The organism is Acinetobacter sp. GFQ9D191M (assembly GCF_011174875.1).
GTDB lineage: Bacteria > Pseudomonadota > Gammaproteobacteria > Pseudomonadales > Moraxellaceae > Acinetobacter.
Genome location: NZ_JAALGV010000021.1, coordinates 1 through 57,671, shown reverse-complemented (window position 1 = coordinate 57,671; position 57,671 = coordinate 1). Strand labels below are relative to the sequence as shown.

General features: G+C 41.5%; 55 protein-coding genes, 1 pseudogene and 1 riboswitch (1 of these 57 running past the window's edge). Of the genes and pseudogenes, 28 read left to right on the top strand and 28 right to left on the bottom strand.

All coding sequences use genetic code 11. The features are described 5' to 3' along the window. The 3 genes from G5T77_RS04020 to G5T77_RS04010 all read right to left on the bottom strand — a co-directional run. On the bottom strand, window positions 1-169 hold the 5' portion of the coding sequence (locus G5T77_RS04020; protein WP_171521869.1) for an acyl-CoA dehydrogenase family protein. 1,118 nt of this gene lie to the left of the window's left edge; only the first 169 of its 1,287 coding nucleotides appear in the window; the start codon lies at window positions 167-169; its stop codon lies beyond the left edge, outside the window. Window positions 170-421: 252 nt separating this feature from the next. Further along, window positions 422-1,795, bottom strand: coding sequence for an AarF/ABC1/UbiB kinase family protein (locus G5T77_RS04015; RefSeq protein ID WP_166138214.1), 1,374 nt, complete (start codon window positions 1,793-1,795; stop codon window positions 422-424). A gap of 156 nt (window positions 1,796-1,951) precedes the next feature. Further along, on the bottom strand, window positions 1,952-2,260 hold the full coding sequence (locus G5T77_RS04010) for a hypothetical protein (RefSeq protein WP_166138211.1): 309 nt from the start codon (window positions 2,258-2,260) through the stop codon (window positions 1,952-1,954). A gap of 201 nt (window positions 2,261-2,461) precedes the next feature. Here G5T77_RS04010 and G5T77_RS04005 point away from each other — a divergent pair, with 201 nt between their 5' ends. The 7 genes from G5T77_RS04005 (at window position 2,462) to G5T77_RS03975 (ending at window position 9,073) form a co-directional block, all read left to right on the top strand. Further along, entirely contained in the window at window positions 2,462-2,848 is a 387-nt protein-coding gene (locus G5T77_RS04005) for a DUF1311 domain-containing protein (RefSeq protein ID WP_166138208.1), read from the top strand. 197 nt (window positions 2,849-3,045) lie between these two features. Further along, the gene (prmB, locus tag G5T77_RS04000; protein ID WP_104426049.1) at window positions 3,046-4,056 is read left to right on the top strand and encodes a 50S ribosomal protein L3 N(5)-glutamine methyltransferase; all 1,011 of its coding nucleotides are present in this window, start codon (window positions 3,046-3,048) and stop codon (window positions 4,054-4,056) included. A gap of 12 nt (window positions 4,057-4,068) precedes the next feature. Further along, window positions 4,069-5,163 carry a chorismate synthase gene (gene aroC / locus G5T77_RS03995; protein ID WP_166138205.1) on the top strand — a complete coding sequence of 365 codons (1,095 nt, stop codon included), beginning with the start codon at window positions 4,069-4,071 and terminating at the stop codon, window positions 5,161-5,163. Between the two features lie 64 nt (window positions 5,164-5,227). Beyond that, the gene (locus tag G5T77_RS03990; protein WP_166138202.1) at window positions 5,228-5,758 is read left to right on the top strand and encodes a GNAT family N-acetyltransferase; all 531 of its coding nucleotides are present in this window, start codon (window positions 5,228-5,230) and stop codon (window positions 5,756-5,758) included. A 52-nt stretch (window positions 5,759-5,810) separates the two neighbouring features. Further along, window positions 5,811-6,245: an Imm44 family immunity protein gene (locus G5T77_RS03985; protein WP_166138199.1), complete on the top strand. Its 435-nt coding sequence runs from the start codon at window positions 5,811-5,813 to the stop codon at window positions 6,243-6,245. Between the two features lie 160 nt (window positions 6,246-6,405). Continuing rightward, the gene (locus G5T77_RS03980) at window positions 6,406-7,314 is read left to right on the top strand and encodes an AEC family transporter (RefSeq protein ID WP_166138196.1); all 909 of its coding nucleotides are present in this window, start codon (window positions 6,406-6,408) and stop codon (window positions 7,312-7,314) included. A gap of 292 nt (window positions 7,315-7,606) precedes the next feature. After that, window positions 7,607-7,694, top strand: a riboswitch (glycine riboswitch). A 134-nt stretch (window positions 7,695-7,828) separates the two neighbouring features. Beyond that, entirely contained in the window at window positions 7,829-9,073 is a 1,245-nt protein-coding gene (locus G5T77_RS03975; protein WP_166138193.1) for a D-amino acid dehydrogenase, read from the top strand. A gap of 191 nt (window positions 9,074-9,264) precedes the next feature. On the opposite strand, the gene G5T77_RS03970 is transcribed toward G5T77_RS03975, so the two are convergent. Continuing rightward, entirely contained in the window at window positions 9,265-9,918 is a 654-nt protein-coding gene (locus G5T77_RS03970; protein ID WP_166138190.1) for a hypothetical protein, read from the bottom strand. A 99-nt stretch (window positions 9,919-10,017) separates the two neighbouring features. Here G5T77_RS03970 and ispF point away from each other — a divergent pair, with 99 nt between their 5' ends. After that, on the top strand, window positions 10,018-10,506 hold the full coding sequence (ispF, locus tag G5T77_RS03965) for a 2-C-methyl-D-erythritol 2,4-cyclodiphosphate synthase (RefSeq protein ID WP_166138187.1): 489 nt from the start codon (window positions 10,018-10,020) through the stop codon (window positions 10,504-10,506). 2 nt (window positions 10,507-10,508) lie between these two features. Here the strand turns inward: ispF and G5T77_RS03960 are convergent, their stop codons facing one another. The 3 genes from G5T77_RS03960 to G5T77_RS03950 form a co-directional block, all read right to left on the bottom strand. Further along, the gene (locus G5T77_RS03960; protein WP_125278644.1) at window positions 10,509-11,033 is read right to left on the bottom strand and encodes a protein tyrosine phosphatase family protein; all 525 of its coding nucleotides are present in this window, start codon (window positions 11,031-11,033) and stop codon (window positions 10,509-10,511) included. Between the two features lie 64 nt (window positions 11,034-11,097). Further along, window positions 11,098-12,189, bottom strand: a complete 1,092-nt coding sequence (locus tag G5T77_RS03955; RefSeq protein ID WP_125278643.1) for a 3-deoxy-7-phosphoheptulonate synthase — start codon at window positions 12,187-12,189, stop codon at window positions 11,098-11,100. 127 nt (window positions 12,190-12,316) lie between these two features. After that, entirely contained in the window at window positions 12,317-13,207 is an 891-nt protein-coding gene (locus G5T77_RS03950; protein WP_166138184.1) for a sulfite exporter TauE/SafE family protein, read from the bottom strand. A 407-nt stretch (window positions 13,208-13,614) separates the two neighbouring features. On the opposite strand from G5T77_RS03950, the gene lpxB reads away from it, so the two are divergent. Beyond that, window positions 13,615-14,787 (top strand): lipid-A-disaccharide synthase, encoded by a 1,173-nt coding sequence (gene lpxB, locus G5T77_RS03945; protein ID WP_159122887.1) that lies wholly within the window; start codon window positions 13,615-13,617, stop codon window positions 14,785-14,787. Here lpxB and G5T77_RS03940 read toward each other — a convergent pair. Next, window positions 14,776-15,726, bottom strand: a complete 951-nt coding sequence (locus G5T77_RS03940; protein ID WP_166138181.1) for an AraC family transcriptional regulator — start codon at window positions 15,724-15,726, stop codon at window positions 14,776-14,778. The genes lpxB and G5T77_RS03940 overlap by 12 nt on opposite strands. 187 nt (window positions 15,727-15,913) lie before the next feature. On the opposite strand from G5T77_RS03940, the gene G5T77_RS03935 reads away from it, so the two are divergent. Continuing rightward, window positions 15,914-17,128 (top strand): alkane 1-monooxygenase, encoded by a 1,215-nt coding sequence (locus tag G5T77_RS03935; RefSeq protein ID WP_166138178.1) that lies wholly within the window; start codon window positions 15,914-15,916, stop codon window positions 17,126-17,128. A gap of 55 nt (window positions 17,129-17,183) precedes the next feature. Here G5T77_RS03935 and G5T77_RS03930 read toward each other — a convergent pair whose 3' ends face one another. Next, on the bottom strand, window positions 17,184-19,007 hold the full coding sequence (locus G5T77_RS03930; protein WP_171521868.1) for an acyl-CoA dehydrogenase: 1,824 nt from the start codon (window positions 19,005-19,007) through the stop codon (window positions 17,184-17,186). A 78-nt stretch (window positions 19,008-19,085) separates the two neighbouring features. On the opposite strand from G5T77_RS03930, the gene G5T77_RS03925 reads away from it, so the two are divergent. Then, window positions 19,086-20,066 (top strand): helix-turn-helix domain-containing protein, encoded by a 981-nt coding sequence (locus tag G5T77_RS03925; RefSeq protein ID WP_166138171.1) that lies wholly within the window; start codon window positions 19,086-19,088, stop codon window positions 20,064-20,066. A 150-nt stretch (window positions 20,067-20,216) separates the two neighbouring features. On the opposite strand, the gene G5T77_RS03920 is transcribed toward G5T77_RS03925, so the two are convergent. The 4 genes from G5T77_RS03920 to G5T77_RS03905 form a co-directional block, all read right to left on the bottom strand. After that, a complete protein-coding gene (locus G5T77_RS03920) occupies window positions 20,217-20,441 on the bottom strand; it encodes a hypothetical protein (protein ID WP_166138169.1) in 225 nt (74 codons plus the stop codon). Further along, window positions 20,438-20,644, bottom strand: a complete 207-nt coding sequence (locus G5T77_RS03915; protein ID WP_034702754.1) for a helix-turn-helix transcriptional regulator — start codon at window positions 20,642-20,644, stop codon at window positions 20,438-20,440. Before G5T77_RS03915 ends, G5T77_RS03920 begins: the two co-directional genes overlap by 4 nt. Before the next feature lie 149 nt (window positions 20,645-20,793). Continuing rightward, window positions 20,794-21,993, bottom strand: coding sequence for an MFS transporter (locus G5T77_RS03910; RefSeq protein ID WP_166138166.1), 1,200 nt, complete (start codon window positions 21,991-21,993; stop codon window positions 20,794-20,796). After that, on the bottom strand, window positions 21,990-22,433 hold the full coding sequence (locus G5T77_RS03905) for a winged helix DNA-binding protein (protein WP_166138163.1): 444 nt from the start codon (window positions 22,431-22,433) through the stop codon (window positions 21,990-21,992). The genes G5T77_RS03910 and G5T77_RS03905 overlap by 4 nt, the downstream gene beginning before the upstream one ends. 260 nt (window positions 22,434-22,693) lie before the next feature. Between G5T77_RS03905 and G5T77_RS03900 the strand changes: the two genes are divergently transcribed. From G5T77_RS03900 to G5T77_RS17135, 3 genes are read left to right on the top strand one after another with little or no spacing between them, the layout of a single operon-like run. Beyond that, window positions 22,694-24,139 (top strand): cytochrome ubiquinol oxidase subunit I, encoded by a 1,446-nt coding sequence (locus G5T77_RS03900; protein WP_159122896.1) that lies wholly within the window; start codon window positions 22,694-22,696, stop codon window positions 24,137-24,139. Further along, window positions 24,136-25,140 carry a cytochrome d ubiquinol oxidase subunit II gene (gene cydB / locus G5T77_RS03895; protein ID WP_034702762.1) on the top strand — a complete coding sequence of 335 codons (1,005 nt, stop codon included), beginning with the start codon at window positions 24,136-24,138 and terminating at the stop codon, window positions 25,138-25,140. The genes G5T77_RS03900 and cydB overlap by 4 nt, the downstream gene beginning before the upstream one ends. Before the next feature lie 9 nt (window positions 25,141-25,149). Continuing rightward, window positions 25,150-25,257 carry a DUF2474 domain-containing protein gene (locus tag G5T77_RS17135; RefSeq protein WP_104426067.1) on the top strand — a complete coding sequence of 36 codons (108 nt, stop codon included), beginning with the start codon at window positions 25,150-25,152 and terminating at the stop codon, window positions 25,255-25,257. Between the two features lie 78 nt (window positions 25,258-25,335). Here the strand turns inward: G5T77_RS17135 and G5T77_RS03885 are convergent, their stop codons facing one another. Both G5T77_RS03885 and G5T77_RS03880 read right to left on the bottom strand, forming a co-directional pair. Beyond that, complete coding sequence (locus tag G5T77_RS03885; protein ID WP_159122897.1) at window positions 25,336-25,953, bottom strand: thermonuclease family protein; 618 nt, start codon at window positions 25,951-25,953, stop codon at window positions 25,336-25,338. Window positions 25,954-26,114: 161 nt separating this feature from the next. Continuing rightward, window positions 26,115-27,032 carry a LysR family transcriptional regulator gene (locus G5T77_RS03880; RefSeq protein WP_125278631.1) on the bottom strand — a complete coding sequence of 306 codons (918 nt, stop codon included), beginning with the start codon at window positions 27,030-27,032 and terminating at the stop codon, window positions 26,115-26,117. 94 nt (window positions 27,033-27,126) lie between these two features. On the opposite strand from G5T77_RS03880, the gene G5T77_RS03875 reads away from it, so the two are divergent. From G5T77_RS03875 to G5T77_RS03845, 7 genes are all read left to right on the top strand, one after another. Beyond that, the gene (locus G5T77_RS03875; RefSeq protein WP_166138160.1) at window positions 27,127-28,368 is read left to right on the top strand and encodes an acyl-CoA dehydrogenase family protein; all 1,242 of its coding nucleotides are present in this window, start codon (window positions 27,127-27,129) and stop codon (window positions 28,366-28,368) included. Between the two features lie 54 nt (window positions 28,369-28,422). Further along, window positions 28,423-29,544, top strand: coding sequence for a phosphotransferase family protein (locus tag G5T77_RS03870; protein ID WP_166138157.1), 1,122 nt, complete (start codon window positions 28,423-28,425; stop codon window positions 29,542-29,544). Next, the gene (locus tag G5T77_RS03865) at window positions 29,541-30,239 is read left to right on the top strand and encodes a histidine phosphatase family protein (protein WP_166138154.1); all 699 of its coding nucleotides are present in this window, start codon (window positions 29,541-29,543) and stop codon (window positions 30,237-30,239) included. Before G5T77_RS03870 ends, G5T77_RS03865 begins: the two co-directional genes overlap by 4 nt. A gap of 50 nt (window positions 30,240-30,289) precedes the next feature. Then, window positions 30,290-31,033 (top strand): SDR family oxidoreductase, encoded by a 744-nt coding sequence (locus G5T77_RS03860; protein ID WP_004785546.1) that lies wholly within the window; start codon window positions 30,290-30,292, stop codon window positions 31,031-31,033. A 411-nt stretch (window positions 31,034-31,444) separates the two neighbouring features. Beyond that, window positions 31,445-32,503, top strand: a complete 1,059-nt coding sequence (locus G5T77_RS03855; RefSeq protein WP_166138151.1) for a fatty acid desaturase — start codon at window positions 31,445-31,447, stop codon at window positions 32,501-32,503. A gap of 158 nt (window positions 32,504-32,661) precedes the next feature. Continuing rightward, window positions 32,662-33,372 carry an SGNH/GDSL hydrolase family protein gene (locus G5T77_RS03850; protein WP_159122902.1) on the top strand — a complete coding sequence of 237 codons (711 nt, stop codon included), beginning with the start codon at window positions 32,662-32,664 and terminating at the stop codon, window positions 33,370-33,372. Window positions 33,373-33,404: 32 nt separating this feature from the next. Continuing rightward, entirely contained in the window at window positions 33,405-33,989 is a 585-nt protein-coding gene (locus tag G5T77_RS03845; protein ID WP_034704166.1) for a uracil-DNA glycosylase family protein, read from the top strand. Between the two features lie 60 nt (window positions 33,990-34,049). On the opposite strand, the gene G5T77_RS03840 is transcribed toward G5T77_RS03845, so the two are convergent. From G5T77_RS03840 to G5T77_RS03830, 3 genes are all read right to left on the bottom strand, one after another. Beyond that, on the bottom strand, window positions 34,050-34,541 hold the full coding sequence (locus tag G5T77_RS03840; protein WP_159122904.1) for a pyridoxamine 5'-phosphate oxidase family protein: 492 nt from the start codon (window positions 34,539-34,541) through the stop codon (window positions 34,050-34,052). A 172-nt stretch (window positions 34,542-34,713) separates the two neighbouring features. Beyond that, window positions 34,714-35,151, bottom strand: a complete 438-nt coding sequence (locus G5T77_RS03835; protein WP_125278624.1) for a hypothetical protein — start codon at window positions 35,149-35,151, stop codon at window positions 34,714-34,716. Between the two features lie 263 nt (window positions 35,152-35,414). Further along, window positions 35,415-36,968 (bottom strand): phospholipase D family protein, encoded by a 1,554-nt coding sequence (locus tag G5T77_RS03830; RefSeq protein ID WP_166138148.1) that lies wholly within the window; start codon window positions 36,966-36,968, stop codon window positions 35,415-35,417. A gap of 120 nt (window positions 36,969-37,088) precedes the next feature. Here G5T77_RS03830 and G5T77_RS03825 point away from each other — a divergent pair, with 120 nt between their 5' ends. From G5T77_RS03825 to G5T77_RS03805, 5 genes are all read left to right on the top strand, one after another. Further along, window positions 37,089-38,201 carry an S-(hydroxymethyl)glutathione dehydrogenase/class III alcohol dehydrogenase gene (locus G5T77_RS03825; protein WP_166138145.1) on the top strand — a complete coding sequence of 371 codons (1,113 nt, stop codon included), beginning with the start codon at window positions 37,089-37,091 and terminating at the stop codon, window positions 38,199-38,201. A 230-nt stretch (window positions 38,202-38,431) separates the two neighbouring features. After that, window positions 38,432-38,956: a hypothetical protein gene (locus G5T77_RS03820; protein ID WP_159122907.1), complete on the top strand. Its 525-nt coding sequence runs from the start codon at window positions 38,432-38,434 to the stop codon at window positions 38,954-38,956. Between the two features lie 538 nt (window positions 38,957-39,494). Beyond that, complete coding sequence (locus G5T77_RS03815; protein ID WP_166138142.1) at window positions 39,495-40,544, top strand: 3-deoxy-7-phosphoheptulonate synthase; 1,050 nt, start codon at window positions 39,495-39,497, stop codon at window positions 40,542-40,544. A 265-nt stretch (window positions 40,545-40,809) separates the two neighbouring features. Then, on the top strand, window positions 40,810-41,988 hold the full coding sequence (locus G5T77_RS03810; protein ID WP_166138139.1) for a PilT/PilU family type 4a pilus ATPase: 1,179 nt from the start codon (window positions 40,810-40,812) through the stop codon (window positions 41,986-41,988). A gap of 403 nt (window positions 41,989-42,391) precedes the next feature. Beyond that, window positions 42,392-43,588 (top strand): PilT/PilU family type 4a pilus ATPase, encoded by a 1,197-nt coding sequence (locus G5T77_RS03805; protein ID WP_125278619.1) that lies wholly within the window; start codon window positions 42,392-42,394, stop codon window positions 43,586-43,588. A gap of 75 nt (window positions 43,589-43,663) precedes the next feature. Here G5T77_RS03805 and G5T77_RS03800 read toward each other — a convergent pair whose 3' ends face one another. The 5 genes from G5T77_RS03800 to G5T77_RS03780 form a co-directional block, all read right to left on the bottom strand. Then, window positions 43,664-44,839: an MFS transporter gene (locus tag G5T77_RS03800; RefSeq protein WP_166138136.1), complete on the bottom strand. Its 1,176-nt coding sequence runs from the start codon at window positions 44,837-44,839 to the stop codon at window positions 43,664-43,666. Window positions 44,840-45,090: 251 nt separating this feature from the next. Continuing rightward, window positions 45,091-45,465, bottom strand: coding sequence for a glycine cleavage system protein GcvH (gene gcvH / locus G5T77_RS03795; RefSeq protein ID WP_166138133.1), 375 nt, complete (start codon window positions 45,463-45,465; stop codon window positions 45,091-45,093). 82 nt (window positions 45,466-45,547) lie between these two features. Further along, the gene (locus G5T77_RS03790) at window positions 45,548-46,576 is read right to left on the bottom strand and encodes an AraC family transcriptional regulator (protein ID WP_104426084.1); all 1,029 of its coding nucleotides are present in this window, start codon (window positions 46,574-46,576) and stop codon (window positions 45,548-45,550) included. Window positions 46,577-46,950: 374 nt separating this feature from the next. Continuing rightward, complete coding sequence (locus G5T77_RS03785; RefSeq protein ID WP_159122912.1) at window positions 46,951-48,807, bottom strand: ABC transporter ATP-binding protein; 1,857 nt, start codon at window positions 48,805-48,807, stop codon at window positions 46,951-46,953. 247 nt (window positions 48,808-49,054) lie between these two features. Continuing rightward, window positions 49,055-50,314, bottom strand: coding sequence for a mechanosensitive ion channel domain-containing protein (locus G5T77_RS03780; protein ID WP_125278616.1), 1,260 nt, complete (start codon window positions 50,312-50,314; stop codon window positions 49,055-49,057). 396 nt (window positions 50,315-50,710) lie between these two features. Here G5T77_RS03780 and G5T77_RS17430 point away from each other — a divergent pair. Then, window positions 50,711-51,039: pseudogene (locus G5T77_RS17430) on the top strand (hypothetical protein). Window positions 51,040-51,235: 196 nt separating this feature from the next. On the opposite strand, the gene G5T77_RS03770 reads toward G5T77_RS17430, so the two are convergent. The 5 genes from G5T77_RS03770 to G5T77_RS03750 form a co-directional block, all read right to left on the bottom strand. Next, a complete protein-coding gene (locus G5T77_RS03770) occupies window positions 51,236-51,772 on the bottom strand; it encodes a DUF2058 domain-containing protein (protein ID WP_104426088.1) in 537 nt (178 codons plus the stop codon). Window positions 51,773-51,787: 15 nt separating this feature from the next. After that, entirely contained in the window at window positions 51,788-52,462 is a 675-nt protein-coding gene (locus tag G5T77_RS03765; protein ID WP_104426089.1) for a YoaK family protein, read from the bottom strand. A gap of 42 nt (window positions 52,463-52,504) precedes the next feature. Next, a complete protein-coding gene (gene sstT, locus G5T77_RS03760; RefSeq protein ID WP_004785593.1) occupies window positions 52,505-53,701 on the bottom strand; it encodes a serine/threonine transporter SstT in 1,197 nt (398 codons plus the stop codon). A 313-nt stretch (window positions 53,702-54,014) separates the two neighbouring features. Next, the gene (gene sulP, locus G5T77_RS03755) at window positions 54,015-55,763 is read right to left on the bottom strand and encodes a sulfate permease (RefSeq protein ID WP_166138130.1); all 1,749 of its coding nucleotides are present in this window, start codon (window positions 55,761-55,763) and stop codon (window positions 54,015-54,017) included. 206 nt (window positions 55,764-55,969) lie between these two features. Then, window positions 55,970-56,290 (bottom strand): metalloregulator ArsR/SmtB family transcription factor, encoded by a 321-nt coding sequence (locus G5T77_RS03750; protein WP_104426093.1) that lies wholly within the window; start codon window positions 56,288-56,290, stop codon window positions 55,970-55,972. Between the two features lie 291 nt (window positions 56,291-56,581). Between G5T77_RS03750 and cysK the strand changes: the two genes are divergently transcribed. Then, window positions 56,582-57,580, top strand: a complete 999-nt coding sequence (gene cysK / locus G5T77_RS03745; RefSeq protein WP_166138127.1) for a cysteine synthase A — start codon at window positions 56,582-56,584, stop codon at window positions 57,578-57,580. Window positions 57,581-57,671: the final 91 nt, after the last annotated feature.

Genomic DNA, 57,671 nt, shown 5'->3' with positions numbered 1-57,671 from the left:
GACCAGATTTCAGGATTTTCTGAGTCTGGCTGAGTGTTTTAAAACCTGCTTTAGAGCTTTGATAAAGAGATTTTTCTAAAAATTTACGCAGCTTTAATTGGTCGAGTAAATCACTTCCAGCCACTTTGGTCAGGATGGACAAGCCAAATCCTTGTGCTTTGTTCACCATATTGTTCATTCTAATTATCCTACGGGGTGTTATCTTATTTGCCTGATGTTGACATGCAGTTCTAGAAAAAACCATGTCATCAATGACATGATTCATTGTCAATTTATAATTAAAATAAAGAGGGGATTTAAAAATTTAAGATATTGAAAATAAATAGAAAAATAAAATAAGAAAAATTTGGTTTTTATCAAAAATTGACCCGAATGACAAAATCATCCGGGTCTTATATAAGGCTAATAATAACTTAGTCGTTTAGAGATGACGTTTAATCATTGCGCGTACATTAGTTTTCGCATCAATCACCGTCATGAAGGTATAAGCGCCAATGAACTTACGGCTGATAAACATAAATTCTTTAGGCGGTACGCTGAAATATCGTGAAGCCATGGATTTAGAAGCCTGCTGCATCACACGGTTATGAAGCTGGCTTTTTTTCCAGTTATAGCGGTCATGTTCATCCATCACACCTGGAGGCAAGTCTTTATTGTTCATTGGCGAGCTAAAGGCTTCTGTGGCTAACAGAAAGACTTTTGCCATATCCAGTTTGATGCTAGGCGGAATAGAATCAAAGAATTCATAACCGGTCATGGCTTTCACCATCATGTCTGAATCATGATGATAACCGGCCTGGATCAGGTTACGCGCTACATTGAGTAGATGCTGGTCAAATTGACGGATTGCACCGAAGTCGAGAAGCACAATCTTGTCCTGAATATTTTCGCCATCACCTAGACGTACCAGATAATTGCCGAAATTCGGGTCAGTCTGCATCTCCCCCCATTCAAAAATCTCACGTACTGCGATTTCAAGGGAAGCTTCCCCCAGTTTATTACGACGTTCCTGTGGTAGAGACAGCATCACTGGACTATTGATCGGTACACCACGTTCAAAGGTCATACACAGGACACGGTCAGTACAATAGTTATCGATGATGGTCGGTACGATATAACGTGGGTCATTTTGCAGACGTTTACAGAAACGACGGGTCGTATCCGCCTCAATTTTATAATTGACCTCACGATGCATCATCTCACGAACTTCATCGAACCATTGATCGAATTCACGGGTTTGCGGCACCATACGGGTCAATTTGAGCATGTTCTTAAACAGGCTCATATCAGAATCAATAGCTTCAGCTACACCCGGGTACTGGATTTTAAGCACCAGCTCCATACCGTCTGACTTACGCACCGCACGATGCACCTGAGCCAAAGAGGCGGTACCTAAGGGCTCATGATCAACTGTCAGATCATCTAGCTTGGAACCTAATTGCTGCTGTAATTGGGCTTTGATCGCCGGCCAAGCCAAAGCGACTGTTTTATTATTTAACGTATTTAAGGCTTGAGTAACTTCTTCTGGCAGAAAATGCTCGCCATACAGTGCCATCATCTGGCCAATTTTGACAATTGAACCTTTAAGCTTGCCAATTTCTGCAACTAGATAATCGGCCTGTTCTTTCATGGCTTTTTTGCGTCTTCTTTCTTTTTCTTCTTCGCTCGAGAACATAGAACCCGCACTGGATGCTGCCCAGCGCGTACCTGCCAGCAAAGATGCCTTTGCGATCGATAAGCGTCGATCCATTGAGGAAGTTTTCAATTGTTTAAGCTTATCGTTCTGATCTGACATGTAAACTCAATCCTTTTATCAGCATAAAGCGGAATAAATCATTGTAGTGGATATTACCGTGTCTGCACGTATTAAAAAAGTTTAAGCCGCTGAATTCACGGTGAAAATCTCGGCAAGAGCATATCGCTTGCCGTTTTGACCAGTGTAGGGTGAATATTATGACATTTGAAATTGAATTTTTAATTCAGATCGTTGTTGTAACTGTTGTTTATTTGTTTGAATATGTTGATGAATTAGGTTCTGGACTGTTTCATGCATAAAACCCAGCGCATAACCCTTCACAATAATGATGCTTGGCAGGCTGAAAAACAGGTATTTGGCATCTTCCAGTGTCGCACTATTAAATACACCTTGCTGCATTAATGTGGTTTGTAAAAATACCTTTTCCTGCTGCACCTGACTGGATAACTGGTCATTCCAGTAGTTCTGGCGCATGGCCATAAGATTGTTGTGCTTATAGCTCATAAGATCTGGGCTCGTTTGGACATCATTGCCGAATTATATGCGGCCATAAAATCAAGTTTCAACCAAAGAACTGTGACATCTTTTTAAGCGAGAAAAATATAGGATTTTATCAAGGACTCAGTTAGTATCAGGCAATAATTTAAACAAGATTCATTATTCAATATTGATTGGAAACAAGCCAGTTTTGGTGAAGGGGATACTATGCGTTTTGCATGTTTATTAATGGCAGGTTGTTTGGGGACGATGGCATTACAGGTTCAGGCGGCTACAGGTTATTCTCAGGAATATACTCAGTGCATGAACTTTAGTTATGGCAATACAGCTAAACTGCAGAAATGTGTGAAAAAAGAATTAAAAGCACAGAATAAACGTCTAAAGAAAAACTATAAGACTTATCTGAAATTGAATGCGGGTTATCGTAATAATATTCGTGATCAGCATACAGTGTGGCAACGTAAATTATCACAGCAATGCAAGCTGACCATGAATACCCAATATGCCCAGATTAAACAGGGTCAATGTGCGCTGGAGATGGTAAAAGATCAGGCGAATTTGTATCAATTGCGTTCTTATCGTGCCGGTGCTTAAACTGATTTTAAGTTAATAAGTCCTTCCGGAAATAGAGATAAATCTTAAAAAGCAGGATTCTAATCTGTCTGAAATCCAGAAGATCTGTCATTGATAAACCATGGAGAATTCGGGTTTTTCATGGTTTTGGCATTATAAAAGACCTCAAAACAAGGTATCATAAGGCGTTCTAAAAAATGACCTTGGAGACGCCTTAAGTGGATCGACCGACTATTAGCCCTGAACATTTGCAGGAAGCCGCTGAAAATTTAACTACCATTCGTGATTTTATTCGTTTTGGGGTTACAGCATTACGTCAATACGATGCGCACTTAGGTCAAGGTACAGAAGATTATTTTGCTGAAAGTTCAGCGCTGGTTCTACAAACCTTGTCACTGGACTGGAATGCAGATCCTGAAATTCTGGACTCTAAATTATTGCCAAGCGAAGTGGCTGAGTTCTTAAGCTTGCTGGAACGCCGCATTAATGAACGTGTTCCAACCTCTTATTTATTGAATCTGGCCTATTTCTTCGGCAAGCCATTCTATGTCGATGAGCGTGTTCTGATTCCACGTTCGCCAATCGTTGAGCTGATTGAAAACCGCTTTGCTCCTTATTGCCTGACTGAAAATGGTGAAATGGGCGCGGCAGTAAATAACCTGCCAGAAAACCCGAATCCAAAAACTCCACAACGCATTCTGGATATGTGTACCGGTTCTGGCTGTATCGCGATTGCATTGGCCTATGCTTTCCCGGATTCAGAAGTGGATGCAACCGATATTTCTAAAGAAGCTTTGGAAGTGGCGCAGATTAACTGTGAACATCACAGTAAGCAGTACCAAGTAGCGTTACTTGAATCTGATCTGTTCGCTAAAATTCCAGCTGAAAACCAATATGATCTAATCGTATCTAATCCTCCATATGTCGATGCAGAGGATATGGCTGATCTTCCTGATGAATTCCATCATGAGCCAGAGCTGGCATTGGCTGCTGGTCAAGACGGTCTGGATCTAGTTCGCAAGATGCTGGCTCAAGCAGCTGATTATCTGACTGAAGATGGTTTGATCGTGATTGAAGTGGGTAATTCTGAATGGGCGATGAAGCAAAACTTCAATACCGTTGATTTCCACTGGTTGCAGTTCCAACGTGGTGGTTCAGGTATCTTTGCACTGACTGCAGCCCAATGCCGTCAATATCGTGATTTATTCATTCAATCTGTTAATTCATAAGGAGTCGTTGACATGGCAGGTAATAGTATAGGGCAACTCTTCCGTGTAACGACTTGTGGTGAATCTCATGGTGTTGGCTTAATGGCCATTATTGATGGGGTTCCACCCGGGATTGAACTGTCTGAAGCGGATTTGCAAAAGGATCTGGACCGTCGTAAGCCGGGTACTTCAAAATTTGCAACACAGCGTAAAGAACCAGATGAAGTTGAAATTATTTCCGGTGTGTTTGAGGGTCAAACTACCGGTACTTCAATTGGTCTTTTAATCCGCAATACGGACCAGAAATCGAAAGATTATGGCAATATCGCGCAAACTTTCCGCCCGGGTCATGCAGACTATACCTATACCCAGAAGTATGGTTTTCGTGACTATCGTGGTGGTGGCCGTTCGAGTGCGCGTGAAACTGCGATGCGTGTAGCAGCAGGTGCGATTGCCAAGAAATTCCTGTTTGAAAAATTCGGTATTGAAATCCGTGGTCATGTGACCCAAATCGGTACTGAAAAAGCAGAAAAACTGGACTGGAATGAAGTGCCAAATAACCCGTTCTTCTGTGGTGATGTTGATGCGGTGCCGCGCTTTGAAGCATTGGTAACTTCATTACGTGAGCAAGGCACAAGCTGTGGCGCACGCCTTGAGATCATTGCTTCTAAAGTGCCAGTGGGTTGGGGTGAACCAGTATTTGATCGTTTAGATGCTGATATTGCCCATGCCATGATGTCAATCAATGCCGTGAAAGGCGTGGAAATTGGTGATGGGTTTAGTGTCGCTGAGCAGTTCGGTCATGAAACCCGTGATGAACTCACAACAGATGGCTTCCTGGCGAACCATGCTGGCGGTATCTTGGGTGGTATATCTAGCGGTCAGGATATTCGTGTTTCGATTGCGCTGAAACCAACGGCTTCTATCACGACTCCGGGTAAAACCATTACCATTAATCGTGAAGATACTGATGTGCTGACCAAAGGCCGTCATGATCCTTGCGTGGGTGTACGTGCAACCCCAATTGCTGAAGCGATGCTAGCAATTGTTTTGATGGATCACTTCATGCGTCATCGTGCACAAAATGCCGATGTCGTTGCGCCGTTTGAGCCAATTGAACCTAAATAATTTGCTTTATAGAAGCAAATGAAATTAAAGTCAGGCTTCGGTCTGACTTTTTTATATTTATAAAATGAAAAATACCAATATTCGTTTAGCCCAACCTATAGACATTGAAAGCATTGTTAAGTTGATTAATACAGCTTATCGATCTAATTTGGGCTGGACGCATGAACATGGCATTGTTTCAGGTGATCGAATTAATAAGACTCAGTTAAGTGAGCTTTTAACACGGTCTGATTTTGAACTTTATGTCTTGGAAAATGATGACCAACTGGTGGGTTGCATTGGTTTGATGCACTTCCCAGATTGTTTTGAAATCGGCAGTTTTGCTATTGACCCAGTCCGGCAAAATTCAGGTTATGGCCGAATATTGTTAGATTTCGCTGAGCAATACTCTAGAGAAAAAATATCTTTCAAAAAACTTAGAATGTCTGTTCTTAATGTTCGCATTGAATTAATCGCGTATTATGAGCGTCGTGGTTATCACCAAACCGGCAAAACAGAGAGTTATCCACTGAATGCAGATGTTGGACAGCCTTTAGTAGATTTAAATCTGGTGATTTTAGAAAAGACTCTCGAAAAGATTTATGAAGTTATTTGAATCTATTTTTGATTCTAAGTGTGTTTAATAAGAATAATGACAGGATGTATGAATGGAAGTATGGTTAAGTGCTGAATTAAGTAGGGAAGTGTTAACAGAAGATCATTTTGATCTCGAAAATAAAGCACGTAACGCAGTAGAAAATGCCTTAAATGCTCAACTACAAAATAAGTCGTATGATATTCCGATAGATAAATGGAAGTGCATTGAAATTATGATGGGAAATGATAGTTTTGATGAACGTATTTTTTATTCATTTAAACGTAGAAATATGGATTTCCGTTTAAGGATTGATCCAACAACTTTTAAGGCAACAGATGATTTAGGCCGTGAGAGACTCATTTTTAGGATGCTCTTAAGAAGCCTGGATTTGTTAAAAGTTAAGTTTGAAAAAGTCCGTCCGAAGCTTGATGCAAAGGTTTATGAGGAGCTTGAAAGACTAAAAAATGATGCACTAAATGTTGCAAAAGATGAAAGTTGGATTTAAAGCGTATTTTAATTAAAGCCAGCCAGAGTGTTTTTTATTTATTATCCATTGAATTTTCCACTATTTTTATACTGAAACGAGTCGCTTGTTGTATCCTTGCTCATTGACAGGCAATTGAATTGGATGCGATTGCCGCAAAACCCATATCATGAGTTGTTCAATGTTTCAGACTATCTTCACTGTACTGTTTCCGCTTATTGGCCTGATTACTTTGGGCTATGTATTAAAACAAAGGAAATGGCTGGAAGATAGTTTCTGGCGTGGGGCAGAAAAACTTAATTATTTTGTCCTGTTTCCAGTCATGCTATTTTTAAATCTGGCCGTAGCCAAGATTGAAATGGCAGTCATTAAAGATGTGGTTCTGGTGGTCTTTAGCCTTATGGCGGTGGTCAGTATTGCTCTATATGTGCTGCGCAAGATTTATCAGATTGGCTATGCACGCTTTGGGGTCTATGTGCAGGCACTTCTGCGCTTTAACACCTATATCGGACTTGCAGCAGTGAATGCCTTATTTCATCAGCAGGGCATGACCATTTTCGCCGTAGTGATGGTGTTGTGTATTCCACTGGTCAATATTTTATCTGTACTGGCATTTACCCGTAGCTCAGATATGCAGATCTTCAAAATTCTGGTTGATCTGTTAAAGAATCCTTTAATTTTGGGCTCTCTTGTGGGTGGCCTATTTAATCTTTCAGGCTTGTCACTCTGGGCCGGGTTTGCATTATTCCTAAAACAGATTGCCTTATGCAGTTTGCCGCTTGGCTTGATGTGTGTGGGGGCTGCCCTACAGTTCCAAGGCTTCCAACGGGATATCTTACCATTGGGCCTGGCGACTTTTGGACGTTTATTAGGAATGCCACTTGCTGCTTTCTTTGTCTGCCAATTATTTGATATTGATCCTTTAACCACACAGGTACTGGTGTTGTTTTTTGCTTTACCTACAGCTTCAGCTTCTTATGTGCTGACGCGTGTTTATGGAGGAGATAGCCAGTTCATGGCCAGTATTATCAGTATGCAAACGGTAGTCGCGGCTGGATCTCTCATGTTAATTCTTTCCTGGTTAATTTAATTTTAGGATCTGAAGGCTGGTCGTATATTAAGCGTTTTTTGGTAAATCAATCCCGTAAATAGCCTAAGCAAATATTAACTTTATTGCTTTTCTTAAATGCCTTTCATTGGAGCATAACGAAGGAAAATGAAGCAAAAATCAAAATTAAAAACTTAAAATTCATTTGAAATAGATAGTGTTATTTCTTCTAAATTTATTAAAAGTATCGTTACCGCTTAAATCACGTGAATTAACATAAATAAAAAACTGTAGATCCCAATAAGATGGTATATAAATTGCTCAGGATAATAAAAATATTATTGCAGGAGAGAAATGCTACTGCATTCGCCGAAGGAGCAAGGTCCCAGGAAACTCTCAGGCAAAAGGACTGCAATAATATATTAAACTCTGGAGAGAAGTGTTGAATCACTCACCGAAGGGGGAAGGTTGCTGCATACAGCTATGATGTAGTCACCGAAGCTCTCAGGTACACATGACAGATGGGAAAGACATCACATATTGAGGAGAGGTGTCTATGCGTCATGTTATTGTGGTGGGGGCAGGCATTACCGGTGTAACAACAGCTTATGAGCTCGCCTTACTCGGTTATCAGGTCACGGTGGTTGACCGTCATCTTTATCCCGCGATGGAAACATCCTTTGCTAATGGCGGGCAACTTTCTGCCTGTAATGCAGAAGTCTGGAATCAAAAAGCCACTGTGTTGAAAGGCATCAAATGGATGTCACAAAAAACCGCACCGCTATTTCTTAATCCTTCTTTTAGTCTGCATAAATATAGCTGGCTGATGGAATTTCTAGGTCATATTAAAAACTATGAAACCAATACCCGGGAAACGGTAAAAATCGCATTACTGGCCAGAAAACGTCTGTTTGAAATTGCCGAAATTGAGCAGATTGATTTTGATCTGGAAAAGCGCGGAATTCTACATTTCTACCATAATAAAGCTGATTATGATGTCGCAATTAAGGTCAATGATCTGTTGTGTAGTGGTGGTCTGGAACGTAATGCCATCAGCAATGAAGAAATCAAGCAGATTGAACCTGCATTAACTGGAGATTATTATGCCGGGTTTTATTGCCAGAGTGATGCGACTGGAGATATTCATAAATTCAGTACTGGACTGGCAAATGCCTGTATGAAAAAAGGGGTGAACTTCGAATTTGGTCAGGATGTATTTGCGGTCGATCACCAAGCACAGCATATTACGGTTAAATGCAGACCAAGCCCTGAAAATGTGCATGCCAATGCTGAAGATGTGCTCGAGATTCAGGCGGATGCCATTGTGGTATGTGCAGGCGTAAGCAGTTATCAGTTGGCAGATCTGTTGGGTGAGCGAGTGAATGTCTATCCGGTAAAAGGCTATTCAATTACCGTACAGCTGAATGATGAGCAAAGTCAGCAAAATGCTCCTTGGGTCAGTCTGCTAGATGAGAGCGCCAAGATTGTCTTGTCACGTTTAGGTAAAGACCGCTTACGTGTTGCAGGAACCGCGGAATTTAATGGTTATAATCGGGATATTCGTGTTGACCGGATTCAGCCTTTAATTGACTGGACACAACGCAATTTCGATCTGTGTACTGAACATGTGGTTCCATGGGCAGGTCTGCGTCCCATGATGCCGAACATGATGCCAGTGGTGCGCCGTGGTAGACAGGAACGTGTCTTTTATAACACCGGCCATGGACATTTAGGCTGGACACTATCAGCAGCAACCGCAGCGATGATCAGTCAGGAAATAGCTCAGCATTACCCGGTCTAAGTAAAAAGCCCGCTTGCAGGCTATTTTAAAAGATCAAAAATAATTGTTTATTTATTAAGCTTCTTCTACCTGAGAAAGAAGGTTAGGATAAAGGGAATCTTTATAAAAACCTCTCCTTTAAGGAGAGGGAATTTCTAGTTTAAATTTTTAAATATATATTCAGGACATCAATAGATAAAAAAGTCAGCTGTTTAATCATATAAACGATAAATACCACTAAAGCGCTCACAGCCTTTTTGTTCGGTACTGACCGTCAAAATTGCCTTGCTATAGTTAAAGTTATATTTGCAGTCATGCTCATTATCCGTAATCTGGCTTTTAGTTTCGGTCGTGGTATAAGCTAGAAAAGGAATGGTCTGGGTTTCTGCACGATTATTCGGATTGCGGTAAGCAATTCCTTCAATTTTGATGCGGTCTTTCGTCAGCTGATGAATCTTGAGATGAATTGGCTGTTTGGCCATTTGGCCCTGTTCAAACTTGAGATAGTGCTGAGTTAGGCTCTGATTCAAGGAAATATAAATATTGAGGTCATCCAGACGCTGGTCAAATTGCTGTTTAAAGCAGTCCAGCGTCTTACATTGCTGTAAGCGTGTACTCCATAGCTGCTGAGTATCTTGTAATAAGCGAACAGGCGCATCTGTAATCAGAAAAGCGGTAAAATATTGATCTGTCAGTTTTTCACGCGGTTCATCAAGAGAGGCTGAGCAGATCTTTTTCATGGCTGCGTTATTGTTATGATGACTGTTACAGTCCAGCGATTCAGCATGAATGCTGCTAGCAAAAAGGCCTGTCCCGAGTAAAAGTCCCATTATTTTCATCATATTTATATCAGTTTTCAGTAGCATGATCGCTTATACTTTCACTGTGTTACGCTAGGTCTAACTATAGCGAAATAGAAACGTCGTGTACAAGATTTCAATCAGTTATTTCTAAAGGATATAAAAGTGATTGCACAAATTCGTATTGGTCAGGGACTGGATGTACATGCATTTGAAGAAGGTGATTTTGTCACTCTGGCAGGTATTCAGATTCCACATACGCATGGCTTGAAAGCACATTCTGATGGTGATGTGGTTTTGCATGCACTCTGTGATGCTTTGCTAGGGGCTTTAGCACTGGGCGATATTGGCCAGCATTTTCCAGATACCGATCCGCAGTTTAAAGGTGCAGACAGCAAGGTTTTATTAAAGCATGTCTATCAGCTGATACTGGATCGTGGTTATCGCCTGAATAATGCCGATATTACGGTGGCCTGTGAACGTCCAAAGCTGGCTAAACATAATCTGGAAATGCGTCAGAGCATTGCCAATGTGCTGGATGTGGATGTGACTCAAATCAGTCTTAAAGCCACAACCACTGAAAAATTAGGATTTACTGGCCGTCAGGAAGGTATTCTGTCTATGGCAACTGTTCTGATCAGTCACTACAAATAACATCAACCGAAGTTATTGGGATGAATCAGGGATAATTCCAGTTCCTGTGTTGCTTTACGGCCTTGCAGCTGTAGGGCAACCGCATGAATTAAACCGGTCCAGGTTTCATTCGGTTCCCAGAGCTGATGCAGATATTCCTGTGCAGTCGGCATGTCCATATCCATATAGTATTGTCGATATAAATACATCAGGCAGCTGACATGATAATTCTGCGTACAATGTACCCAGACCATTTGTTCTTTGACCAGATGATCAATCAGATCCAGTACCAGCAGGCATTGGCTATCCGAAGGGGTTTCCCAGGAAATCGGCAACTGGATATAGTTCAGGCCAAGATCAAGACAAATTTTATCTTCATGTAACAGATGATGATCGCTATCTGTTAATGCCACATTGATTACGGTAGAGACGCCGTATTCTTTAATCAACCTCAGTTGTTCAGTTGTCGGCTGACCAGAGCTGAACAGATGGTCATGGATGAACTGAAAATTTTCAATTTGACTTAATGCAGTTTCAATTTCATTCATCAGATAAAATTTTCCTTGTTCAGAAATGAAAACGCCATCTTGTCGATGGCGTTTGTCAGTTCGTTTAACGATTAGGTAAAACGTCCTTCAATGCCTCATGCATGTCAAGCAACACTTTTTCTGTGGTCTCCCAATCGATACAGCCATCAGTCACTGATTTTCCATATTCCAGATCACAAAGATTGGCAGGAATATCCTGACGGCCACCTTTCAGGTGACTTTCTACCATAATACCAACAATTGACTTGTTTCCATCAAGAATTTGTTCAGTAATATTTTTTAAGACAAGCGGTTGTAAGTACGGGTCTTTATTTGAGTTTGCGTGGCTGGCATCAATCATGATCTTGCCGCTGACTTTGGCTTTCGCAAGAGCTGCCTCAGCATCTGCAACTGAACCTGCATCGTAGTTAGGTTTGCCATTACCACCACGTAGAACCACGTGTGCATATGGATTCCCTGAAGTACGAATCACCGCAACCTGACCTTGGTCATTTAGACCCAGGAAGCTGTGACCATGTTTAACAGATTGCATTGCATTGGTTGCAACGGTTAAACCGCCATCTGTACCATTTTTAAAGCCGACTGGTGAAGACAGGCCAGAAGACATTTCACGGTGAGTTTGGCTCTCGGTAGTACGTGCACCGATCGCTGACCATGAAATTAAATCCTGATAGTACTGTGGAGAGTTTGGATCCAGTGCTTCTGTTGCACATGGCAGGCCAAGTTCATTCAGCTCCAGTAACAGTTTACGACCGATACGCAGACCTTTCTCAATATTGAAAGAGTCATTCATATCAGGGTCATTGATCAGACCTTTCCAGCCTACAGTTGTACGCGGTTTTTCAAAATAAACACGCATTACGATATACAGGCTATCTTTTACTTTTTCGCTTAAAGCTTTTAAACGTTCAGCATATTCATGCGCAGCCGCTGGATCATGAATTGAACATGGACCAATCACTACAAAAATACGCTTATCCTTGCCATCCAGGATATTACGAATCGTTTCACGACCATGCAGTACGGTTTGATAAGCAGTTTCAGTCAAAGGTAACTCTGCTTTCAACTGAGCAGGTGTTACCAAAGGAATCATGCTTTGGATATTCACGTCATCAATATCTGATGCTGAAATAGGTTTTGACTGTAGTGTATTCATTGCCGTCACTGGTTTGATCATACAAAAGGTTGTTTAATAGCCTGAATATAACATGAATGATGCGTCACTTTGTTATAAAAAAGATGAATACTTCTTTGAAAAAAAAGTGATGAATCCATGATTTAGTTTAAACAGCAGGAGCTTTTTCTGCTGTTGTTATCAATTCAGGTTGGGCGGATTGTACCGGTTTTGACTTGACTGGATTCACAATGAAATTCACGCCAAGACAGAACAGGGTAATCCCAAGAATTTTACGGATAATTTTCTCTGGCATACGTGAACTGATCAGTGTTCCAATCACAATCGCTGGAATAGAACCGCAAAGTAACCAGCCTAATAAAGTAAAGTCTACATTACCTGCGCTCATATGGCCCAGACCTGCGACTAAAGTTAGAAGTACGGCATGTACCACATCCGAACCGATAATGCGGATCATCGGCAGGTTCGGGAACATCAGGATCAAGGCCATAATACCGAAAGCACCGGCACCGACAGATGACAGGGTCACAAACACGCCCAGTACAATACCCATGATCACGATCAAGACACGTTTATTGCCAGATTTAAAGTCAACTTTGTCTAGATCCTGAGTCATATCAGGCAGTTCTTGTTTGCGGTATTTATTAAAGAATTTTTCAATAGAATTGCGGAATACAATAGATGCACCAGTAAGGGTCAGCATAAAGCCCAATACCATGGTCAGCGTTGCTTTATAATGTGTCGATTGACTGAGATAATTCTCTAGTACCCAGTGGGTCACAAATGAGGCAGGGATACTGCCGATCGCCAGCCAGATCACAATAGGCCAGACAATATTCATTTTCTTGGCATGAACCAGTGAACCACAGAATTTAGAAATTGCGGCATAAAGAAGGTCTGTACCAATCGCGATATGCGGTTCAACCCGAAGCAGTGTAATCAGGATTGGGGTCATCAACGAACCGCCACCGACACCGGTAATCCCAACACAGAAACCAACCAATACACCTGCTAAAATAAATTCAATCGGACCAAACATGCATATATGCCAAAATCAAAAAACGAGCATATCTTATGACTTTTAAATATAAGTCGTTGTCTTGATTATTGATTTGCTTATTCTAAAAAGAGATAAAGACTATAAAATTTAAAGTAATTCATCCCGATTTATATTTTAATTTGAATCATCTAGCATACCTTTCTATTGCTAAGTATGAAAATTGATAAAGCTTCTGCAAAATGCCTTTTTATTTATTTGTTTAAAGATCAGCCGCTTTAAATTTATTTTAATTTTTAAGCTGGGCTAAGGCGCGCGCGTTGTCCAGATTCCAGAGTTTTATGATTTGAGATAGCCACGATTTGTGAGTTCAACACTTAGGCATGCTCAAATCATGCTTTATGATAGAATCTGAACGGAATTAATTTGTCTCATTTGAGGGAATACACTTGCAGAATCGGAAACTTAAAATCGGAATCGTGGTGGGAGAGGTATCGGGAGATACGCTTGGTGCGAAGCTCATCCGTAGTTTTCGAGAGCAGGGTATTGATGCAGAATTTGAAGGGATTGGTGGGCCGCAAATGCTGGCTGAAGGCTTCAAGAGCTACTATCCAATGGATATTCTCTCGGTCATGGGCATTGTTGAAGTCCTGAAAGATATTAAAAAACTGTTCGCGGTTCGTGATGGTCTGGTCGAGACCTGGACGAAAGATCCCGTCGATGTTTTCATTGGAATTGATGCGCCTGATTTTAATTTGCGACTTTCCAAGACCCTGAAGCAAAAACAGTTACCGATTAAGACCGTGCAATATGTCAGCCCTTCGGTCTGGGCATGGCGTCAGGGACGTGTGCATGGCATCAAGGCCAGCATTAATCTGGTACTGTGCCTGTTTCCATTTGAAAAAGCATTTTTCAAAAAATGGGATGTTCCGGCAGCTTTTGTCGGTCATCCATTGGCAAGTCAGTTACCCCTCAACAATAATCTGGCTGAAGCGCAGGCAGAACTGGGCTTAGATCCTGCACAAAAATATATTGCACTGCTGCCAGGTAGCCGCCGTGGTGAAATTGAACGCTTAGGACCATTGGTACTGGATGCAGCCAAAATTCTGCATCAGAAATATCCGGATTATACGTTTCTGATTCCCGCCATTAATGAGATGCGTAAACAGCAGATTGAAAACTTGCTGGCACAATATCCGGACAGTTTAAAAGCACATATCCGCCTGATGGAAAATACCAGTAGTGAGTCAAAAATTGGCCGTCAGGTGATGAATGCATCTAATATCATTGCGTTAGCTTCAGGCACTGCGACACTGGAAGCCATGTTATTGCATCGTCCGATGGTGACCTTTTATAAATTGCACTGGCTGACTTATCAGATTGCCAAATTGCTGGTCAAAATTCCTTATTTCTCGTTGCCAAATATCATTGCTGGTAAAAAAGTCATTCAAGAATTAATCCAGTCAGAAGCAACGCCTGAAAACCTGGCTGCTGAAATTGAAAAATTGATGGATATTGAAGCAGCTCAAATTCAGGTGATGCAGCATCTCACCATGCACAAGCAGCTGCTTTCCGGCAACAGTGAAGATCCTGTCAAAGCGGTACTAGCCTTAGTCCAATAAAGGCGTCTTGCTTTTTTGACAGGCAATACGGTATCGGGTCGGGGTTTGTTCAAACTGTTTTTTAAAGCTTTGACTAAACGCCGTTTCAGAAGAATAGCCCACCAGATAGGCGATCTGCTGAATGCTAAATCCGCTATTTCTGAGATATTGTGCTGCCAGGCGAAGTCGATGCTGTTGCAGATAAGCCAATGGTGGCTCACCAACAATCTGGGTAAACAGCTGGGCAAATTTGGAACGCGACATATGGCATTGTTCAGCCAGGCTTTCTACGGTCCAAGGCTGTTCTGGTTTGCCATGAATTGCTGCCAAGGCATTAGATAGTTCAGGATGCGAAAGAGCATTCAGCCAGCTCGAAGCATTTTCCAGATTCAAAATATAATCTCGTACGCATTCAATCAGTAAAATACTGACCAGATGATCCAGAATTTTGTCTCGTCCCGGACGAAGTTGCTGGGTTTCCAATGCCAGAAATTGCAAACCAACTTGTAACCATTCTGGTGCTGTATCTCCCAGAATATGCTGAATGTGCAGAAATTTAGGTAAAGCACTCAGTAGCGGTTTCGCCATCTGGATATCCAGATTGGAACGAATCGCCAGGATAAAACTGCGTTCTGCTGAATGGGTGATATTGAGATCCACACATTGCTGTGCATGAGTCTGAAAATAAGAGTTGATCGAATGATGTTCAGAAAAATCCGCATTACCGGGACTAGAAATCCGATGGGCAGAACCAGCAGGCAATAACACCAGATCGCCTTGTTGCAGCTCAAGCAGATCGCCCTCTTTGAATATTAATTGCGCTTGACCCTGTAATAATACATAAGCCAGCATGGAAGGTTCATACTGATAATCAAACCCGCCTGGATGAAACACATTGAGGTAGAGATATTCGGATTTTTCCAGATGAATATCATCAAAAATTTTACTTAAAGCATCCATGCCTGACTCTATTCTTTTGTTTTAATTAATTTAATTAAATTTAAATAGCCCAGTCTTGTGATTTAAGGCCAAGACTTGGCCTATTGCGCCAAAGACGCTGACATAGTTTTTCTGGACGTTTAATACTGTTCGCTAATGCTGAAATATTCAACTATATGTGCAGAGTAACATAAAAAGGAGGGTCGCAATGAATGCCCCTGCACAAATTAGCAAAGCTCAGTTCACGCAGGATGCGTCAGCACTGAAAGGTTTACAACTGGATAAAAAACGTTTTGGCTGGCTGCTCAGTCCCGGTTTGCCTGTGATCGGTATGGGAATTCTGGCTGGCTATCATTTTGGTCCCAAAGCCACTAAAAAAGTCTTTGCGATGGGTGGGCCTTTATTATTGCATGTGATTATCCCAACATTAGATGCTTTAATTGGTGATGATGCCAATAATCCAAATGATGAGCAGATTCAGGCATTGGTCAAAGATCCTTATTATGACCGGATCGTGAAGATGTTTATCCCATTGCAAATGGCTGCCAATGCTTTTGCAGGCTATGTCGTATCCCGTCCTAATGTTTCTCTGGTCGATCAGGTTCTACTTGGCATATCTATGGGGGCGATTAATGGAATCGGCGTGAATACTGCGCACGAGCTAAGCCACCGTCCTCAGAAAAAAGATCACTACTGGTCACATGCCAGCCTGATGCCGCTGGCTTATAACCATTTCCGGATTGAGCATCCTTATGGACATCATAAACGGGTGGCGACGCCAGAAGACCCGGCATCTTCGAAAATGGGTGAATCCTTCTACCGTTTCTGGCCACGTACTGTATTGGGTGGCTTGAAATCAGCAATTGAGATAGAAAAAAGACGTTTGGAACGTAAAGGCTTAAAATTTTTTAGTCTGGAAAATGAGTTATTTCATGGCTGGGCGATGAGCGCAGGTTACCATGCCTTAATGCTGAAAACGTATGGCAAGAAAATCATTCCTTATACGCTGACCCAAGCCTTTTACGGCATCAGCCTGTTTGAAATCGTGAATTATATCGAACACTATGGATTAAAACGCGGGCAAAAAGCAGATGGTACCTATGAGCGAACCTTGCCCGAACATAGCTGGAACAATAACAACATCGTGACCAACCTGTTCCTGTACCAGTTACAACGCCATTCGGATCATCATGCCTATCCAAGCCGACCATTTCAGGCATTGCGACATTTTGATGAAGCACCAGAATTACCAAGTGGTTATGCCACCATGCTGATACCGGCACTGATTCCACCATTGTGGTACAAGATGATGGATCAACGTGTGTATCAACATTATCAAGGCGATTTAACTAAAGCAAATATTCTGCCTTCGAAGCGTGCCAAGCTGCTTAAGAGATTTGGTCTAAAAGACGCTGCAGCTTGATGATGTAAACAAATAAAAATGCGCCATTCGAGGCGCATTTTTTATTGAGTTTTATTTAGAACCAATCACTCTGCATCTTCAAACAGGTGTCATCGAAGTTCATCAGTAATTTGGCCTGATGTTCAATTTCAGGCAGTTCCCAATGAATAAAATATTGAGCTGCCTGAATTTTACCGGCCAGAAAGGCTTGATCTTCCTGTTGAGAAGATGTGCCAAATTTAAGTTGAGCCTGATTGGCCATTTCCAGCCACAACCACGCGATAATAGTTTTGCCCATCATATCCAGATATAGCCCAGAATTGGCCAAAGCTTCACTAACTTTGTCTTGATGCAGAGCCTGACCTAAAATCTGTGTGGTTTTTTGCACAGTGACAAGATGCTGTTTATAGACATCTGCCAGTTCTGTTAACTTGCCATCCTGAATTTCAGACAAGGTTTTCTGGATGCGTTGCATGAGCAGGGTCAGGCCTTTGCCATTGTGCTGCCAGAGTTTACGACCTAGTAGATCCAGAGACTGAATCCCATAAGTGCCTTCATGAATCGGATTAAGGCGGTTATCCCGATAGCATTGCTCAACCGGATATTCACGCGTATAGCCCGCACCACCCAAGACCTGGATCGCTAGATCATTGGCTTTAGGACCATAGGCAGAAGGGAAGGACTTGACCACTGGTGTAATGAGATCCAGCAAAATGGCACTCTCTTCATCTTGTGCAGCCTGATGTTCATCAATTAAACAAGCTGCAAATAAGCACAGCGCTAAAGCACCTTCAACATAAGATTTTTGTGCCAGTAGCATACGTTTGACATCCGTATGCTCAATGATATTCACAGGTTTAGCGTCAGGTGTTTTTTCATGAACCGGACGGCCTTGAGGACGGTTTTTAGCATAGTCCAGAGACTCCAGATAACCACGATAACCGATCATGGCTGCACCGAGGCCAACACCAACGCGCGCTTCATTCATCATCTTGAACATGTATTTTAAACCATGTCCCGCTTCACCAATTAAATAGCCTAAGCAATTGTCATTTTCTCCAAAGCTTAGCACTGTTGATGTGGTGCCACGATAACCCATTTTATGTAAAAGGCCAGCTAATTGTACATCATTGGATTCACCTATAGTTCCATCTGTATTGGTTTTGAATTTCGGCACGATGAATAGGGAAATACCTTTTACCCCTTGCGGAGCATCTTGGATACGAGCCAGAACCAGATGCACAATATTTTCAGTAATGTCCTGATCACCACCAGAAATAAACATTTTCTGGCCTTTAATTTTGTAGCTTCCATCTGACTGAGGAATCGCTTTAGTGGTCAGATCTCCCAAAGAGGAACCCACATTCGGCTCGGTCATCGCCATAGTTCCAGCAAAGCGGCCACTTAGCATATGCGGCAAGAACATTTGTTTTTGTTCTGGAGAGGCAAAGGCTTGAATCAGATTTGCTGCAGCGGCTGTCAGAAAAGAGTAGGCAACAGTCGAAGGATTGGCCGACATGAAATAGGCATTACAGGCCATATTCACCAAAGTCGGCAATTGCATGCCGCCGTCTGCGTAATCATGCTGGGCGCAGAGTAGACCAGCATCAGCAAATTGTTGCCATGCTATTTTTACTTCATCAATGGTCTTCACCTGTTTGCCATCAAAGCTCGGTTCGTGGTGATCAGCCTTGGCATTATGCGGCGCAAAATAATCGGTCGCGATGCCTTTTGCCGTTTCCAGAATACTATCAAAGGTATTTTTGTCATGATCCTGATAGCGTTCCAGTTCAGTTAAGGCTTCGAGTTTGAAAACATCATAAAGCAGAAAATTGAGGTCTTTATCATTAATCAGCTGAGTCACGGTATAGTCCTGAATATGTAATCCTTGAGATAGCATCAAGACTAGCAGTTGCATTTATCAAGGAGGATTGTCAATAATGACATGAAACGGGTGAAAAACGACAAATAGAAAAATATGCAACAGGTAGTGATTTTAGGTTTTGATGGTGCTTTGGCTTCAGCAATTACAGGTGTCGTCGACTTATTCGCCATGGCGGGCGTCAGCTGGAACCGGATTCAGCAGCAGGATGTGCAACGCCTGTTTAAAGTCAGGATCGCCAGTCCAGATGGACAACCAATTCGTTGTATTAACGGTCTGGAATTGCATGCACATTGTTCATATCAAGAAATTCAAGCTGCCGATATTCTGGTAGTGCCGACCATCGCCGCACCTATACAAGAGGTACTGGATGAAAATCCAGACCTGATTCAGTTTTTAACTTCTGCTCATGCACAATCCACCTTAATCGCTGGAAACTGCACCGGGAATTTCTTTCTGGCAGAAGCTGGTATTTTAGATGGTCGTGTGGCGACAACGCATTGGGGCTTTCAGGACATGTTTCGTGCACGTTATTCTCAGGTCAAACTCAATGCCGATCTGATGATTAGCCGGGATCAGAATATTTACTGTGCAGGTGGAGGCTTGGCCTGGTTTGACCTAGGCTTGCATCTGATCGAACGTTTCTATGGTTTTGAAGTTGCCATGCAATCTGCCAAATCCTTTGTGATTGATTATCGACGCGATAGCCAATTGTCTTATTCATTAATGAAGATTGGTCAACCACATCATGATGAACTGGTGCAAAAGGTTCAGGACTGGTTAGAGCAGCATTTTCATGAAGAGTTTACTTTAAATGCGCTGGCAGAACGTTTTAATGTCACCACTCGTACTTTAATCCGACATTTTAAGCAGACGCTAAATATTGCACCGAATCAGTATCTGCAAGCCATTCGTATTGAAGCGGCACGCAAACGGCTTGAGGAAACCGATCAGGCCATAGATCTGATTATGCAAAATGTCGGCTATCAGGATCCAAGTTCATTTCGGCGTTTATTTTATAGAAAAACAGGACTTACGCCGCTAGAATATCGCCGTCGTTTTAGCCGACGTTTCTAGATTTTGATAAAAAGAGAGATTCGAAAATCTCTCTTGGCATACATATTAGCTAAAGATATCTTTACGTAAATAATGCGTATAAATGGTTGATGCTATGCTTTGCAGGAAGCCGGTGAACATAATCCAGTAAATGAAAATTTCACATTCTAACTATTTTAGTCCGAAACCTTCAAATCCGATGATGATCAAAAAGGCTGAACTAATCCCCAAAAATAAAATGTTATAGGATAATGACTTCTGCTTTAATAAAATCATTGTTCCTCTTTCGTCTTTGGCTTCTTGTGAGCATTCAAAGCGTATTTTATATATTTCACAGCAAATCACAGCCACCACAATACTTAAGATACTAGCCATCAATACCCAATATAGTGTCATGTTACTTCCTCGGCATAACTAAACAGTTCCTCAATCGTCGTTTCAAGTGCATTTGCTAACTTGAATGCCAGAATCAAGGAAGGGTTGTACTTCTCTTTTTCTAATGCGGCAATCGTTTGGCGGCTGACTGCCACTGCATCAGCAAGCTGTTGTTGTGTCCAACGTTTTTTAGCACGGAACACGATGATGTCATTCTTTAACATGTCTTTACTCCAACATCATTCAAAATGTAATATATATTTAACATTATGTAAAATATATATTTCATAATGATAAAAATAAGTGTTATTTAAAAGATTGAGATATAAAAAACGGGCTAAATGCCCGTTTAAAAATTTTTGAATCAGCTGGTTTAAGCTTTGACTGAGGTCGATTTAACCTTGCGGCCATGCAGCAGGTAATACCAGATCAGACAACTAAAGGTAAGCACTGCGGAAAACAAATAAAGCTGACGATAACCCACCTGATCCAGCAGCATACCGAGGAAATAAGGTCCGAAACCAAGACCGGCATCTAGTGCAATAAAGAAAGTCGAGGTCGCCAGACCCATCCGTTGCAAGGTGGTACTTTTCACGGCAATAGTTTGACACACTGACTGAATATTACCGAAACCAAAACCTAATAACGCGGCACTCGCCAGTAACATCACAGAGTTTTGTGCCTGACTCAGCATTAGAATACCTACTGCCATAATCACGATTGCAGGATAGATAATGATGTTTTCACCTTTACGATCCATTAATGGGCCAGTAAATGGACGCGACAGCAGAATGGCAAAAGCATACATCAGGAAGAAGAAAGAGGCTGCTTCGACCAGATTGATGTCTTTGGCATAGAAGTGGATAAAGGACAATACGCCTGAATAACAGGTAGCCACCAGCAGGACAATGATAGCAATCGGCAAGGCATTCGGCTCTACATACTGAGCGAGCTTACTGGCAGATTGTGGAACAGAGGAAGTCAATGTACCACTCGCTTTAAGGCGCGGCGGCTGGATAAACAGACCGCAAATCAGGCAGCTGAGCGCAACAATAGTAGTAAAGATAAAAATCACCTGATAATTAAAATTCGTCATCAGCCAGATCCCGACAAAAGGACCAATCGCTGTACCAAGCGTACTGCTCATACTGAAATAACCAATACCTTCACCACGTCGTGTTGCTGGAATGGTTTGCGCAATTACTGTGCCGAGTACGGTAGATGCCATACCCATCATAAAGCCGTGTATCAGACGAATACCCAATAACACTTCTAGTTTGGCCGGAATCATATAAAGTCCGGAAAATAGCAAAAAGCCAGTCAGGCCAATCACCAGGGTATTTTTCAGTCCTAGACGATTCAGCAATTTCCCAATAAATAAGCGTCCAATTAGCGTTCCGACAATAAACAGACCGGATACCAGACCGGCTTGTGCAGTCGATGCTCCCAGTTCAGCGACCGAGAAACCGACAATCACAATCACCAGCAGGTAAAACACCAGAACAAGCTGGAAATTAACCAGACTGACCAGGACGAAATTAGGGGTCCATAAGCGGGCTTGATCTTGGCTCATTGTGGTGTTTCCTGAGATGAAGGGTGTAATTGCTGAATCAGCTTTACCAAAGTGTTTTTACTGCTTTGCAGATCATCTGCATCAATCTGTTGCAGTAACTGATCTTCAAAAGCATCAATCTGTTTGGAACACAGGTTAAAGGTTTTAACCCCTTGCTCGCTGAGTTTAAATAATTTCTGACGTTTATCTTCGGTTTCGATCTGGCAGATTAAGTCGAGTTCACTTAAATGCTGGATACGTTTGGTTATGCTTGGTTTTGAAACATTTAAATAGCTTGAAATATCAACCAGCGTGCATTGCTGTTGGGATCGAATGGTGTAGAGCACTTGCCATAAGGAATAATTAAGTTGAGAGGATAATAAAATAGTATTGATTTCATCACTCATGAGTCGTGCGCAACGCAGCAACAGTGAACGAAATCTGGAAGAGGGTTGAAACATATAGTTAACCTGGCTAACTAAATTGTGCCTAATCTACGCCTCTTTATTCAATTAAACAAGAGGGAAATTTTGAAAATTTTTGCATGGTTAACGTCTTTTTGACTAAGTTATTACAAGTCTTTAACCTGATTAAAAAACAATCAACAAAAGACTACATACTTTTAAGAATGATTCAGCCTAAGCTACCTAAGCACTAGAAAAATCCATCACTTAATAACTGAAGGGCAGATATGCCAAATAACACTGCATAGGTGAAGTTTATGACTCTGGGTTTAACTGCATTAGAGTTAGCACGAATACAGTTCGCCTTTACTGTATCTTTTCATATTATCTTTCCTGCAATTTCAATCGGATTAGCAAGTTTTTTGGCTATTCTGGAATGGCGCTGGTTAAAGACTAAAAATCCGATTTTTCAGGATCTGTTCAAGTTTTGGGTCAAAATTTTCGCCGTCGCATTTGGTATGGGCGTCGTATCCGGTGTGGTAATGAGCTATCAGTTCGGAACCAACTGGAGTGAGTTTTCCCGGGTCGCTGGAAGTGTGACCGGACCCTTGCTGGCTTATGAAGTTTTAACTGCGTTCTTTTTAGAAGCCGGATTCCTGGGCATCATGCTCTTTGGCTGGGATCGGGTTGGCCCACGAGCGCACTTTTTCTCCACTTTAATGGTCGCAATCGGCACCTGTATTTCCATGTTCTGGATTTTATCTTCCAATAGCTGGATGCAGACACCTCAAGGTTTTGCGATTGAAAATGGCCTGATCGTCCCGCAAGACTGGGTAGCGATCGTATTTAACCCGTCTTTTCCTTATCGTCTGGCCCATATGGCAATGGCCGCCTTTCTGGTCTCCGCCTTACTTGTAGCCTCAACAGCGGCATGGCATCTGATCAAGGGCCGTCGAGATCCTTTAGTCAAAACTTCATTTTCCATGGCCATGTGGCTGATTCTGGCACTTGCACCTTTACAGATTTTTGTGGGGGATATGCATGGTCTGAATACGCTTGAACATCAGCCAGCCAAACTGGCCGCGATGGAAGGCCATTGGGAAACCAATCATGATGAAGGAATGCCTTTATACCTGTTTGGGATTCCAGACATGCAAGCTGAAGAAACCAAATATGCAATTGGTATTCCTAAATTGGGTAGCCTGATTCTGACGCATTCTATGGATGGAAAAGTCACGGGGCTTAAAGATTTTGCACCTGAAGATCGACCCAATTCACTGGTGGTGTTCTGGAGTTTCCGGATTATGGTCGGGCTGGGTATGTTAATGCTCTTGCTTGCACTCTGGGGATTATGGTCACGTACTCGAGGACGGTTTTATGAGTCACGTGGTCTGCATCGTTTTGCACTCATCATGGGGCCATCCGGATTTCTTGCTATGCTGGCAGGATGGTTTACTACAGAAGTCGGTCGTCAGCCTTGGGTTGTCTACGGCATTATGCGGACCAAAGATGCCTTATCACCAGTGTCTGCTGAACAGGTTGGTTTGACCCTGATTATCTTTGTTGTGGTGTACTGCGTCGTTTTTGGCGTAGGAATTTTCTACATGTTGCGCCTAATGCATAGAGGTCCAGAATTTATTCATTCCAGACCACACCATGAATCGGATAGCGATGTGGTTCAGGCTTCTCGTCGACCATTGAGCAGTATTCGCGAACGTATTGAAGAGGTTCCTGAACATCCGGATCAGGAGGATAAAAAATGATTGATTTATCATTAATTTGGATTGCGATTATTGGACTGGGTGTACTGGTCTATACCATTCTAGATGGTTTCGATCTGGGCATTGGCATTCTATTTCCATTCTTCCCGCATCAGGATGAACGCGATGTCATGATGAATACGGTCGCTCCGGTCTGGGATGGTAATGAAACCTGGATGGTTCTAGGGGGCGCCGGATTATTTGCTGCCTTTCCATTGGCTTATTCGACGGTACTCTCAGCGCTATATATGCCCATTATCCTGATGGTGATCGCCTTGATTTTTCGTGGTGTCGCTTTTGAGTTTCGTTTTAAGGCGAATAAAAGCAAACACTGGTGGGATAAAGCCTTTATTGGAGGATCGATCGTTACCAGTTTCTTGCAAGGGATGATCCTGGGTGCATATATTCAGGGGATTGAAACACGAAATGGTGTCTATGTGGGCGGTGGTCTGGACTGGCTTAGCCCCTTCAGTATCTTTACCGGAGTCAGTGTCGTGGTGCTATATGCAGCATTAGGCTGTGGATGGCTCATTTATAAAACCGGTGATGATTTACAGGATCGTATGTTTAAACTGATGCCGAAGCTGATTATAGCCTTACTGATTATTTTAGGCGCTGTTAGTGTTTATACGCCGTTGACCCATCCGCAAATTGCGGAGCGTTGGTTCAGCCAGCCACAATTTACCTACTTTATGCCCGTACCGATCTTGGTCATATTGTTTACCTGGCTGGCCTTACGCGCCTGTAAAAGACGCAGTGAACTAGGTCCATTTTCCTATATGCTGGTGCTGGTATTCCTGGCATATACCGGTTTTCTAATTAGTCTGTGGCCATATATTATTCCGCCATCAGTCACGATCTGGCAGGCAGCGGCACATGAAAATAGTCAGTTATTTGCCTTGATTGGTGCCTTGATTCTGATTCCGATTATCGTGATTTATACCTGTATGTCCTATTGGGTATTCCGACACAAGGTACGTGTTGGAGATGATGGTTATCATTAAGGAGCAGTTATGACACGCAAACAGATAGTATGGTTTGTCGGCTTATGGCTTGCAGGTTTTTTGACACTAGCACTTATTGCAGGGGCATTCCGCTTTCTGGTGCATTTGGCCTATTAGGTATATTAAATGAACAAAGAAAAGGGATTTGTTAGTACAAATCCCTTTTTATAGGCTAAATTTTTGATTTTTAAAATATCAAGATGAGGCTTTGATCTGTTTACGATAAACACTTGGACGGACAGGGCGGCTGTTTTTCCATAACCCTTTTTTCTGCTTTTTGGCTTTATTCTGTAGTTCCATCATATAGCGTAAATGGTTTTTATCCCGGATATATTCCTCATAAACCCATGCCGCACCACGTTTCACAATCTCTTCATTGATATTCTTGCGATAACGATAGACCACACCGACACAGCGACCATAACGGTCAATATCCGTAATTTGTACCCGAATCATTTTATTTTTAACCATACTTTGAACCAGGCGTAGTGATTCCTTACCATAGGCCTGTGAAGATTCAGGTGCATCGACATAGGCAAAACGTAATTTGGTCTCAGAGCGACGGATATTAAAACGGTAGCAGGTGAGGGTGTCACCATCACTGACCGCACTTACCCGGCACCAATATTTCTTACCTTTCTTAAAGGGGCGAAATAGGTCCTTTAAATACACCGTAATTTTATGCAGCAAATAATAAGAAAAACACAGAAGTGCGAAGCCCAGCACAATTTGCCAGGTGGTGGAGAGATGTAACAAGGGCAAGATCCAAATCAGCAAAAACAGCCGCATAAACACAGCTAAAAGTTGAGCCATTTTAGATCAAAGCCACTCCGCATAGGGCTTAAAAAGCCATCAATCAGTGTTTAGTTTTGTACCGATAAAATAGCCTAAGCACTATCAAATTAGGCCAATCTCAATCCTAAAACCTGATAATAAAAATAGCCTAAGCAAGTTTAAATTATCTCATAAATAGCCTAAGCAAAAATTTTATAAATTTCATTTCTCAAAAATTGATGTCTTTTATTTTCTTGCAAATCTTTATGCCAATACATCCCCATATTAATTTTCGGAAGTTGTACAGGAACGTCAAAAATATTCAGACAGTTTGCTAACTGTAGATGAGTCAAAACATTTTTAGGAATTGTCAGCATGGCAGTCTTTTGCTGTTCCAGAATTTGCAGGGCTGTGGAATAGTGCTGACAACGTAAAAAAATCTGTCGGGAATAATGTTTTCGACTTAAATATATATCTTCAACTAAAACTCCCGTACGGCGTGAGGAAACGCCAATATGAGGTGAGGCCAGATAAATCTGTTCATTCATTTCTGTTCGTTGTGTACAGACCACGAATTCATCCTGTACCAGTCGTTCAAACTGAATTTTTTCACTAATACTTTGCTCCAGATCAATAACAAAATCGACCTGTTGAGAGGCGAGATCTGCAGCAATATTTTTACGGTCGAGTTTCATGCTACTCAGTTGAAGATCCAGGTTAATTTTTTGGAAATGTTGAACCAGTTTAGGAAAGATCATGGGTTCAATTTCGTCATGTACAGCAATTTTTAAGCTATGAATCGATTCCGGTCTGAATTGCTGATGCTGCATCGAAATATTCTGAATCGTAAAAAGTGCATTTTTAATTTCAGGATAGATCTGATCCGCAAACGGCGTAGGTTGCATCTTGCTACCAGTTCGCACAAATAAATCATCTTGTAAATGCTGTCTTAAACGTTGTAAAGCATGACTGGCCGCTGACTGGCTTATCGATAGAATTTGCGCAGCTTTAGAAATACTGTTTTGTTCGTAAATGGCAATAAAAAGTGGATAAAGATTAATATCAATACGATGAAAATTTCGTAGATCCATCACGGTTTTTGAATGAATACTATGCATACTACTATATGGAATTAAATCATTTTATTCATAATAAGTTTTGGGTTAAGGTGTTGTAAAGCGTATGAATTAGAATATTCAGAGGGATAAAGCAATGTTTGAGCTGTCAGCACGTGCACAGGATTATTTAAATAGAACAAAAAAGTTTATTACTGATGAAATTGAACCTGTCGAGGCTGATTTCTGGCATCAGGTGCATCAACTGAATCAAGGCGGTGACTGGACCAAATGGCAATGGCCGGCAGAACTTGAAACATTGAAAGATAAAGCCAAAGCGGCAGGTCTCTGGAATATGTTTTTGCCTTGTCCAGAATTAGGTCAGGGATTATCCGTTCGGGAATATGCGCATATCGCTGAACTTTCTGGACGAAGCTTAATTGCACCTACCGTCTTTAACTGTAATGCACCAGATAGCGGCAATATGGAAGTATTGTGGCGCTATGGTTCTGAAGAACAAAAACAGCAATGGTTAATGCCACTACTGGAAGGGAAAATCCGTTCAGTGTTCTGTATGACTGAGCCTGCAGTGGCTTCAAGTGATGCTACCAATATGCAGGCGACGGCGGTAGTTGAAGGTGATGAAATTGTTTTGAATGGTCGTAAATGGTGGTCTTCGGGTTTGGGTGATCCAAATGCCAAAATCATCATCTTTATGGCACATACGCCAGATGAATCCAAAGACCGTCATCATCAGCATTCCATGGTTTTAGTTCCAGTCGATACTGCAGGCGTAAAAATCGAACGGATGCTTCCAGTCTTTGGTGATTATGATGCGCCACATGGCCACGGCGAAGTCAGCTTTGATAATGTTCGTGTTCCAGTTTCGAATTTTATTGGGGGGGCAGGTCAAGGCTTTGAAATTGCCCAAGGTCGTTTAGGGCCAGGCCGTATTCACCATTGTATGCGTTGCATCGGTGCTGCTGAAAAATCATTAGAACTTATGATTGACCGGGGTATGAGCCGTACCGCATTTGGTAAAGAGATTTTAAAACTGGGTGGTAACCTGGAACGTGTGGCTGAAGCTCGCGTTGCCATTGATCAGGCTCGATTATTAACCTTGTATGCTGCCTATAAAATGGATACTTTAGGGAATATGGCAGCACTGACTGAAATTTCTGCAATTAAAGTGGTCGCGCCAAGTGTACTGGAAAAAGTTGTGGATATGGCGATTCAGATCCACGGTGGTGCGGGTGTTTCTCGTGATACACCGCTGACCGGATTCTTTGCCCAAGCCCGTGCCTTACGTCTGGCTGATGGTCCGGATGAAGTGCATAAAGGTATGATTGCCAAGCTGGAACTGGCAAAACGTGGTTATAGCACACGTCGTAAAAAATAAGCTGGCTTTATATACAGAACATTGAAACGTATTAGAAGATTTTAAGGAAAAATTATGGCGGTCATTGATGTAGGTGGATCAGTTCGTGAAGGTGAGGAACTGGATGTACAGGCCATCACAGATTGGTTAAATCAACAAGGAGTAAATGTAGAAGGTCCTTTAGAGCTTACTCAATATTCCGGTGGAGCTTCAAACTGGACTTATCGTTTGCAATATGCCAATGCCGATTTAATTTTACGTCGTCCGCCTCAAGGGACTAAAGCCAAATCTGCGCATGACATGGCACGTGAATATCATGTACAAAAAGCCTTGGCTGACCATTATCCAGTCGTACCTGAAATGGTGGCACTTTGTCAGGACGAATCAGTCATTGGCTGTGATTTTTATGTGATGAAACGCATTGAAGGTATTATTCCGCGTGCCAAGCTGCCGCCTGAATTACAACTGACTGAATCAGATATCCAGACTCTATGTATTAATGTGATTGATAAGCTGATCGAACTACACCAAGTTCCTTACACTGGTACAGAACTGGAAAAGTTAGGCAAAGGTGAAGGCTATTGCCGTCGTCAGGTAGAAGGCTGGGATGCACGTTACGAAAAAGCCAAAACATTAAATGTTCCATCTTTTAAATACGTGCGTAACTGGCTGAAAGATAATATTCCATCTGATTCTAAAACCTGTGTCATTCACAATGACTGGCGTTTTGATAATGTCATTCTGGATCTAGAGAATCCAACTGAAGTTATTGGGGTGCTGGACTGGGAAATGGCCACCCTGGGTGATCCGCTGATGGACTTGGGTTCTGCCTTGGCTTATTGGGTAGAAGATACGGACAATGCCATTTTTAAAGCAACACGTCGTCAGCCCACCAATTTAAAAGGTATGTTTACCCGTAAAGAAGTGGTGGATTACTATTTGGAGAAAACCGGTCTGCAACCGGAAAACTGGACATTCTATGAAGTGTTTGGGATTTTCCGTCTCTCGGTAATTGCTCAGCAGATCTATTATCGTTATTACCACAAACAAACCAACAATCCAGCCTTTAAGGATTTTTGGGTAGTCATTCATGCCTTGCATATTCGTGCCTTAAAACTGATTGGTCTACAAAAGCTTGAAGCCAATGACATTGCACAAAAATATATCCTGAAATTTAAAGAGTTAATGCCAAAATGACCACCATTTACTTGATCCGGCATGGACAGGCATCTTTCGGGGCAGCCAGTTATGATCAGCTTTCGCCAAATGGGGAACTACAGGCAAAATTGCTCGGTCGTTATTTTGATGAAATTCTGAAAGAAGCACCGTATGTAGTGGCTGGTTCTATGCAACGTCATCAACAGACGGCACAGTTATCTTTAGATGAATGTTTTCCTGAAAGCGAGATTTTGACCGATAGTGCCTGGAATGAGTTTAATCATCAGCAGGTTTTTGCCCGTTATGAACCGCGTTTTAATCAGCCTGAACTGCTTAAGCAGGATGTCTCAGAACATGCCAATCCACGGGATTATCTGAGCAAGATCTTTAGTGGAGCGATTGCTCGCTGGACCTGTGATGATTATCACCATGAATATGATGAATCCTGGCCAAATTTTAAAAGCCGCGTAGAAACCGGTTTGCAGAACTTATGTGATCAGCTTGTGCAAACTAAACCGCGCTATGCAATCGTGTATACCTCAGGTGGCGTCATCTCTGTGGCGGTAGGCAAAATCCTGGGTCTGAGTCCGGAGAAAACTTTCGCTTTAAACTGGGCAATTACCAATACCAGCATTACTACATTGCGTCTGGTCGGAAATGAACCCCAGCTACTCAGTTTGAATGAACATCATTTTATTAAAGCACAGCGTCCAGACCTGCTAACCTGGATTTAAAAATTATTGAAGATAAAACACCTTATAAAATAAAGGGATAGGGTAAAAATATGGCTAAAACGATTTTAATTACTGGTGCAAGTTCAGGGATTGGTGCCGGTATGGCACGTGAATTTGCAAAAAAAGGGTATAACCTGGCGATTTGTGCACGTCGTCTGGAACGTCTGGAAACTTTGAAGCAGGAACTCGAGAGCCAATATGATATTAAAGTCATTGCCAAAACACTGGATGTGACCAATTATGATCAGGTTTTTGAGGTTTTCCGTGCCTTTAAAGAAGACTTTGGCACCATTGACCGGATTATTGTCAATGCCGGTGTAGGTGAAGGCCGCCGGATTGGTAAAGGTAATTTTGCGATCAATAAAGCTACTGTTGAAACCAACTTTATTTCTGCATTGGCACAATGTGAAGCTGCAGTGGAAATTTTCCGCGCACAAAACTCCGGTCATCTGGTGATGATTTCATCGATGAGCGCAATGCGTGGTATGCCAAAACACTTGACTGCTTATGGCGCAAGTAAGGCTGGGGTTGCACATCTGGCTGAAGGCATTCGTGCTGAGCTAATTGATACACCAATTAAAGTCACGACCATTTTCCCAGGCTATATTCGTACTGAAATTAATGAAGGCGCGAAAAAATTACCATTTGAAGTGGATGAGAAAACGGGTTCACGTTTATTGGCAGAAGAAATTGAGAAAGCGCCAGTCAAAGCCTATGTACCGAAATGGCCTTGGTTGCCACTCGGTCTGGCAATGAAAGTATTGCCGCTAAAATTAGTCAATAAATTAGGTTAAAACTTCAATTTAAAAAAGCTCCATTCGGGGCTTTTTTACTTTTTAGTATTCAAAATTTTGGATAAAAGTAGGTAGGATAATTCTGGTATCGGATCTAAAGGTATTATAAATTATTAAAATAATTAGTTAATTCACTAAAAGTCATTAACACTTTGATGATGAATAAATTTTATTTATATATAAAAATTAAAATTCTATCAGAATAGAAATAATTAAATTTTTAAGAAGAGAATTTTTAGACGACAAGTTTTATAGAAAATACTCCTTATTTTTCTGCTTTATTCTTGATCTTGAAAAAATTACTAAAACTGCCCAAAACTTGGACATACTCGCTGCGAAAGTGGAAAGATAACTTCTCTTTTTTATAAATTCCTTTAATGTACAACTGTTCAGAAATCAAAGGTTGTCCATATGTCTACATCTTCGGATATGACTGACCAACAGCGAATCTCTAAGGTCAGAAATATCGTTACACAGGCCGGGGAAGAAATACGTACCCGTTATCCTATACTTAAACATCAGAATTTCATTGGTGCGAGTATTTTAGGTTTTGCCTGGACGGGGATGATCGCATGCGCATTGGCATATGGATATGGTTATCTTTCTGCGTGGTTCACCATTCCCCTAATTGCAATTTTTGCTTCACTGACACATGAATTAGAACATGACCTGATTCATTATATGTATTTCAAAAAAACACCTTGGGCACATCATTTAATGTTGGCTTTAGTGTGGCTGGCTCGTCCAAATACGATTAGTCCATGGGCTCGCCGACGCATGCATTTGCATCATCATAAATATTCAGGCACTGAATATGATCTTGAAGAACGTGGCATCAGTAATGGTATGCCATGGGGGATTCGCCGCATACTAGTGATCAGTGACCAGTTGATGTCGGTCTATTTACGTCCTTTTCAGATGTTTAAAATGATTCATCTTTTTATGGAAAAACAGCCTGAAAAAGAACGTAAAGTTGCCATGATTTCTCAGCTATTAGGCTTCTTGCCATTACGCTTGATTTATTATGGTCTGTGCTATTTATTTGTAGTCTTTCATGTAGGCAATGCCGTTGCACCAATCTTTGGTTATGAAATGCTTTGGTCGGAAAGTATCATCGAAGCTATGCCGCTCGTGAATTTCTTGGCAGTAATTTGGATCATTCCGAATTTTATCCGTTCTTTTAGCCTGCAATTCGTTAGCTCCAATATGCATTATTATGGTGATATTGATCCACGCGATGTCATCAAGCAGACTCAGGTACTGAATCCATGGTGGATGGTGCCATTCCAGTTATTTTGCTGTAATTTCGGTTCAACTCATGCGATCCATCATTTTGTGGTCAAAGAACCCTTTTATATACGTCAGTTGACCTCTAAAACGGCGCATAAAGTCATGAAAGAAGTGGGTGTACGCTTTAATGATATTGGGACGTTCAAGCGCATGAACCGCTGGAATGATCATAAAGTTTGATATATCAGCCACATTAAAAAATCCCGTTAAACGCCGGGATTTTTTTATTTTGCTAGTTAAAGTTACGTGAATATTCATTAAAAATGACTGCTGAGGTATTACTCGTAATCCATAAATTGCAGTAAAATTAATCATATCTTTATATAAATTAGTCCATTATGTTGCTCAAAGCTGCCACTATCGCCTTAATTCCCGCGCTCGTAATTCAGGGTAACCGTGTCAAAAAAAATACGATAAAACTTCCAGAACCAGAGGGTGCACGTGAAGGCCAAACAGGAACAGGCAAAAAACTTTCATTACTGATTGTGGGTGATTCAGCAGCAGCAGGGGTCGGGGTAGATCATCAGAATGATGCCTTACTTGGCGCGATTCTGAATGAGCTAAAAAATGACTTTGAAATTGAATGGAAGTTACAGGCAAAAACGGGCGATACCACCTCAAAGGTCATTCGTACTTTAGACCAGATTGAAGCTAAATCCTATGATGTGGTCGTGACTTCAGTCGGCGTGAATGATGTGACTAAGCTCATGCCTGCCGATGTCTGGATCAAGAAGCAGGAACAGTTTTATGGCAAAATCCAGCAAAAGTTTAATCCAAAACTGGTCATTGCAGCCGGTGTTCCTCCAATGAATATGTTCCCGGCTTTACCGAATCCTTTGGCCTGGTTATTTGGTCAATATGCCAAACACATGAACCAGCAGCTGGAAAAATTTGTGAACAAGCAGATCAACATGCAATGGATTGAATATGATATTGAAAAATATCGGGCCATGAATTTACAAATGGCCAAAGACGGTTTTCATCCAAGTAAGGAAGTTTATACACTTTGGGGACAAGAAGTTGCTAGCAAGATCCGTCAGGCATTCTAAAATAACTGAAATACCTGAATCTGGAACAGTTTATGTCGGATATTGAAACCCATCCATTACCGCCATTTTTACCGCCCAATGCCAAATTACTGATGTTGGGCAGTTTTCCGCCACCCGCAACGCGCTGGAAAATGAATTTTTATTATCCGAATTACCAAAATGATATGTGGCGGATATTTGGATTAATTTTCTTTAAAAATAAAGATTACTTTTTGGACTTACCTAATAAAAAATTTCAGGAACATCTAATCCGTGAGTTTCTAACTGAAACGGGGATTGCGATTTTTGACAGTGCTTATCAGATCCGACGCCTGAAGGGAAATGCTTCCGATAAATTTCTAGAAATTGTAGTACCAACCAATTTGCAGGATCTATTAGGGAAAATGCCGGACTGCAACCACATCATGACTACAGGCGACAAGGCCACAGATACTTTGATGCTCTCTATGCCTGAAGGTACGTTGAAACCCGGTATAGGTGAGCCAACACAGGCACATTTTCTTGGCCGTGACCTGTATCTATACCGGATGCCATCTTCATCCCGGGCTTATCCTTTGGCTCTGGATAAGAAAGCAGATAGTTACCGGATGATGTTCGAGCATGTCGGTCTAATTTGAGTTATGAATAAATATAAATATTAAGTATATTTATGAAATAAGCTTACTTTTAGAAAGTATTTAAGTATTTTCTACCTGCATATTGGGATATTCGACCCAGCGATAATCCTTAACTTTAATATCCCGAACATGATGAAAGCTGGACCAGATCAGTTTGCTACCTTTACTCCATTTTAATGTAGAGATACGAGATTCAACTTTCTCAATCTCTTCCGCTGTTGCAGGACGTAAAGAGCCAATCTCTGCATATAAACGTACACCGGGATAATGCTTAAATTTTCCCTTGAACATGGAACTTAACCAGAACAGTTTGCTGCTATTCACAGCCTGAATGCAGGCAAGTGGCTGATGCTGTAAATTTTCAGAGAAGGTGGTGGAGTAAGTATCAAAAAAGAAACCTGTACTAGACTGCTGATCCAGAAAGACAGTTCCGATCGGAGTAATACTAGGAAAGCCTCGGGGATTGACGGTTGCGATCGAACAATGCATTGCTGCACGCTGCGCATCTGCAACAACTTGACGGATATTTTGCCATTCAGAAGGGGAAATCATGATGTTTTCTCTTTATTATTTTAATCAAGCTTAATCTGTATGTCTAAAATAGGCATTGCCATAAAAATATTCAGGCAAGGGCAATTTAACCAATTAAATATATTAGGTAAATTCCCTGTAAACGAAAAAGAGCCGATATGGCTCTTTCAAATTTTAGAAATGGAAAAATGAATTAACCATCATATTCCACATAATCCCACAGGTTTAAGCGCGCTTTAATTTCTTTGCGGATATTCGGCAACATCGGGAGTAATGTCCCGTCAATCCATAAACTTAAAGCTTGTGCAGAAATCAGTTGCTGTTGTTCATCGACCAGTTGCGCGCCTTTAACCATCACCAGTGTTTCTTCAGAAGCTTCGGTTTCAACACCTTTGAATAGCACCTGTAATTCATAACCGGTATCCTGAATCAGCCATTCCAGTTCGACCTGGATATTCTGATTAGATTTAAGTACGACCTGACCTTCGACCAAATCCGAATCAGACAGGCAGTCATGTTCAACCCGTATTTTGGCTAAAAACCATTCTTGTTGAGACAGATCCTGCAAGGTCTTAACAGGGGTGAGAATATCACTGAGTTTAAACTGACGACTTAAATCAAAAAATTGCATGGGAGTGGAAAGCGAAAATTCGCAAAATACTGGAAAAGTGTAATTTTAGAGCAATCAACGGAATAGGTAAAACCTTTGTAGGTATTGATCTGATTAATATATAAGAAATAAGCTGAAAAATATAAGTATAAAAACCCGATTTAGAGATTTAGTCAATTTTATATTGTTCAGCTTATCACCAATAAAGATTTAAAATATCCAAAGCCAACTATCAATTAAGGAAAAATCACATTAAATGTAATTTGATTGCAATGTATCTGTCATTACATTAACCATTCTCCCGGGAATTTTGTTGCCAGATTCATCATATAACGCTGGAACTGTGTCGTTTCAGGGTCATGATTATGCTGAATGACTGAACCATTTTTTTGGTGTTCCAGCCAAATGATCTCACCCTCTTTATCTAACTTCAGTTGATAAGCCATTCTGGGTAAATACTGGTTTAAGGACTTGGTAATTTCATCTTGAAGTTGATCGGATTCAATCACCAGACCGACTTCAGTGTTTAAATAGGCAGAGCGTGGATCAAAGTTAAAGGAACCGATAAATACCATGCCATCCAGATCAAAGAATTTAGCATGTAGACTGGAGCTGTTCTTATTTTTGGCCGGAATAATATTACCGGTCATAATTTCATACCAGGTCCGTTTTGGCCGTTCAATATAAGGTTTGAATTCCCAGAGCTCGATTCCATTCTTGAGCAGCTGTTTACGGTATTGCTGATAATAGGCATGAACCAAAGCAACATCATTTGCTTGGAAAGAATTGGTTAAAATTCTGATTTTGACACCCTGTTGGGAACGTTTACTTAAATAATCCGCACCTTCCTGAGTAGGAATGAAATAAGAAGAAACCAATTCCAGGTGGTCTTTGGGTTCACCCATGAGTTCCAGCATATGGGTATAAATATAATCGCCATTCTGGGCGCTACGACGAACCTTGGAAGGGGCATCGGCAACAAAATAGGCATTTCCCCATTTGATCGGGCGCTTTCTCAGTTGTTCATCAATCTGCTGCTCCGCAATACCGACTCGGCGTTTCAATTCATTTTTATCGACTTCATCTTCTTTAAATTCAGTTCTTAGTCGTTTTAAAAGTTGTGGATTACCCGAATCATTTAGAACTTGTCGGATATCATAGCTCAGATCATCGTTCCAGAATTTGATAAAGGTTTGATTCGCATCGTGTGCTGGCTTTCCGGCAAAGAAAATATCAACATCGCTAAACTGAAAATCCTTACTGGCATCAAAATATTCACTACTGATATTCCGACCACCTGTGACCGCTGCCGTACCATCCGCAATAATAAGTTTGTTATGCATACGCGGATTAATATATTTCATACGGAATCCGTAATCCAGGGCACGCAATTGACGGAATTTATAAGGATTAAATAGTCGGACTTCGAAATTAGGATGCTGGGCTAAGGCCAGCAACTTATCATCCAGTTGAGTCCCGTTCTGGTCATCAATCTGAACCCGAACCTTCACGCCACGGTCTGCGGCTTTTAATAATTGGGAGAGGATCATGTTGCCAATATAGTCATCTTTCCAGATGTAATATTGCAGGTCGAGATGGTATTTGGCTTGATTAATCAGATATAACCTTGCCGCCATACTCATAAAACCGTCATATAAAGGCAGATAAGCCGTTTTCCCTTCCTGAATCTGTGGCAGTTGTTCCTCTCTGATCCAGTGGGTCGATTGTACTGGAGTAATAGCTTCTTCTTTTGCTGTATTGGGAGCTAATTCACAGCCAGAAATAGTCAGGCTAAAAACAAAAATACTTAAACATGTAATTGACGAGGGCTTAGTCATTGATGTTCCATTAGTTATAGGGGTTTTATTCCTCAACTAGTGATGTTAATGGTTGAATCTCCGAATAGAAAGAGGTTACTGTTAACCATCTGTAAATCAGTAATAAAAGGATCGTTTTACATGAAATCACGTGCAGCGGTTGCATTTGGCCCAGGTCAGCCATTAGAAATTGTGGAAGTAGATGTTGCTCCACCAAAAGCAGGTGAAGTACTGGTAAAAATTAGCCATACTGGCGTATGTCATACCGATGCATTTACCTTGTCTGGTGATGATCCGGAAGGCGTATTTCCAGCCATTTTAGGCCATGAAGGCGCGGGTGTGGTCGTTGAGGTAGGTGAAGGCGTGACGAGTCTGAAACCGGGTGATCATGTGATTCCACTTTACACAGCAGAATGTGGTGAATGTCTGTTCTGTAAATCGGGTAAGACCAACCTGTGTGTAGCGGTTCGTGCGACTCAGGGTAAAGGTGTAATGCCAGATGGAACTACCCGTTTTTCTTATAATGGCCAGCCGATTTATCATTATATGGGCTGTTCAACGTTCTCTGAATATACAGTCGTTGCAGAAGTTTCTCTGGCGAAAATTAACCCTGAAGCTAACCATGAGCAAGTGTGTTTATTAGGCTGTGGCGTGACTACAGGTATTGGTGCAGTACATAACACTGCTAAAGTACAGGAAGGCGATAGCGTCGCTGTATTTGGCTTAGGCGGTATCGGTCTTGCAGTTGTACAAGGTGCTCGCCAGGCCAAAGCTGGTCGTATTATTGCCGTGGATACCAATCCAGATAAATTCGAACTGGCTAAACAGTTTGGTGCTACTGATTTTGTGAATCCGAAAGACTATGACAAGCCAATTCAGCAAGTGATTGTGGAAATGACCGGTTGGGGCGTAGACCACTCTTTTGAATGTATTGGTAATGTCGACGTAATGCGTTCAGCACTAGAATGTGCACACCGCGGCTGGGGTCAGTCTGTGATTATTGGCGTAGCAGGTGCAGGTAAAGAAATCTCAACTCGCCCATTCCAGCTAGTCACAGGCCGTAAATGGATGGGTACGGCATTTGGTGGTGTTAAAGGTCGTTCTCAATTACCGGGCATGGTTGAACAGGCCATGAAAGGTGAAATTCAGTTAGAACCATTTGTGACACATACGATGCCATTAGAACAGATCAATGAAGCCTTTGATCTGATGCATGAAGGCAAATCGATCCGTAGCGTGATTCATTTTGATTAAAATGATTTAGCGATTTAAACTTCATAAAGGCCGGTAAACACCGGCCTTTTATTTTAATAATTAAAATATATCAGATACATTTGCCTATCAAAGCACCACAGAGCTTTACCTAAAAAACACAAGGCTTCTAAGGTCATTACATGCCAGATGCTTATAGTGAATAGAAGCGTATCGATAGACGCGATTAAAACCATGTTTAAGAATCATTTTAAAGAATAAGGATAAGCTCTATGTCGAATGATAGATTTGATCGTATTAAAAATTCTCCTAAAGATGTCCGTGATGATTTAAATGCCGATCCAATTAGCGGCGAGCCAGGTGCACATCCTATTGGCACAGGCGTAGGTGCCGCCGGTGGCGCAGCTGCAGGTGCAGCGGTCGGTGCAGCAGGCGGTCCGGTCGGTGCAGCAGTAGGCGGTGTTGTTGGGGCAGTGGTCGGTGGTCTCGCAGGTAAAGGCGTAGGCGAAGCTGTGAACCCGACTGAAGAAGCAGCATTCTGGCGAGATAATGCCGTTGAAACCCCTTATTATTCAGATGCCCGTACCACGTATAGCGATTTAGATTACGATCGTGACTATGATGCGGCCTATCGTGTCGGTTATGAAAACCGTGGAGCATATGATGCCAATACCCGTTTTGAAGATGTAGAAAGCGATCTGAAAGTAAAATGGGAACAGGCAAAAGGCCAGTCACGTCTGAACTGGGAACAGGCAAAATTTGCAGTACGTGATGCATGGAATCGCGTAACCCGTTAATTGCAAATGCCAAAACCAAGATCTAATATGCTCTTGGTTTTAAGGAAATGGGCAAAGTCTGCTGACCGTCACGACTTTGTCCATTATTAATATCTGAAAGGTTAGAATTCTAGGGCAATAAGTAAAAGTATAAATACTGATAAATATTTTTTTATATTTACTACTTGTCAAAACTGGATAGAGCGCGTATTTTAATTTCAGATTCACATTTTTATGAAAGACATAAACATGTTAAAGCAACCTATCATTTCAAACGCTTATTTTTATTTCTGGCAGTTTAGATAATTGCCTGAATGCGTTTGGGCAATGAAAAGGTTGCCCACCAGTTAATACCTGATCGGCAACCCTGATCAGGTTTTTTTATGCATGTGATTTAACAATTTTTTGGAGACAGCCATGACAAACTTTAACTATTCATACTTTAGCAACTTTTATTGGTCTTACTTTAGCCAGTTAATGACGCTTTCGACATCTTCGATTAGACCCATAACGCTCAAATAAAAGTTTGGACTGATTGCCAGTCCCAGGATTTAAAGTCATGAATATTGCACATACATCACAACAACATCAAACAGAAACCATTTTAGCTTTACCACAGCAGCTTAAGCAGCAATTGCCACTGTCTCCGCAATTGGCTGCACAAATCGCTGAACAGCGTCAAATTATTCAAAATATTTTAGAGGGTAAAGATCACCGTTTAATGGTGATTACCGGACCATGTTCCATTCATGATGAAGCTTCCGCACTGGAATATGCAGAAAAATTAAAACAGCTTCAGGAACAGGTTTCTGATCAAATTTTCCTGGTTATGCGGGCTTATATTGAAAAACCACGTACCACCGTAGGCTGGAAAGGCTTCCTGTATGACCCAGAACTCGATGACTCATCCAATATTCAATTGGGTCTGGAAAAATCTCGTGCACTGTACCTAAAACTGATTGGCATGGGCCTGCCGATTGCCTCAGAGATATTAAGTCCAATGGCGACAGCGTATTTCGATGATCTATTGGCATGGGGTGCGATTGGCGCGCGTACCAGTGAATCACAAATTCACCGTGAAATTTCCAGCCATATGCCGTACAGCATCGGTTTCAAAAATGGGACAGATGGTTCGATTCAAATTGCTCTTGATGCTATTCAGTCAGCTTCCAATCCACATCAGTTCATGGGCATGAGCCAATCGGGTCTGCCGTGTATCCTGAGCTCAAAAGGGAATCCAAAAGCACATTTGATCCTGCGTGGTTCAAATAGTGGTCCGAACTACCAGTTGTCTGAAATTGAAAAAATTAAAGCGAAACACTCAACCGATTTGCCGGCCCTGGTTATTGATTGCAGTCATGGCAATAGTTCAAAAAACCCAATGCTACAACCTGAAGTGCTGGAGCAGATCGTCGCTGAACGTTTGCACAGCAATGTGCGGGGTGTAATGCTCGAAAGTCATTTGGTTGATGGCAATCAGAAAATCTCTGAAGATATGGTTTACGGCCAGTCAGTGACTGATGGATGTCTGGGCTGGACAAAAACCGAGCAATTATTGTTAAATATGGCTGATTCACTGCGATGCGAAAGTTTAAAGCGTAGCGCTTAAACTCACGATCTTATCTTTCCTCAATTCGTTGAGGAAAGATAAGAGGAAAGATATTATGATCGGATATGGTTGTTCAGAAGTATTTTTCTAAATGCTGAAAGCAACAATTCGATATTTTGAAAATTAAAACAATGAGTATTAAAACGATTTTAAAAATTGAATAAAAAATAATTAATTTAAAAAACAAACAATAACAAAAATTATTAGAGATCAGCCTGACACTGTTTTTAAACAGCGGATGAGTAATGATCCTAGGAAGCTTGCTATGTATACAACTGAATTGCTCGATGAAGCACGTAAATTTATGCACCATATGCTGACCAAAGTCGTTGAATATGGTGGTTCCGATCTTTTTATTACAGCTGATTTCCCGCCCAGTATCAAACAGCAAGGGTTAATGAAACCGTTTGGCCAGCAGAAACTCACAGCCGATAAGACCCGTTTGTTTGCTTATGCCTTGATGAATGAGCGACAGATTCAGGAATTTGAATCGGTGATGGAATGCAATTTTAGTATTAGCATCCCGGGCGTGTCGCGTTTCCGGGTTAATGTCTTCCAGCAACAGCACAATGTAGGCATGGTGATTCGAATCATTACGACAGATATTCCAAGCTTTGAGCAGTTAGGCTTACCAGCTTCATTGCAACAGGTCATCATGCAGAAACGTGGTTTGGTGCTGGTAGTTGGTGCAACGGGTGTCGGGAAATCGACTACATTGGCAGCCATGATTGATTATCGTAATACGCATACTGAAGGGCATATTATTACGATCGAAGACCCGGTGGAATATGTCTATCAGCATAAAAACTCGATGATCACCCAGCGTGAAATTGGTGTAGATTGCGTTTCCTGGCACAATGCACTGATTAATACCATGCGGCAGGCACCTGACGTTATCGTGATTGGCGAAATCAGGGATACAGACAGTATGGAGCATGCAATTGCCTTTGCTGAATCTGGCCATTTATGTCTTGCAACACTCCATTCTAATAATGCCGATCAGGCACTGGACCGGATTATTAACTTCTTTCCAGAAGAACGCCGTAATCAGTTACTGCTAGATTTATCAGCTAATATCAAAGCCGTGATTTCTCAGCGGCTAATTCGCACTGAAGATGGTAAAGGTCGTCGGGCTGCGGTAGAAATTCTGCAAAATACTCCTTTAGTTTCTGACCTGATTCGTAAAGGTGAATTCCATGAACTTAAAACGATTATGGCTCGTTCGCGGGAACTGGGCATGCAAACCTTTGATCAGGCATTATTTGATTTATATAACCAAGGCATTATTTCTTATGAAGAAGCCTTGCGTAATGCAGACTCCAGCAATGAATTACGTTTGCAAATCAAGCTGAAGAGCAGTCGTATTAATCCTGTTTTACAGGCAGAAAATGCCCAGATTTCACTTCTGGAACAGTCCAGATCGCGTGCACTTTCTCCTGATTAATCTTGGCTTTTTAATAAACAGACTACTATTCAGTTCAATAGAACTGAGTCATAAATCTTCTTTAATGGTGGCTTTTAAGCAAGGCAGTTTTAGGCCACCTATCTAATTTTTTAATTTTATCCTTACTTGCCTGGTGAATTCAGTTTCACCGTCTTGCATTTATCCTGAATATGATCTTTTTCATTGTAATATTCTTTTAAAATGAAATAGGTTTTAAAAGGCAATATATGTCTACTTAATTGATATTTAATTGAACTACATCACATAATATTCCAAAAATATTTTCTTTATAAATCAAATCTGTTTGAGGCTTTAAAAAAAACGCTGCACAATAAAAATCAAATGATATTGGCATGAATCAAGCATTTAAATTCATGTAATTGTGTATTTCCAGGGGAAGAGAATGTTCACGGCAGAACTGTTGGACGAAGCAAAAAAATTCATGCATCACATGCTGACCAAAGTAGTGGAATATGGGGGCTCAGACTTATTTATTACCGCAGATTTTCCACCGAGTATTAAACATCAGGGCTTAATGAAGCCCTTTGGACAACAAATTCTTACTGCTGAAAAAACCAAACTGTTTGCTTATAGCTTGATGAATGATAAACAGCGTCAAGAGTTTGAAGCTGAACTAGAATGTAACTTCGCGATTACTGTACCGGGTGTATCGCGCTTCCGGGTAAATGTTTTTGTACAACAGCTTCAGGTCGGGATGGTAATCCGGACCATTACGGCAGAAATTCCAAATTTCCAGAAACTGAAATTACCAGAATCATTGAAACACGTGATTATGGAAAAACGCGGTCTGGTACTGGTTGTAGGAGGAACGGGTTCAGGTAAATCGACCTCTCTGGCAGCAATGATTGACTACCGCAATGAAAATTCGGCGGGGCATATCATTACCGTGGAAGATCCGGTGGAATATGTACATAAACACAAGAAATCCATGATTACTCACCGTGAAGTTGGAGTCGATTGCCATTCCTGGCACAATGCGCTGAAAAATACCTTGCGTCAGGCCCCCGATGTAATTCTGATCGGTGAGATTCGGGATACCGAAACCATGGAACACGCAATTGCCTTTGCTGAAACCGGACATTTATGTTTGGGTACACTGCATTCCAATAATGCTAACCAGACTTTGGACCGGATTATTAACTTCTTCCCGGAAGAACGCCGTAATCAGTTATTAATGGATTTATCTTCGAATATGAAGGCGATTATTTCCCAGCGTCTGATTCGTACTCAGGATGGAAAAGGGCGTCGGGCTGCAATTGAAATCATGTTAAATACACCTTTGATTTCTGATCTGATTCTAAAAGGTGAGTTTCATGAGCTGAAAGCCATTATGGGCAAATCTCGTGAACTGGGCATGCAGACTTTCGATCAGGCCTTATTTGACCTGTATAACGAGGGTGCGATTTCTTATGAGGAAGCATTGCGTAATGCTGATTCGACTAATGAATTACGTTTACAGATCAAGCTGAAAAGCAACCGCCAGGATAATCCTGCTGCTGGAGAAGCAACACAATTCACGATGATGCAAGAACCGAAAGCTGAAGAAAAAGAACAAGAAAATACTTCAGCATCTGAATAAATACATCTTCGTATCAGAATTAAAACAGGCAGTTCATCTGCCTGTTTTTTTATTATATTTAGATATTAACTTGTATTAGGCAGTCTTAACTTGAACGACCAGTTTAAAGTAAACAATACTGCATAAGGTGAGTAAACTACAGAGAATAAAGGCGAACTGATAACTATAAGTCGCAATAAGCGCCCCAATCAGTAGCGAACCGACCGCAATTCCTACATCATAGAAGGTATAAAAGGTCGAAGTAGCATAACCAATCCGATGTTTCGGTGCACGTTGAATGGCCACTGTCTGGATGCAAGGTTGTGCGCTACCAAAACCGACACCAATCAATACCGCAGCCAGTAAGAATCCCCATAAAGTCTGAATCTGACTCAGTAAAAAGAGTCCTAAACTAAATACTAATAGCGCAGGATAAATCACATATTGTGGGCCTTTGCGGTCGTAAATTTTTCCGGTAATTGGGCGCAAACTCATCATGGAAATAGCGAATACGACAAAGAATAAACTGGCATAAGCCATCAGATTTTTACTGGCAGCAAAAGGCGCGATAAAAGACATGATACTGGCATAAGAGAAGGAAGTCAGAGCAGCGAGTACCGCAACAGGCAGCGCTTTCTTTTCTACAACATCAGACAACGCCAGTCCTTTTTTATCAGGAATAGTTTGAATGATGTTCTCAGACTCTTTGACCGGAATCATTAAGCAGAAAGCAAATCCGATAAAAACTAATGCAATCAGCAATGTTGTGATCTGAAAATAAGACCAGTATTCAATCAGACTTAAGCCAATCAGTGGCCCTAAAACAATGCCCAGATTGACTGACATGACGTAATAGCCCATGCCTTCGCCTTTACGCTGTTCTGGAATAAACTGATTCACTACAGGAACACAGACGGTAGTCAAAATACTAAACCAGATCCCATGCAAAAAACGGATGATAAATAAGGTCGTCAACTGATCGGCAAGCAGGTAGGCTAGGGAAAATAGACTGAAAAAGATTCCAGAAACAATCAGAGTTTTACGGATACCCAATTTCTCAATAATCAGGCCGCTAAATGGTCGTACAGCAATCGCTGAAATCATGAACAAGGTCATGGCCAGACCAGCTTGGGCTAAGTTTCCGCCTAATTCTTTCAGAATATAAATCGGTAAAATCGTGGTTTGTGCAAAATAGAAAATAAATAAAAACAGGTTATTGGCCAGACACAGCACAAAAGGCTTGGTCCATAAAGGCAATAGATTGGATTTCATAATTTTCCTAAATTGATCTATAGGGAAATGCTACGGTGAACATGAATATTATTTTTATAAAGCAGCCTGAGCTATCTGATGCGAGTGATAGCAGGTACAGCAAAGACTTTAAGAAAAATGTGTGAAAAATACAATAAAATTCCGATATAAATACATTGTATTTGATGGTGAGCTTTAAATACGAAGTTTTCAATGCGTAAAAAAATCAGCCCGCAGGCTGATTCTTATTTTTCATGTCAAATCGAAGTGGCTTATAGGCCAGCTTCATATTCTGTTTTAGACAATAGCTTTTCTACATCTGCCATATTGTCCGGTTTGATTTTATAGATCCAGCCTTTGCCGTACGGGTCATCATTAATGAAGTCAGGATCATCTTCAAGCGCAGCATTGATTTCAACCACTGTACCAGAGACAGGTGCATGAATATCAGAAGCGGTTTTTACTGATTCAACCACGCCAGCCTGTTCGCCCGCAGTAATATGTGAGTCAAGATCTGGTGCTTCTACATAAACCAGATCACCTAATGCATCCTGTGCATGGTCGGAAATACCGGTCACAACAAGATCACCCTCAATGCGTACCCATTCATGTGTACTTGCGTACTTTAATTCTGAAGGATGATTCATTGATAACTCCCTAAAAATCTTAAGATCATTTTTGATATGTTTTATACATTCTTTTTGGTCAAAACAAAAGGTTTATCCATGCTTATAAATAAGGATCTTTACGCCAGTTGCTCGGGCTACGACCACTCCAGCGCTTAAACGCCCGACTAAAATTGGCCACATCACTATAGCCAAGTTCATCAGCGATCTGCTCCAGAGTAAAGTCTGTACGGGATAATAAGGAAGTGGCATGCCGATAGCGCACTTCATCCACCAGCGTCGAAAAAGAAGTACCTTCAGCGGCCAACTGACGCTTTAAGGTTCGATCTGACATATGCAGGCGTTCAGCTACGCTTTCAATACTCAGATAATGCTGTTCGGAATGAGTCAGAATATCCCGCACCCGCATGGCAATCCGGTGCCGTTCACCAAGTGCCGATAATTCAGCTTCACACTGGTTAATCGCAATCTGGCTAGCAATCGGATCAGCGTGTACCAACTTGTTCATCAGGTAGCTTTTATCAAAGCTTAAAATTAAATGCGGCTGTTCAAAACGGAACTGATGCGTAGGAAATTTCGCCATGAAGCGCTCAAAACCTTCCGGTTTTTTGAAATCAAAGTCGATTTCACCGGTTGCATCGTTAACCCCGGTAATGGCTTTGGCCATACTGATCAGGCCAATCATCAGGGCAATTGAAATTTCGGTGCGAAGCGGTTCCAGCTGAATATCAGTTTGCAACTGTACGGTTGCCTTAGCGCCAAAGGTCGAGAAAAATAGCTGCAGGAAGGGTAAACGTAACTGAATGAATCGGTTCGCTAGCACCAGAGCTTCGGTAATATTATTCGCCGTCATGATGGCATAACCGATAAAGCCATGAATCGAAATCCGCATCTGGGTACCTAAGTGATAACCCAGTGTCGGTTCACCAGTGAGCTTCAGGGCATGCTTGACCAGTTCATTGGCCACAGGGGTCGGAATACGGTAATCAGGATCTGCCAACTGTTCACTGGTCAGGCCAAAAGGCTTAAAAAGCGACTCATTATTATACCCCCAGCGGGAAATGACATCGAGAAGCAAGAGACCGTATACACCTGGAATACCTTGGTCTTGGCGTGGAGCTATTGTTTTCATGCGCGATCCGTTGCACTCATTCAAATTTTTTTATTTTCACTTCATATTGGCATGAAAAAGCCATTTTCTTGATAAAAATTGTTGGACAAAGCTGTGGCAATTTCCACAAGCAGATTTTAATCAACTTAAAGCAGAGTAGCTCAACTTAAAGTTGGAAATCAATGTAAACCAGAGATATTTTAGGGATTTAATTTTAAGCCTACAGATTTCTATTAATTCAGAATAGGGCTGTTTTTTGAATAATCTGGAATTTAAAAATGCTTGTGGAATAGTTGATATTCCCATAAAAGCAAACCGAAGCATGGCTATTCAAGTGACTCAAATAGAATGCTTCGGTTTCTGTTGTAGAGCTTAGCTACTACTGAATAGAGCGATTATGCTTCGTGTAAGTTATCAGTTTTGGCATGTTGCTGTACCAAGAACCCGCCGGTTTGACGCTGCCATAGCTGCGCATAGATTCCGTTTAAGGCCACCAGTTCATCATGCGTACCTTGCTCGGCAATTTTACCTTGATCCATCACAATCAGACGATCCATCTGCGCAATGGTAGAAAGACGATGCGCAATGGCAATAACCGTTTTACCTTGCATCAAATCATCCAGACTATTCTGAATAGCCGCTTCAACCTCAGAATCCAGAGCACTGGTGGCTTCATCCAGAATCAGAATCGGCGCATCTTTCAAGAATACCCGGGAAATGGCAATACGTTGGCGCTGTCCACCAGAAAGCTTCACGCCACGTTCACCTACATAAGCGTCATAGCCTCTACGGCCACGCAAATCAGTCAGATTCGGAATAAATTCTTCTGCTTTGGCCTTGCGTACAGCTTCAAACATCTCTTCATCAGTTGCATCTGGACGACCGTATTTTATATTTTCAGCAACGGTACGATGCAGCAAAGACGTATCCTGAGTGACCAGCGCAATATTTTTACGCAGACTGTCCTGAGTGACATCGGCAATATCCTGGCCATCAATCAGAATACGGCCCTGATTCAGATGATAGAAATGCAGTAACAATTGAATCAGAGTTGATTTACCGGCACCGGAACGACCTACGATGCCGATTTTTTCACCCGGACGAATGGTCAGATTAAACTGGTCAATGACCGGTTTTTCATTATAGGCAAAAGTGACATTATCGAATTTAATCTCACCGTGTTTCAGTTCCAGTTCTTTCGCATCTTCTTTGTCTTGAATATTGATTCGACGACCTAGAGTTTTCATCCCGTCCTGAATAGTACCGACATTTTCAAACAGGGCAGAGGTCTGCCACATCATAAACTCGGCAATACTATTCAGCTTTAATACCATCGCTGTGGTGGCTGCAATAATCCCTAGCTGCGCCTGACCTTGCATCCAGAGCCAGATCGCAGTTCCCAGCACACCTGCATATAGCACAACACTCAGCATCAGAATGCTGATTTCGTATTGAGCGCCCAGACGCATCTGTTTATATACCGTAACCATAAATTCCTGCATGGAGGATTTGGCATACTGGCTTTCACGACCCGCATGCGCAAAGAGTTTTACGGTCTGAATATTGGTATAGGCATCAGTCACACGTCCGGTCATGACTGCACGCGCATCCGCTTGTAAGGATGAAATCTTGCTTAATCTTGGAATGAAATAGCAGGCGGCACAAATAAACAAGAATAGCCAGACCATAAGCGGCAGGATGAGTAAGGGTGAAATAGCACCCAAAACAATATTAATCGTGACGAAATAAATCAGCACATAAGCCAACATATCGCCCAAAATGACCCAGAATTCCCGGATCGCCAGCGCCGTTTGCATGACTTTGGCCGATAAACGTCCGGCAAAATCATTATGGAAGAAGTCCAAACTCTGTTTGAGCAATAAATTATGGAAGCGCCAACGCAGACGCATCGGGAAATTACTGTATAAAATCTGATGCTTGATCAGGGACTGGGCACTGGCAAACAGGATATTGGCCAGCAAGATAATACTCAATAAGGTCAGGTTGCTGGCATGTTGATCTAAAAAAGTCTCTGGCTGACTTTGACTCAACCAGTTCACCAGATCACCAATTTTTGAATACAGTAAGGCCTCAAAACTGGCTGCACCTGCGGTACACAATACTAGAATCAGCAAATAACGGCGTACCCCATAAGCTGCTTGCCAGACAAAGGGGAAAAACCTGGTGGGTAAAGGTTGATTCAGGTTTTTGGTGGGATAGGGGTCTACCAGCCGTTCAAGCCATCGAAACATTCACGTACTCTTATCATGTATTTTCTTTGCGAGGATTATAAAGGATTCTGCTTTTTGAAGTCTGAATTTGAGTGAAATTGCCACAAATGTTTAACTAAATCAAACTTTAGGTTGCAGAGCAGAAACTCATGCCAGATTTATGCCAGCTGATATGAAAACTAAAAATAAGAGCTTGAAATCGTTTAAAATACTGAGAATAAAAAAGCCCGAAATAGAGATTATGTCGGGCTTAAGTTAAGAGGTTAGTTTAAGTGATAATCGGAGATGAAGAACTCGCGTTAAAAGATTCTTTAAAATCACTTCCAGAAGGCGCCTGATAAACTTTCAATCCAAATTCCGGAATAATCGCCAGAATATGGTCCATGATATCTGACTGGATATTCTCATACTCTGCCCAAACCGTCGTATTGGTGAAAGCATAAATTTCCAGTGGCAAACCTTCGCTGGTCGGTTGTAACTGACGCACCATCAATGAGAAATCTTTAGCAATACCAGGATGCTGTTGCAGATAAAATTCCAGATAAGCGCGGAACGTTCCTAAATTGGTCAGACGGCGCTGGTTGTATTGTGAATGATGCTGGAGCTGCTGGTTAAACTTCTCTAGTTCTTCTGATTTGGTATTCAGATATTGATCCAGCAGGATAAAATTTTTCAGCTTGTTCTGTTCTTCAGCCGTCATGAAATGTACGCTGGTTTGATCAATATGAATTGAACGTTTGATCCGGCGGGCACCCGCTTCCTGCATGCCGCGCCAGTTTTTAAAGGTATCAGTCACCAGTTTATTGGTCGGAATCGTGGTCACAGTCTTGTCAAAGTTCTGCACAGTCACTGTATGTAATGACATATCAATGACATCACCATCGGCATTTAGGGTCGGCATTTCAATCCAGTCACCAATACGTACCATGTCATAAGATGAAATCTGAACCGAAGCCACCAGTGACAGAATCGTATTTTGAAAGACCAGCATCAGGACAGCGGCCATCGCACCAAAGCCAGCGAGCAAGGTGAATACATCTTTTTTCAGGAAAGTGCCTAAAATCATCAAGCCACAAACAATGAAGATGATCAGCTTGACCAGCTGTAAATAACCTTTAATCGGCTTGTTGCGTGACTTGGGATTGCGCTGATAAATCAGGTTAAAGATATTCAGTAATTCACCGAGCGCCAGAGCAATGGTCAGGAAAATAAATGCCTGAGCACCCATTTGTACAAAAGTTTGTACCTTGTCGGATAAATGCGGGACAGTGGTAATCCCGTTCATGATCACGATTGCCGGAACAATATTGGAAATCCGGCGAATCACACTATGTTCAGCAAAAATCTGATTATTGGCAAAGGGCATTTTGGAAATCAGTTGACGAATGCCGCGTACAACAATCTGTTTGGCAAACACATTGGCAAGGATGGCCAGTAAAATCACAATACTCAGTGAAGATAACATTTCCAGCCATGGGTACTGATCGGCCCAATCTCGAATATTCTGAATAAAATTAAACTGTTCCAACTGATCTTTCTCTTTAACTCAAAAAATTTGTTAGAGTTTATAGGTTTAAACGCAATTTTTTAATCTTGGATAACCTTTTAAAACATATCTTTCTTAGAGGAGGCGAACTTAATCACTATTCAGGCATTTATTTTTTCCTTCAGGTTAATTCAGATTAAATAGATCAATGGAAATTGATTGGTTAATGGCTAGGAAATGTGAAAAATTGATATAACAGCCTAGCTTGTATTTTTTCTAACTTTAAAAAATTAAAAAAGGTCAGAGTGAATTAAAGAATTTGGTATAGCGTTTATTATGTTAGTTCAACATAACTTAATGTTTATTTTACATTTTATATACTTACTTTTTTTAGGGGATAGTGCTAGGATTAAAATCATATAATCTTAATCATTAAAAATGAAAAATCTTCAAATAGTTATAGCACAAGCTTACATTCCTATGAACTGGAACATATTGAGCAATCAATAAGCCATGAAATTAATAACACTATATTAGAGATAGTGGTTAATGATGAATCTTTTGAAAAAATTGATTGTTACTTGTATTCAAAGAAAGATCCGAAAAAAATTCTTAAAAGCTCTATACATTATGTAATAGCACTCTTAGAAAGAGCAAAGTATAGGGTAGAAAAAGTTCAGCAAAATAACGTGAGTCCTTTGCATATCTGCTTATACGTGATTAAGAAAATTGAGGGATTTATTGCATATTTACAGACTAAATTTTAGTTATTAGCGCTTTCATTTAAGGCTCGTTATATGAAATCTGAAGTTTCCAAATAGGATTTGAATTGAGTGAAATTTGCTATCTATTAATACAAGAATATGCAAAAGACAAGCTGACATAGACTTAATGAAACAGATTAAAAAAACCGGCAAGTATGCCGGTTTTTTTATTTATGCTTTTCTTTTAAGGAAAATGTGCTTACCACATTAAATCATCAGGAATCACATAAGCTGCATATGGATCTTCTTCATCAGTAGTTTCTTCATTTTTCTCTGAATTATTCACGATGATAAAGCCTTCCATTTTTGAATTGATACGATCCGCCAAAGCTTTAGGCAGGAAAGCGTAACTCTCATTTTCACGCGCAATCACCAGACTGCCAGCGACCAGCGCATTATAAATCTGCTGGTTGATATAAACTTTCTTGATCTTGCTATCATCAATAAACTGATAACTGATCTCACCATCCGTATCGCGGATTTTATGCTGGTTAATCATCTGCATGATGGCAGCTTTGAGTTCTTTTTCCTGCAACTGGGCTTTTTTCGCCTGTTCAATGGCTTGGTCTTTAGCCAGCTTTTCCTGTTTGTCCTGCTCAATCTTGGCCTTGATTTCGGCTTCTTTACTGTCACCTGTGCGTTTTTCATGTACAGCCTGTTTAGACAGTTTTTTGGCTTTTTTATTATCGACCAAGCCTGCCTTTAACAATTGTGCCTGTAATGCATTTTTAACCATGAGAATTTCCAGAAATTAGTCGTGTTGATGTCGATAACGTAAATAGATCACCCAATAGGTCAGGCTAAGCAGCAGGCTTAACACTGTAGGGACCAGGAATGCATTTAATTTTAAATAAGGATAAATCCAGCTGGCAAGTATGCCACCCACCAAAAAGCCGGCCAGAATCAGCATATGCAGGATCACTTTACGAGATTCTACTACCAGACCACGCAGGCGATAGCCCATAGCCAGACCTAAATCGGTCAGTACACCAGACAAATGGGTGGTCCGGATAATCGCACCTTTATAGTGGCTGACCATGGCATTTTGTACACCCATCGCGACACAGGCCCATAACAAGGCATAACGCGGGAAATAGGGCAATAACAGCCAGCAAATGAATATAAAAAAAGCCACTAGGCTTAAAGGATAACCATACAGGCGTCCCAAGCGAAAGTGACTATTTCCTAAAATCAGCCCGCTATACATCGAGCCAATCACATAACAGAGCGTAACCAGAATCAGATACAAAATCTGGCGTGGTTGCCAGTCCAGCAGCGCCATCGCCAGCATACTGACGTTACCGGTCATATGTGAAACGGACTGATGCAACACGGTCACCAGTCCTAATACATTAATCATTCCGGCATTTACCGCAAGGAAGAATGCACCCAATTGAACCCACGATGGTAAACGCTGTAATGGCATGGCAATATCATTAGCAAAACATCTTGATTCTTCAATATAAAATCAATCTGTAGCGCGGTCTACTGCTGTAGTAAATAAAACATCGGTAGATGAGTTGAGTGCAGTCTCGGTAGAGTCCTGCAATACACTGATCACCATACCAATCGCCACCACTTGCATCGCGATATCTGAAGAAATCCCGAACAGGCCACAAGCCACGGGAATCAGCAATAGTGAACCACCCGCCACACCTGAAGCACCACACGCAGACACAGTTGCTACGATAGAAAGAATTAGCATAGTGGTGAAGTCAACATTAACACCTAAAGTATTTACTGCAGCTAAAGACAACACGGTAATCGTCACTGATGCACCAGCCATGTTAATTGCTGCACCTAAAGGAATTGCTACGCTTGAAGTAGTCTCTTTCACACCTAAGCGTTTTGCCAAGTCCAGGTTTACCGGAATATTGGCAGCAGAACTGCGGGTAAAGAATGCGGTAATACCACTTTCACGTAAGCAGGTAAACACCAGTGGATATGGATTGCGACGGGTAATGAAACCCACCATTAATGGGTTAATCACTAAGGCTACAAATACCATGGTACCCAGCAGAACAGCTAATAAATGCGCATAGCTAGTCAAAGTATCAAGACCGGCTTCGGCAAAAGTCACGGCAACCAGACCAAAAATACCCACTGGTGCAAAGCTGATTACCAGACGAATTACATAATTGATGGCATTGGCAGCGTCATTTAAACAGGTTTTAGTTGTGTGCGATGCATGACGGAAGGCAATCCCTAACGCAATTGACCATGCCAGAATCCCAATAAAATTCGCTTCAGCAATGGCAACCACCGGGTTCGCCACAAAGCTCAGCACCAGATTTTTGAGAATTTCACCTAGGCTGCCTGGTGGCTGTAAATCACCTTGCGCTGCAATATCCAGGAACAATGTGCTTGGAAATAAAATACTGGCGATGACAGCACTTAATGCTGCCAAGAACATGCCGACAGCATACATCAGCATAATAGGTCTTATCGTTGAATTGGTCTGGCCAACCTGGAAATTTGCGATTGATGCAAGAACCAGAATGAAAACCAGAACTGGCGCGACGGATTTTAGTGCCTTAATAAACAGATCGCCCAACAGGCTTAAGGAAGGTGCAGCTTCAGGAAATAATAGAGCCACACCAACACCTAAAATAATGGCGATGATGATTCGGGAGACTAAACTCAGACGCGATAGGGCAGAAAACATAAGGTTGCCTTGTGAAAATTACGAGGGCTAAATGCGAAAAAAATTTGCGTTATTTTATACTTAAATTAAGGATCGCTTAAAATATATTTTTAGATAATATTTAAGTGACTGAAAATTAATAAATAATTAAGATGGTTTTTTATCTTGATCGTATTATTTCCATACAAAATTCTTAGAAATAGCCAGATTTACTGATTGGTTTTTAATCTTTATTTTTTAAATGAATATAGAATTTAAATCAATCATTTCCAGTTATGTTTCAGTTCAATTCTTTGCATGACAGCATGTCTATCATGCAAGGAATTAAAAAATCTTAAATCATATAATGTTGAGGCTTCTCGAAGATTTCCGGAGCCAGATCCTGAATTGCCTGAAAATGGGTTAGATAAATCCGTCCACTCAAATGTGTCATGAGTTTGGAGGCTTGCAAGCGGTCGAATACCGGGCCTTTCACTTCTGCAAAGTGCAGGCGAATATTTAGTTTGGATAATTCAGCATTGAGCTCTTCCAGCGTTTCCAAAGCACTCAAGTCAATCGCACTAATACTAGAGCAGTTCAAAATCACATGCTCTAACTTGTCATTTAAACTTAACTGATTAATCAGATAACCTTTAAGAGTATGCGCATTTAAAAAACTTAGGTTTTCATCAATACGCAGAGATAGAACCCGATCAGAAGTCATCACCTGATGACGCTGGATATTCCGGAAATGCTGGGTGCCTTCGACCAGACCCACGACTGCAATATGAGGGCGGCTGATGCGCCATAGCATAAGAATAAAGGTCGAAATAATCCCGACGATTAGACCGGTAGTAATATCCAGTAATACCACACCAAAAAAAGTAATCCACATGGCAATGCCATCAGCTTTGGAATAACGCCAGGCATCGACGAAAGGCTGGAAATTGACCAGTTTCCAGATAGACACAATAATGGTTGCAGCCAGAATGGTCAGCGGCAGATCCTCAAAGAAGCTGGTAAAAAACAGACTAACCACGACAATCAATAAAGAAGACAATACGCCAGCCAAAGGTGTTTTGGCGCCAGCGTCAGCATTAACCACAGTACGTGACAGACTACCGGTTACAGGAAAGGCGGAACTGATTCCGGCACTGATATTGGCTACACCGAGCGCAATCAGTTCCTGATTACTGTTCAAATTGCTACGCTGCTGTAGCGCCGTTGCCTGAGCAATAGAGAGAGATTCCACAAAACTGATCATGGCAATCATGCTGGCACCCGGTAATAAGGTCATCACCAGTTCCCAGTTCCAGTGCGGGAAAGACAAGGGCGGAAAGCCTGAAGGAATTTCTCCGACCGTTTTAATGCCTTGAACTTTTAAATCCAAAAACAGAACGGCAGCAATACCGAGAAAAACCAGAATCAATGGAACCGCCCGAACCAGAAAATCAGTCGAACCGATCCGGCTTTGTATGGCTTGGGATTTTAATAGTTTTGGCAGATAAACCAGTAAACCGATAGAAAGCAGGCCAAAGATCAGACTCGGAAGATGCAAAAGTGGCAAATATTCAATCAGGCTTTTCACCAGCTCGGGAATATTATTGGCTTTTAAAGGCAAATCCACCAGAAACTTGAACTGACCAAAAGCAATCAATAGAGCCGAAGCAATAATAAAACTCTGAATGACCGGATGGCTGATCAGCTGAATTAAAAAGCCGAAACGGAATACACCTAAAAGCAGGGAAATAATGCCGACCATCAATGCCAATAAAGTTGCCGCTTCAATATAGACCGGAGAACCCACTTCAAATAATGGATTCAGTGTGGCAAAGGTCATCATGGAAATGATGGCTACTGGTCCAATCGATAAGGTCGTACTGCCGCCCAATAAGGCATAAATGATCATTGGTAGAATACTGGCATAGAGTCCCATAATCGGTGGCAAACCTGCCAGCATGGCATAGGCCATCCCTTGGGGTACCAGCATCGCGACGACAATCAGGGCAGCCAGTACATCTGATTTTAATTTCACTGGGCTGTACTGACTTAACCATGACCAGGCAGGGAGTCTATTGAGCAGTCTAGACTTAAAATTTGGCATATACAGGTCTAAATCACAAATATAGATATATTATGCACAAATTCTGCTAAGAAGTCTTAGGATATAAATAGGTGATCATTCACATTTTAAAAAATGAATGAGGGGACAAAGGATCAAGGCAAAAGACTTAAAACTCTCAGTAGAGAAAATTTAAATCAGGCAGATCGCTTTAAAATAAAACAGGACGAATGAGGTAAATTGCAGCTTTAAGCGACTGCTTGATTTACACAGTAGATTTGATAAAGCTTTTTTAACATTTCTACCAGGTTCTGGTCTTTGATCGAATAATAGATCTGTTTACCGTCTCGACGGGTATTTACCGCATCGCTTTTACGCAAAATCATGAGCTGCTGAGACAGGGTTGGCTGTCTGATGTCGGTAATCTCTTCAATTTGAGAGACATTCAGTTCATTTTGGGAGAGATGACATAAAATGAGCAGTCGGTCCGTATTGGCCATTAACTTTAAAATACCGACAACCTGTTGAGCTGAATCCCGCATCGCGGCAATTTCAAGATCGGTTTTCATTTACTATGTCCATTTATACAATTACAGCCCGCGAATTATACGACTCGAACAGCGTGAATTGATGGATAGAAAGCGTGAATTACTATGGTTTTTAATGAATTGTGTTATCAAGAATAGTTATAATTTACTAATTAAAATATAAGATAATTTTATCGTGTTCCGGTTTTTTAGGAAGAAGATGTTTCATTTCAAACTGCTATCGTGATTCCATCTTGTTTCAGGCATCTACAAAGCCGGAAAATGCTTGTATCATGTAAATACATCTTGGCGAATAACATCAAGGATATTCTAATGACTACAGATTCAGCTTTTCCAACACCTGCCAATTTAGGTATCGCGGTTTATAGCAATAATGCAGAGGCAATTGGTAATACCCCTCTGGTTCGTATCAATCGTGCCATTTCAGGCGGAGCGACTGTACTTGCGAAAATTGAAAGCCGTAACCCGGCATTTTCGGTGAAATGCCGTATTGGCGCAGCCTTGATTGCTGATGCAGAAAAGTCAGGTAAATTGAAGCCGGGCATGCACATTGTTGAGCCAACCAGTGGTAATACCGGTATTGCGCTGGCATTTGTAGCAGCGGCTAAAGGCTATGATATTACCTTAACCATGCCATCCAGCATGAGTATTGAACGCCGTAAAGTGGTGAAAGCATTAGGTGCTAATTTAGTACTGACAGATCCAGCCAAAGGCATGAAAGGCGCGGTGGAAGAAGCACAACGTCTGGTGAATGAAAATCCTGAACTGTATTACCTGCCACAACAGTTTGAAAATCCAGCTAACCCAAAAATCCATGAAGAGACGACCGGTCCTGAAATCTGGGAAGCGACTGCAGGTAATGTCGATATTCTGGTAGCGGGTGTAGGTACAGGCGGTACGATTACCGGTATTTCACGCTTTTTTGAAAAAGTGAAAAACAAGCCGATTTATTCAGTTGCTGTAGAGCCTGCTGAATCTGCCATTATTGGTCAGGCAAAACGTGGTGAGACACTCACTCCAGGACCACATAAAATTCAGGGTATTGGCGCGAACTTTATTCCAAAGAATCTGGATCTGGATCTGGTCGATGAAGTGATTGCCATTACCAGTAGCGATGCAATGGAATGGGCACGTAAAACTGCGACTCAAGAAGGCATCTTGGTGGGTATTTCAAGTGGTGCTGCAATGGCTGCAGCTGCGCAACTGGCTGCACGTCCTGAAAATGCAGGCAAAAATATCGTGGTGATTCTGCCAGATGGTGGTGAGCGCTATTTATCTTCAATTCTTTTTGAAGATATTTCTGCTGAGTAAATATTTAACAAATTAGTTTCACTAAATCTCGAAAAAGCCTGAAGTCATCTTTGGGCTTTTTTATTGGACTTTATGTCCCGTCCTGAAATAA

Bases quoted from the DNA above. Each gene is read 5' to 3' on its own strand.
- G5T77_RS03915 (WP_034702754.1), bottom strand. From the start codon at position 20,644: ATGTTAAAGAATGACATCATCGTGTTCCGTGCTAAAAAACGTTGGACA.
- G5T77_RS03865 (WP_166138154.1), top strand. From the start codon at position 29,541: ATGACCACCATTTACTTGATCCGGCATGGACAGGCATCTTTCGGGGCA.
- sstT (WP_004785593.1), bottom strand. From the start codon at position 53,701: ATGTTTTCTGCCCTATCGCGTCTGAGTTTAGTCTCCCGAATCATCATC.
- G5T77_RS03930 (WP_171521868.1), bottom strand. From the start codon at position 19,007: ATGCTATCTCAAGGATTACATATTCAGGACTATACCGTGACTCAGCTG.
- G5T77_RS03835 (WP_125278624.1), bottom strand. From the start codon at position 35,151: ATGCAATTTTTTGATTTAAGTCGTCAGTTTAAACTCAGTGATATTCTC.
- G5T77_RS03840 (WP_159122904.1), bottom strand. From the start codon at position 34,541: ATGATTTCCCCTTCTGAATGGCAAAATATCCGTCAAGTTGTTGCAGAT.
- G5T77_RS04005 (WP_166138208.1), top strand. From the start codon at position 2,462: ATGCGTTTTGCATGTTTATTAATGGCAGGTTGTTTGGGGACGATGGCA.
- G5T77_RS03910 (WP_166138166.1), bottom strand. From the start codon at position 21,993: ATGAGCCAAGATCAAGCCCGCTTATGGACCCCTAATTTCGTCCTGGTC.
- G5T77_RS03975 (WP_166138193.1), top strand. From the start codon at position 7,829: ATGCGTCATGTTATTGTGGTGGGGGCAGGCATTACCGGTGTAACAACA.
- G5T77_RS03815 (WP_166138142.1), top strand. From the start codon at position 39,495: ATGAATATTGCACATACATCACAACAACATCAAACAGAAACCATTTTA.
- G5T77_RS03820 (WP_159122907.1), top strand. From the start codon at position 38,432: ATGTCGAATGATAGATTTGATCGTATTAAAAATTCTCCTAAAGATGTC.
- G5T77_RS03855 (WP_166138151.1), top strand. From the start codon at position 31,445: ATGTCTACATCTTCGGATATGACTGACCAACAGCGAATCTCTAAGGTC.
- gcvH (WP_166138133.1), bottom strand. From the start codon at position 45,465: ATGAATCATCCTTCAGAATTAAAGTACGCAAGTACACATGAATGGGTA.
- G5T77_RS03985 (WP_166138199.1), top strand. From the start codon at position 5,811: ATGGAAGTATGGTTAAGTGCTGAATTAAGTAGGGAAGTGTTAACAGAA.
- G5T77_RS03950 (WP_166138184.1), bottom strand. From the start codon at position 13,207: ATGTTTGGTCCGATTGAATTTATTTTAGCAGGTGTATTGGTTGGTTTC.
- G5T77_RS03905 (WP_166138163.1), bottom strand. From the start codon at position 22,433: ATGTTTCAACCCTCTTCCAGATTTCGTTCACTGTTGCTGCGTTGCGCA.
- cydB (WP_034702762.1), top strand. From the start codon at position 24,136: ATGATTGATTTATCATTAATTTGGATTGCGATTATTGGACTGGGTGTA.
- G5T77_RS03860 (WP_004785546.1), top strand. From the start codon at position 30,290: ATGGCTAAAACGATTTTAATTACTGGTGCAAGTTCAGGGATTGGTGCC.
- G5T77_RS03810 (WP_166138139.1), top strand. From the start codon at position 40,810: ATGTATACAACTGAATTGCTCGATGAAGCACGTAAATTTATGCACCAT.
- G5T77_RS04015 (WP_166138214.1), bottom strand. From the start codon at position 1,795: ATGTCAGATCAGAACGATAAGCTTAAACAATTGAAAACTTCCTCAATG.
- G5T77_RS03870 (WP_166138157.1), top strand. From the start codon at position 28,423: ATGGCGGTCATTGATGTAGGTGGATCAGTTCGTGAAGGTGAGGAACTG.
- G5T77_RS03875 (WP_166138160.1), top strand. From the start codon at position 27,127: ATGTTTGAGCTGTCAGCACGTGCACAGGATTATTTAAATAGAACAAAA.
- G5T77_RS03970 (WP_166138190.1), bottom strand. From the start codon at position 9,918: ATGCTACTGAAAACTGATATAAATATGATGAAAATAATGGGACTTTTA.
- G5T77_RS03805 (WP_125278619.1), top strand. From the start codon at position 42,392: ATGTTCACGGCAGAACTGTTGGACGAAGCAAAAAAATTCATGCATCAC.
- G5T77_RS17135 (WP_104426067.1), top strand. From the start codon at position 25,150: ATGACACGCAAACAGATAGTATGGTTTGTCGGCTTATGGCTTGCAGGT.
- G5T77_RS03770 (WP_104426088.1), bottom strand. From the start codon at position 51,772: ATGGTTAAAAATGCATTACAGGCACAATTGTTAAAGGCAGGCTTGGTC.
- G5T77_RS03935 (WP_166138178.1), top strand. From the start codon at position 15,914: ATGAATGCCCCTGCACAAATTAGCAAAGCTCAGTTCACGCAGGATGCG.
- G5T77_RS03885 (WP_159122897.1), bottom strand. From the start codon at position 25,953: ATGGCTCAACTTTTAGCTGTGTTTATGCGGCTGTTTTTGCTGATTTGG.
- G5T77_RS03940 (WP_166138181.1), bottom strand. From the start codon at position 15,726: ATGGATGCTTTAAGTAAAATTTTTGATGATATTCATCTGGAAAAATCC.
- aroC (WP_166138205.1), top strand. From the start codon at position 4,069: ATGGCAGGTAATAGTATAGGGCAACTCTTCCGTGTAACGACTTGTGGT.
- G5T77_RS03750 (WP_104426093.1), bottom strand. From the start codon at position 56,290: ATGAAAACCGATCTTGAAATTGCCGCGATGCGGGATTCAGCTCAACAG.
- G5T77_RS03920 (WP_166138169.1), bottom strand. From the start codon at position 20,441: ATGACACTATATTGGGTATTGATGGCTAGTATCTTAAGTATTGTGGTG.
- G5T77_RS03850 (WP_159122902.1), top strand. From the start codon at position 32,662: ATGTTGCTCAAAGCTGCCACTATCGCCTTAATTCCCGCGCTCGTAATT.
- G5T77_RS03785 (WP_159122912.1), bottom strand. From the start codon at position 48,807: ATGTTTCGATGGCTTGAACGGCTGGTAGACCCCTATCCCACCAAAAAC.
- G5T77_RS03800 (WP_166138136.1), bottom strand. From the start codon at position 44,839: ATGAAATCCAATCTATTGCCTTTATGGACCAAGCCTTTTGTGCTGTGT.
- G5T77_RS03955 (WP_125278643.1), bottom strand. From the start codon at position 12,189: ATGAATACACTACAGTCAAAACCTATTTCAGCATCAGATATTGATGAC.
- G5T77_RS03830 (WP_166138148.1), bottom strand. From the start codon at position 36,968: ATGACTAAGCCCTCGTCAATTACATGTTTAAGTATTTTTGTTTTTAGC.
- G5T77_RS03825 (WP_166138145.1), top strand. From the start codon at position 37,089: ATGAAATCACGTGCAGCGGTTGCATTTGGCCCAGGTCAGCCATTAGAA.
- G5T77_RS03900 (WP_159122896.1), top strand. From the start codon at position 22,694: ATGACTCTGGGTTTAACTGCATTAGAGTTAGCACGAATACAGTTCGCC.
- G5T77_RS03990 (WP_166138202.1), top strand. From the start codon at position 5,228: ATGAAAAATACCAATATTCGTTTAGCCCAACCTATAGACATTGAAAGC.
- G5T77_RS03790 (WP_104426084.1), bottom strand. From the start codon at position 46,576: ATGAAAACAATAGCTCCACGCCAAGACCAAGGTATTCCAGGTGTATAC.
- G5T77_RS03925 (WP_166138171.1), top strand. From the start codon at position 19,086: ATGCAACAGGTAGTGATTTTAGGTTTTGATGGTGCTTTGGCTTCAGCA.
- G5T77_RS03960 (WP_125278644.1), bottom strand. From the start codon at position 11,033: ATGAATGAAATTGAAACTGCATTAAGTCAAATTGAAAATTTTCAGTTC.
- G5T77_RS03765 (WP_104426089.1), bottom strand. From the start codon at position 52,462: ATGCCATTACAGCGTTTACCATCGTGGGTTCAATTGGGTGCATTCTTC.
- G5T77_RS03880 (WP_125278631.1), bottom strand. From the start codon at position 27,032: ATGCATAGTATTCATTCAAAAACCGTGATGGATCTACGAAATTTTCAT.
- cysK (WP_166138127.1), top strand. From the start codon at position 56,582: ATGACTACAGATTCAGCTTTTCCAACACCTGCCAATTTAGGTATCGCG.
- sulP (WP_166138130.1), bottom strand. From the start codon at position 55,763: ATGCCAAATTTTAAGTCTAGACTGCTCAATAGACTCCCTGCCTGGTCA.
- G5T77_RS03845 (WP_034704166.1), top strand. From the start codon at position 33,405: ATGTCGGATATTGAAACCCATCCATTACCGCCATTTTTACCGCCCAAT.
- G5T77_RS03980 (WP_166138196.1), top strand. From the start codon at position 6,406: ATGTTTCAGACTATCTTCACTGTACTGTTTCCGCTTATTGGCCTGATT.
- G5T77_RS04010 (WP_166138211.1), bottom strand. From the start codon at position 2,260: ATGAGCTATAAGCACAACAATCTTATGGCCATGCGCCAGAACTACTGG.